51 protein-coding genes and 1 tRNA gene (1 of these 52 running past the window's edge) are annotated in these 57,671 nt (G+C 42.8%); 37 read left to right on the top strand and 15 right to left on the bottom strand.

Annotated elements, in window-relative coordinates; genetic code table 11:
• From MHN79_RS17145 to MHN79_RS17125, 5 genes are all read left to right on the top strand, one after another.
• Positions 1 to 2,301 carry the 3' portion of a heavy metal translocating P-type ATPase gene (locus tag MHN79_RS17145; RefSeq protein ID WP_239173880.1) on the top strand. 411 nt of this gene lie to the left of the window's left edge, so the window shows 2,301 of its 2,712 coding nt (coding positions 412-2,712); the start codon falls outside the window, past its left edge; the stop codon is at positions 2,299 to 2,301.
• Positions 2,291 to 2,737: a DUF411 domain-containing protein gene (locus MHN79_RS17140; protein ID WP_239173879.1), complete on the top strand. Its 447-nt coding sequence runs from the start codon at positions 2,291 to 2,293 to the stop codon at positions 2,735 to 2,737. The genes MHN79_RS17145 and MHN79_RS17140 overlap by 11 nt, the downstream gene beginning before the upstream one ends.
• A gap of 299 nt (positions 2,738 to 3,036) precedes the next feature.
• Positions 3,037 to 3,594, top strand: a complete 558-nt coding sequence (locus MHN79_RS17135) for an outer membrane beta-barrel protein (protein ID WP_239173878.1) — start codon at positions 3,037 to 3,039, stop codon at positions 3,592 to 3,594.
• 299 nt (positions 3,595 to 3,893) lie between these two features.
• Positions 3,894 to 4,469: an outer membrane beta-barrel protein gene (locus MHN79_RS17130; RefSeq protein ID WP_239173877.1), complete on the top strand. Its 576-nt coding sequence runs from the start codon at positions 3,894 to 3,896 to the stop codon at positions 4,467 to 4,469.
• A gap of 249 nt (positions 4,470 to 4,718) precedes the next feature.
• On the top strand, positions 4,719 to 6,212 hold the full coding sequence (locus MHN79_RS17125; protein WP_239173876.1) for a winged helix-turn-helix domain-containing protein: 1,494 nt from the start codon (positions 4,719 to 4,721) through the stop codon (positions 6,210 to 6,212).
• Between the two features lie 40 nt (positions 6,213 to 6,252).
• Here the strand turns inward: MHN79_RS17125 and hemH are convergent, their stop codons facing one another.
• From hemH to htpG, 3 genes are all read right to left on the bottom strand, one after another.
• Positions 6,253 to 7,212: a ferrochelatase gene (gene hemH / locus MHN79_RS17120; RefSeq protein WP_239173875.1), complete on the bottom strand. Its 960-nt coding sequence runs from the start codon at positions 7,210 to 7,212 to the stop codon at positions 6,253 to 6,255.
• Positions 7,213 to 7,343: 131 nt separating this feature from the next.
• Entirely contained in the window at positions 7,344 to 7,988 is a 645-nt protein-coding gene (gene adk / locus MHN79_RS17115; RefSeq protein ID WP_114786585.1) for an adenylate kinase, read from the bottom strand.
• A gap of 307 nt (positions 7,989 to 8,295) precedes the next feature.
• A complete protein-coding gene (gene htpG, locus MHN79_RS17110) occupies positions 8,296 to 10,197 on the bottom strand; it encodes a molecular chaperone HtpG (RefSeq protein ID WP_239173874.1) in 1,902 nt (633 codons plus the stop codon).
• A 248-nt stretch (positions 10,198 to 10,445) separates the two neighbouring features.
• Here htpG and MHN79_RS17105 point away from each other — a divergent pair, with 248 nt between their 5' ends.
• Positions 10,446 to 11,309, top strand: a complete 864-nt coding sequence (locus tag MHN79_RS17105; RefSeq protein WP_239173873.1) for a transcriptional regulator — start codon at positions 10,446 to 10,448, stop codon at positions 11,307 to 11,309.
• A gap of 10 nt (positions 11,310 to 11,319) precedes the next feature.
• The gene (locus MHN79_RS17100; RefSeq protein WP_152429809.1) at positions 11,320 to 11,835 is read left to right on the top strand and encodes a regulatory protein ToxS; all 516 of its coding nucleotides are present in this window, start codon (positions 11,320 to 11,322) and stop codon (positions 11,833 to 11,835) included.
• A 34-nt stretch (positions 11,836 to 11,869) separates the two neighbouring features.
• Here the strand turns inward: MHN79_RS17100 and MHN79_RS17095 are convergent, their stop codons facing one another.
• The 4 genes from MHN79_RS17095 to MHN79_RS17080 are packed head-to-tail and all read right to left on the bottom strand — an operon-like array spanning position 11,870 to position 14,136.
• A complete protein-coding gene (locus MHN79_RS17095; protein ID WP_160926193.1) occupies positions 11,870 to 12,274 on the bottom strand; it encodes a CBS domain-containing protein in 405 nt (134 codons plus the stop codon).
• Positions 12,271 to 12,621: a P-II family nitrogen regulator gene (locus MHN79_RS17090; protein ID WP_114786579.1), complete on the bottom strand. Its 351-nt coding sequence runs from the start codon at positions 12,619 to 12,621 to the stop codon at positions 12,271 to 12,273. The genes MHN79_RS17095 and MHN79_RS17090 overlap by 4 nt, the downstream gene beginning before the upstream one ends.
• Positions 12,611 to 13,405, bottom strand: coding sequence for a DUF1538 domain-containing protein (locus MHN79_RS17085; RefSeq protein ID WP_239173872.1), 795 nt, complete (start codon positions 13,403 to 13,405; stop codon positions 12,611 to 12,613). The genes MHN79_RS17090 and MHN79_RS17085 overlap by 11 nt, the downstream gene beginning before the upstream one ends.
• Complete coding sequence (locus MHN79_RS17080; protein WP_239173893.1) at positions 13,402 to 14,136, bottom strand: DUF1538 domain-containing protein; 735 nt, start codon at positions 14,134 to 14,136, stop codon at positions 13,402 to 13,404. Before MHN79_RS17080 ends, MHN79_RS17085 begins: the two co-directional genes overlap by 4 nt.
• A 233-nt stretch (positions 14,137 to 14,369) precedes the next feature.
• Between MHN79_RS17080 and MHN79_RS17075 the strand changes: the two genes are divergently transcribed.
• The 5 genes from MHN79_RS17075 (at position 14,370) to MHN79_RS17055 (ending at position 19,057) form a co-directional block, all read left to right on the top strand.
• Positions 14,370 to 15,284: a TIGR01777 family oxidoreductase gene (locus tag MHN79_RS17075; RefSeq protein WP_239173871.1), complete on the top strand. Its 915-nt coding sequence runs from the start codon at positions 14,370 to 14,372 to the stop codon at positions 15,282 to 15,284.
• Between the two features lie 41 nt (positions 15,285 to 15,325).
• Positions 15,326 to 16,153: an SDR family oxidoreductase gene (locus MHN79_RS17070; protein WP_239173870.1), complete on the top strand. Its 828-nt coding sequence runs from the start codon at positions 15,326 to 15,328 to the stop codon at positions 16,151 to 16,153.
• Positions 16,154 to 16,463: 310 nt separating this feature from the next.
• A complete protein-coding gene (locus MHN79_RS17065) occupies positions 16,464 to 17,318 on the top strand; it encodes a co-chaperone YbbN (protein ID WP_239173869.1) in 855 nt (284 codons plus the stop codon).
• A gap of 351 nt (positions 17,319 to 17,669) precedes the next feature.
• Positions 17,670 to 18,590 (top strand): SPFH domain-containing protein, encoded by a 921-nt coding sequence (locus MHN79_RS17060; protein ID WP_239173868.1) that lies wholly within the window; start codon positions 17,670 to 17,672, stop codon positions 18,588 to 18,590.
• Positions 18,591 to 18,598: 8 nt separating this feature from the next.
• Positions 18,599 to 19,057, top strand: a complete 459-nt coding sequence (locus MHN79_RS17055) for an NfeD family protein (RefSeq protein ID WP_152429801.1) — start codon at positions 18,599 to 18,601, stop codon at positions 19,055 to 19,057.
• Between the two features lie 503 nt (positions 19,058 to 19,560).
• On the opposite strand, the gene MHN79_RS17050 is transcribed toward MHN79_RS17055, so the two are convergent.
• The 3 genes from MHN79_RS17050 to zipA all read right to left on the bottom strand — a co-directional run bounded on the left by MHN79_RS17050 (position 19,561) and on the right by zipA (position 24,591).
• A complete protein-coding gene (locus tag MHN79_RS17050) occupies positions 19,561 to 20,931 on the bottom strand; it encodes an OprD family outer membrane porin (RefSeq protein WP_239173867.1) in 1,371 nt (456 codons plus the stop codon).
• A 594-nt stretch (positions 20,932 to 21,525) separates the two neighbouring features.
• Positions 21,526 to 23,535, bottom strand: coding sequence for an NAD-dependent DNA ligase LigA (ligA, locus tag MHN79_RS17045; protein ID WP_239173866.1), 2,010 nt, complete (start codon positions 23,533 to 23,535; stop codon positions 21,526 to 21,528).
• A 162-nt stretch (positions 23,536 to 23,697) separates the two neighbouring features.
• A complete protein-coding gene (zipA, locus tag MHN79_RS17040; RefSeq protein WP_239173865.1) occupies positions 23,698 to 24,591 on the bottom strand; it encodes a cell division protein ZipA in 894 nt (297 codons plus the stop codon).
• Positions 24,592 to 24,802: 211 nt separating this feature from the next.
• Between zipA and cysZ the strand changes: the two genes are divergently transcribed.
• The 5 genes from cysZ (at position 24,803) to crr (ending at position 29,827) form a co-directional block, all read left to right on the top strand.
• Complete coding sequence (gene cysZ, locus MHN79_RS17035; RefSeq protein ID WP_239173864.1) at positions 24,803 to 25,540, top strand: sulfate transporter CysZ; 738 nt, start codon at positions 24,803 to 24,805, stop codon at positions 25,538 to 25,540.
• Between the two features lie 282 nt (positions 25,541 to 25,822).
• Positions 25,823 to 26,791: a cysteine synthase A gene (gene cysK / locus MHN79_RS17030; RefSeq protein WP_239173863.1), complete on the top strand. Its 969-nt coding sequence runs from the start codon at positions 25,823 to 25,825 to the stop codon at positions 26,789 to 26,791.
• Between the two features lie 300 nt (positions 26,792 to 27,091).
• The gene (locus tag MHN79_RS17025; protein WP_114786565.1) at positions 27,092 to 27,349 is read left to right on the top strand and encodes an HPr family phosphocarrier protein; all 258 of its coding nucleotides are present in this window, start codon (positions 27,092 to 27,094) and stop codon (positions 27,347 to 27,349) included.
• 136 nt (positions 27,350 to 27,485) lie between these two features.
• A complete protein-coding gene (ptsI, locus tag MHN79_RS17020) occupies positions 27,486 to 29,207 on the top strand; it encodes a phosphoenolpyruvate-protein phosphotransferase PtsI (protein WP_239173862.1) in 1,722 nt (573 codons plus the stop codon).
• A gap of 110 nt (positions 29,208 to 29,317) precedes the next feature.
• The gene (crr, locus tag MHN79_RS17015; RefSeq protein WP_125320444.1) at positions 29,318 to 29,827 is read left to right on the top strand and encodes a PTS glucose transporter subunit IIA; all 510 of its coding nucleotides are present in this window, start codon (positions 29,318 to 29,320) and stop codon (positions 29,825 to 29,827) included.
• A gap of 61 nt (positions 29,828 to 29,888) precedes the next feature.
• On the opposite strand, the gene MHN79_RS17010 is transcribed toward crr, so the two are convergent.
• The gene (locus tag MHN79_RS17010; RefSeq protein WP_239173861.1) at positions 29,889 to 31,043 is read right to left on the bottom strand and encodes a 2-octaprenyl-3-methyl-6-methoxy-1,4-benzoquinol hydroxylase; all 1,155 of its coding nucleotides are present in this window, start codon (positions 31,041 to 31,043) and stop codon (positions 29,889 to 29,891) included.
• A gap of 273 nt (positions 31,044 to 31,316) precedes the next feature.
• Between MHN79_RS17010 and miaB the strand changes: the two genes are divergently transcribed.
• The 5 genes from miaB to lnt all read left to right on the top strand — a co-directional run bounded on the left by miaB (position 31,317) and on the right by lnt (position 36,943).
• Entirely contained in the window at positions 31,317 to 32,741 is a 1,425-nt protein-coding gene (gene miaB, locus MHN79_RS17005) for a tRNA (N6-isopentenyl adenosine(37)-C2)-methylthiotransferase MiaB (RefSeq protein WP_160926158.1), read from the top strand.
• 105 nt (positions 32,742 to 32,846) lie between these two features.
• Positions 32,847 to 33,944: a PhoH family protein gene (locus MHN79_RS17000; RefSeq protein ID WP_114786560.1), complete on the top strand. Its 1,098-nt coding sequence runs from the start codon at positions 32,847 to 32,849 to the stop codon at positions 33,942 to 33,944.
• Positions 33,941 to 34,405, top strand: coding sequence for an rRNA maturation RNase YbeY (ybeY, locus tag MHN79_RS16995; RefSeq protein ID WP_239173860.1), 465 nt, complete (start codon positions 33,941 to 33,943; stop codon positions 34,403 to 34,405). The genes MHN79_RS17000 and ybeY overlap by 4 nt, the downstream gene beginning before the upstream one ends.
• 103 nt (positions 34,406 to 34,508) lie before the next feature.
• The gene (gene corC / locus MHN79_RS16990; RefSeq protein ID WP_152429790.1) at positions 34,509 to 35,408 is read left to right on the top strand and encodes a CNNM family magnesium/cobalt transport protein CorC; all 900 of its coding nucleotides are present in this window, start codon (positions 34,509 to 34,511) and stop codon (positions 35,406 to 35,408) included.
• A 26-nt stretch (positions 35,409 to 35,434) separates the two neighbouring features.
• A complete protein-coding gene (gene lnt / locus MHN79_RS16985) occupies positions 35,435 to 36,943 on the top strand; it encodes an apolipoprotein N-acyltransferase (RefSeq protein ID WP_239173859.1) in 1,509 nt (502 codons plus the stop codon).
• 51 nt (positions 36,944 to 36,994) lie between these two features.
• On the opposite strand, the gene MHN79_RS16980 is transcribed toward lnt, so the two are convergent.
• Entirely contained in the window at positions 36,995 to 37,465 is a 471-nt protein-coding gene (locus MHN79_RS16980; protein WP_160926152.1) for a zinc ribbon-containing protein, read from the bottom strand.
• Between the two features lie 129 nt (positions 37,466 to 37,594).
• Between MHN79_RS16980 and leuS the strand changes: the two genes are divergently transcribed.
• The 13 genes from leuS (at position 37,595) to MHN79_RS16915 (ending at position 50,501) form a co-directional block, all read left to right on the top strand.
• The gene (gene leuS, locus MHN79_RS16975; protein WP_239173858.1) at positions 37,595 to 40,168 is read left to right on the top strand and encodes a leucine--tRNA ligase; all 2,574 of its coding nucleotides are present in this window, start codon (positions 37,595 to 37,597) and stop codon (positions 40,166 to 40,168) included.
• Between the two features lie 110 nt (positions 40,169 to 40,278).
• On the top strand, positions 40,279 to 40,872 hold the full coding sequence (lptE, locus tag MHN79_RS16970; protein WP_239173857.1) for an LPS assembly lipoprotein LptE: 594 nt from the start codon (positions 40,279 to 40,281) through the stop codon (positions 40,870 to 40,872).
• Between the two features lie 7 nt (positions 40,873 to 40,879).
• Positions 40,880 to 41,893, top strand: a complete 1,014-nt coding sequence (gene holA, locus MHN79_RS16965; RefSeq protein ID WP_239173856.1) for a DNA polymerase III subunit delta — start codon at positions 40,880 to 40,882, stop codon at positions 41,891 to 41,893.
• A gap of 53 nt (positions 41,894 to 41,946) precedes the next feature.
• Positions 41,947 to 42,264, top strand: a complete 318-nt coding sequence (gene rsfS / locus MHN79_RS16960) for a ribosome silencing factor (protein ID WP_239173855.1) — start codon at positions 41,947 to 41,949, stop codon at positions 42,262 to 42,264.
• Positions 42,265 to 42,266: 2 nt separating this feature from the next.
• Positions 42,267 to 42,737 carry a 23S rRNA (pseudouridine(1915)-N(3))-methyltransferase RlmH gene (rlmH, locus tag MHN79_RS16955; protein WP_239173854.1) on the top strand — a complete coding sequence of 157 codons (471 nt, stop codon included), beginning with the start codon at positions 42,267 to 42,269 and terminating at the stop codon, positions 42,735 to 42,737.
• A gap of 7 nt (positions 42,738 to 42,744) precedes the next feature.
• A complete protein-coding gene (mrdA, locus tag MHN79_RS16950) occupies positions 42,745 to 44,628 on the top strand; it encodes a penicillin-binding protein 2 (protein ID WP_239173853.1) in 1,884 nt (627 codons plus the stop codon).
• 2 nt (positions 44,629 to 44,630) lie between these two features.
• Positions 44,631 to 45,752 (top strand): rod shape-determining protein RodA, encoded by a 1,122-nt coding sequence (gene rodA, locus MHN79_RS16945; RefSeq protein ID WP_239173852.1) that lies wholly within the window; start codon positions 44,631 to 44,633, stop codon positions 45,750 to 45,752.
• The gene (locus MHN79_RS16940; protein ID WP_160926138.1) at positions 45,753 to 46,538 is read left to right on the top strand and encodes a septal ring lytic transglycosylase RlpA family protein; all 786 of its coding nucleotides are present in this window, start codon (positions 45,753 to 45,755) and stop codon (positions 46,536 to 46,538) included.
• Between the two features lie 89 nt (positions 46,539 to 46,627).
• Entirely contained in the window at positions 46,628 to 47,806 is a 1,179-nt protein-coding gene (locus MHN79_RS16935; RefSeq protein ID WP_114786548.1) for a serine hydrolase, read from the top strand.
• A 128-nt stretch (positions 47,807 to 47,934) separates the two neighbouring features.
• Positions 47,935 to 48,213, top strand: coding sequence for a DUF493 family protein YbeD (gene ybeD / locus MHN79_RS16930; protein WP_114786547.1), 279 nt, complete (start codon positions 47,935 to 47,937; stop codon positions 48,211 to 48,213).
• Between the two features lie 180 nt (positions 48,214 to 48,393).
• Positions 48,394 to 49,047, top strand: coding sequence for a lipoyl(octanoyl) transferase LipB (gene lipB / locus MHN79_RS16925; protein WP_160926136.1), 654 nt, complete (start codon positions 48,394 to 48,396; stop codon positions 49,045 to 49,047).
• 22 nt (positions 49,048 to 49,069) lie between these two features.
• Positions 49,070 to 50,035, top strand: a complete 966-nt coding sequence (gene lipA, locus MHN79_RS16920; RefSeq protein WP_160926135.1) for a lipoyl synthase — start codon at positions 49,070 to 49,072, stop codon at positions 50,033 to 50,035.
• A gap of 139 nt (positions 50,036 to 50,174) precedes the next feature.
• Positions 50,175 to 50,501 (top strand): hypothetical protein, encoded by a 327-nt coding sequence (locus MHN79_RS16915; protein ID WP_114786544.1) that lies wholly within the window; start codon positions 50,175 to 50,177, stop codon positions 50,499 to 50,501.
• Between the two features lie 64 nt (positions 50,502 to 50,565).
• Here MHN79_RS16915 and glyA read toward each other — a convergent pair whose 3' ends face one another.
• Entirely contained in the window at positions 50,566 to 51,816 is a 1,251-nt protein-coding gene (glyA, locus tag MHN79_RS16910; RefSeq protein ID WP_239173851.1) for a serine hydroxymethyltransferase, read from the bottom strand.
• A 351-nt stretch (positions 51,817 to 52,167) separates the two neighbouring features.
• Between glyA and MHN79_RS16905 the strand changes: the two genes are divergently transcribed.
• Positions 52,168 to 52,767: a YitT family protein gene (locus tag MHN79_RS16905; protein ID WP_239173850.1), complete on the top strand. Its 600-nt coding sequence runs from the start codon at positions 52,168 to 52,170 to the stop codon at positions 52,765 to 52,767.
• 47 nt (positions 52,768 to 52,814) lie between these two features.
• Here MHN79_RS16905 and vexH read toward each other — a convergent pair whose 3' ends face one another.
• Positions 52,815 to 55,925, bottom strand: coding sequence for a vibriobactin export RND transporter permease subunit VexH (gene vexH, locus MHN79_RS16900; RefSeq protein WP_239173849.1), 3,111 nt, complete (start codon positions 55,923 to 55,925; stop codon positions 52,815 to 52,817).
• Positions 55,925 to 56,989 (bottom strand): efflux RND transporter periplasmic adaptor subunit, encoded by a 1,065-nt coding sequence (locus tag MHN79_RS16895; protein WP_239173848.1) that lies wholly within the window; start codon positions 56,987 to 56,989, stop codon positions 55,925 to 55,927. Before MHN79_RS16895 ends, vexH begins: the two co-directional genes overlap by 1 nt.
• A gap of 461 nt (positions 56,990 to 57,450) precedes the next feature.
• Here MHN79_RS16895 and MHN79_RS16890 point away from each other — a divergent pair.
• Positions 57,451 to 57,535, top strand: a tRNA-Tyr gene (locus MHN79_RS16890).
• Positions 57,536 to 57,671: the final 136 nt, after the last annotated feature.

The following is a 57,671-nucleotide window of genomic DNA, read 5'->3' as shown; positions in this document are numbered from 1 at the left end:
ACCTCTTCCCAACCTGGGCAATTAACATTAACTGAAAAAAGCAGCACCTATCCTTTAAACTTTTTCATCTCAGGCATGACCTGCGCAAGCTGCGTGGCGTCTGTTGAGCGCGCGTTAATTAATGTAGATCGGGTAGAGCGCGCGCAAGTCAATCTAGCCGAGCAAAGTGCCATTGTTTTCAGTCTATCAAATGATAAATCCATTATCGCATCTGTTTTAGACTCGGTGAAGAAAGCCGGATATCAGGCCGAATATGTTCTCGACCCAGAAAGTCTGCAGCAAGAGCAGTTAGTCAAACAAAAATGCATACAAGACCAGCACAAAAAAAGTGCTTGGCAAGGCTTAGCGATCGGCGCTCCGCTCATGCTTTGGGGAGTACTAGGCGGCAATATGATGATACGCGGCACTCAAGACCAACTCATCTGGGGCGCTATTGGACTGATATGCTTATGGTTACTAGCAACAGCAGGGCGCTCCTTCTTTACCAACGCATGGCAAGCGCTGAGTAATAAACGAGCAACAATGGACACATTAGTTGCCCTTGGTACAGGTTCAGCCTGGCTGTTTTCCATGCTGATCGTGAGTTTTCCTCAATGGTTTCCACAAGCGTCACGCCATGTTTATTTTGAAGCCAGCGCCATGATAATAGGCTTGATTTCTCTCGGGCATTACATCGAAGCCAAAGCTAAAGCTAAAACCACACTTTCACTTCAATCGTTAATCAACCTTCAGCCAAGCAATGCTACCGTCATTACAGAATACGGCGATAAAGTCATGGCGATAAAAGAGATAACACAAGGGATGCAACTTAGAATTAAGCCTGGTGAGAAAATCCCTGTTGACGGAATCGTCTTATCGGGTCAATCCTATCTTAACGAGTCCATGTTAACTGGCGAACCCATTCCAGTGTTTAAGGAGCAAGGCTCTCTGGTCTCAGCCGGAACCGTAAATCAAGACGGCAGTCTGGTGATAAAAGCCACCAGCGTTGGTCGCAATACCATGTTAGCCAGGATCATTAATATGGTGCGCACAGCGCAAAGTAGTAAACCAGCAATAGCCAAGCTGGCTGATCAGATTTCTTCTGTATTTGTTCCTGTTGTCGTAGTAATTGCGCTTGTTTCTGCATTAGTTTGGCTTTTGTATGGGCCTGAACCCAAAGCCAGTTATATGTTAATTGTCTCCACAACTGTGCTTATTATCGCTTGTCCCTGCGCGCTTGGCTTGGCTACCCCACTTTCAGTCACCGTCGGAATCGGAAAAGCTGCAGAAATGGGCATACTGATTAAAGATGCCGACGTGCTTCAGTCTGCCAGTAAAATAAATACAGTAGTGTTTGATAAAACGGGCACGCTAACACAAGGTAAGCCTCAAGTTGAATCTGTGTTTGTCAAGGCTGGAGATGAAAGCCACCTACTCACTTTGGCGGCAAGTTTAGAACAACATTCCGAGCATCCTCTTGGTAAAGCCATTGTTGACCTTGCCGAGCAAAAACAACTTCACCTTGAAGAGGCGAGTCAGTTTACCAATCTGCGCGGTATGGGGGTAACAGGTCTAGTTCATGATGAACAGACCTCAGTTGTGTCCCTCAACTATGCTAAGCAGCAAGGGATAAACACTGATGCTTTCAACTCAGAAATTGAGCAATGTGCCACTTATGCATGGACGCCAGTTATTGTCGTCCAAAAAAATAATGTGCTAGGAATCATTGCTATTAGTGACCCAATTAAACCAGACTCCAAACAGGCAATTGACAGTTTAAATTCAATGGGCATCAATACTGTGATGTTAACCGGGGACAATCAAGATGTGGCAAATTCGATTGCTTCCCAGCTAGGAATAAAAACGGTTATCGCCCAAGTGCTGCCCGATCAAAAAGCGCGGCATATTAAGCAATTACAAACACAAGGTCAGCGCGTTGCTATGATTGGTGATGGGGTGAATGATGCACCAGCCCTTGCAACCGCCGATATCAGTATTGCGATGGGAAGTGGCAGTGATGTTGCGATTGAAAGTGCTCAGATGACTCTACTGCACTCATCGCCTGTGGGCGTAGTTAAAGCAATTGAATTATCTAAAGCTAGCATAAAAAATATGAAGCAAAACTTGTTTGGCGCCTTTATTTATAACAGTTTGGGTATCCCTATTGCAGCAGGTGTTCTCTACCCAGCTTTTGGCTTTTTACTCAGCCCTGTGGTTGCTGGCGCAGCCATGGCGCTCTCTTCCATCACTGTGGTCAGCAACGCTAATCGCCTGCGTCTGTTTAAACCTTCACACCCTATCAGAGGTCACTATGAAAATTAACCTTGTCGCACTTGCGCCGTTTTTACTTCTCTCGCACCAAGTTCTGGCTGCCGATGTTATCAATCACAAATCGCCTTATTGCGGCTGCTGCACGGCTTGGACCAAGCACATGCAAGAAGAAGGCTTCACGGTAAAAGAAAAACTGCATGATAATATCAATGGCATCAAAAAAGAGCTGGGTATTACACCACAGTTAGCATCTTGTCATACCGCCGAGATTAATGGCTACGTTTTTGAAGGCCATATCCCTGCCAAAGATATCAAAGTGTTTTTAGCCAACCCGCCTAAAGGTGCAAAAGGACTAGCTGTCCCCGGTATGCCGATAGGCTCTCCAGGGATGGAAAATGGCGCTCAAAAACAGGCTTATACCGTGTATGCATTTAACCAAGATGGGCAAGTATTTGAATATCAAACCTACCCTAAAAGTAACAAATAGCCCTTAACTTTTATGAAATTATATTTTAAAGCACCTGAAAATTCAGGTGCGAGTCTTATAAAATCAGAGTAACAAAAGATATTAATGACAAACAAAACAACAGGTTAGATATAAAATTTAACTTTATTCAACTGTTTTTAATTTTGTTTATCGCTTCATCACACCAGTTTGCAGTAACTTTCCCCCTTCACAAAAAAGTCGTACCAAGATGCGGCGCCTTAAACTAGAGGCTCTTTAGTGGGTGACCGCTCACTTAGTTACCTCTTTTTCTTAAAGACAACAACTTGAGTGTATAACACATGAAAAAAGCATTACTTATTGCAGCGGTTGCTGCTAGCGCTTCTATGCCTTCGCTTGCTAACGATACCTACTTCGCTCTTGAATTAGGTGCTGGTAAATACGATTACTCCGGAAAGACTGCGAGTGCAGCTAAAGAAATTGACGACATGGGTGTATTTGGAATGAAAGTAGGTCATTACCTAAATCAAAATGTACGTGGTTATGGCTACCTTCAGCTTTCTGTGAGTGACGAATATCTTCATACAGACGTAACCACTCGTGAAGCAGGTATCGGTGCTGATTACCTACACTATGTAAATGATAAGTTTTACCTACTTGCTGGCGGTAACCTTGGATACCAAAAAACAGTAGTTGAGAATGACGTTGTCGGCCTTAAAAGAGACAATACTGGTCTTGCAGCAGGTGCTAATTTAGGTTTGGGTTACAAGTTTACTGATAATTTTGGTATGGAACTAGGTTACCGCCATAACCAATATTTTAGCAATGAAATCAAAGAAATAGAGCTTAACGTTGATGCTACTGATATTGCTTATATCAACGCTAACTTCGCGTTCTAAGACGATTTGATGAATAACATAATGCCGCTTATTGCGGCATTATTTGTTTCTACTCTACCGAATCTGGCTGCATGGAATAGTCCCTTCTTTCTCTGCAAGCTTGGCTAATCAAACCATTGCTAGCCTCATCTAGCTTTCGTCTCCAAAGTCATTATTTGTTATAACTATCAATTATTTACATAGTATTTTTATTCAATGCAAATTCTCAAACGTGTTCTAAGATTTATGCATGAAATTGCATATAGATAAAATCTAATTTATATATTTGACGAATATCTAGGATATAAAAAGGGAATAAGATGAAAAAAACATTGGTTATAGCAGGGGTAACAGCGATGGTTTCTATGCCTTCGTTTGCTAACACTTATTTTGCACTTGGAATTGGCGCTGGTGAGTATGATTATTCTGGCCCTAGCTCAAGTTCGCAAACCTTTAAGCAAATAAATGATATGGGTTCATTCGGGCTAAAAATAGGCCATTATTTTAATGACAGCCTGCGTGCATATGGCTATATACGAGGGTCGGCGAGTGATTCATACAACAATGCTGATATAGTTACTCGTGAGTTGGGAGCCGGTGCAGACTACTTAAGCTATATCACCAGTCAACTTTACTTACTTGCTGGCGGTAACCTTGGCTATCAAAAAACAATCTTAGAGGATACAAATCCTCCTGCTACAAAAGATGACAATACAGGGCTATCTTCGGGTATCAATCTAGGTTTAGGGTACAACTTTACCGAGAATTTTGCTTTAGAAGTAGGCTACCGTTATAGCTACTATTTCAGCAACGATATTAAGAATTCTGATATAGGCTTAAACGTAAGTGTTGACTCAAACTACAATGCTTACCTTAACGCTAAATTCAAGTTTTAACCAACAAGGGTGATACCGTAACCTTGGCGGTATCGCCATGAATAGATGTAATTATCAAGTACTAGACTTATCCCATTGTCGACTAAATCATTCGCAACATTTAGTTTAATCCATTGATTTATCGATTAATAATCAATCCCACCCAAACAAATTCTCATTTATGGGACAGAAACAACATTTCTTACACTTATATTCGACAGCAAAATTAGGATACACTGACTATATAATGCTATTTATCAATAGAGATGAATGAATTTACTCGAAAAAGCCAAAAACGAACATTGCAACCTTGCCATCGCCGATATTGTCTACAACCCTCATGACAAGTCTTTACGCTCAGGGCAAGAAGAGATTCCACTCGAACCCAGAAACATCGCCTTGTTGGAAGTGTTACTTTCTAACGTGGATGAGCCTACCTCTATTGATGAATTTATCGAGTTGGTGTGGGAAAACCAATACATCTCGAAAAATGTGGTAACAAACCGAATAAGCTTATTGCGTAACCTGTTTCGTCAGCATACTGAGCAAGCCGATTCAACCAAAATCATCGTAACCTACCCCAAGCGCGGTTACTATATCCCACAAAGTTTTGTTCAGCTTATCGACAAAGACGAAACCAGTACACCAAGCCCAACTCCCAATATATCCGCAAATTCCACCACTAAGAACACCATTATGCGCTACATGGGATGGAGTCTTAGTGTTGTGTTTGCCGCATTGACTATATTGCTTGCAATACATACTTGGTCCCACTTCAACCAAAGTAAACAAAATAATACCCTGCATGTCCCTCAAGTACGGCTGTTGCTTGATACTGTAGTTTGTGAAGATGAGGGGCTTGAGGATGCCGCACTCAAAATCAAAGCGCTGATCCTCTATGCCTACAGTTCATCTCCCTATATTCATCTGTCTAACATGAGTTCACCGAGCTTTTATTTGCACAGCTTAAGCGAGCACTGCCACTTCCCTGGCTCAGATGCCGCCTATGACTCAGATTACCGTTTACGTTTTAATTTGTGGGAAGATGAGGGCGGAAAAGTCCACTTGGAAAGCCTTTTGCACCTAACAGCTTCAGGAAGAGTGGCATGGCGAAAGATTTATCCTTTTGAACCACAGCAACTAACCGAAACCGTGAATCAATTAAATGCTGATTTAAGTGATTACTTTAAGCTGCCACAAGATATACAAAGCTTTTCTCATCACGTGTCTGGCTCCATCATACCGATTTCCAATACCAACTTGAATAACTTACTCAGCCGTCCTCTTTCAGATATGGAAGTGCTGTTTTACACCCGAGAATTACTTTTTACAGACCAATCACAAGCCGATTTTAAAAAATGGATCGCTAAAGTTAAGGAACGTGAGCCAATTACTCCACCCGATTTGCATATGTTGCTGGCTCTTATTACCTATCGCTCAGGAGATGTTGAGCGAAGCCTTAGGATGCTTGAACGAGAATACGCCGCTGAAATTCCTGATAATGCGCTGATTTTTCTTCTCCAAGCCAATATCAATCGAGAAAAAGGCAACAAGCAGATGTATCTTGCCTATTATTTGAAAGCGATCTCGGCATTAACAACAACACTTCCAGCGGAACATGTCTTTGATCTCTATTCAAGCCAAAATAGAAAACAAGCTTGTTTAGAACTATGGCAAGAAGCATTGCACGATATTAAATATATTCAGCGTCCTAAGTCCGTGCTTTGGCAAGGCGTTGAAACCTTTTGCCGACCTTATCCATAGAATAAAAGCCACCCGAAGGTGGCTTTTATTTGGCATTACTTTAGGACTCGTTAATTATCTCTATCATCATTTGGATATGAAGCTCATCATCATTCAAACATGGAATAAAATTAAACACGTCTCCTCCATGTTCAATGAAAATCTCGCAGCATTGCTCTGAGATTTCTTCCAACGTTTCCAGGCAATCTGAGGAAAAAGCCGGAGTAATAATATCCAGCTTCTTAACGCCTTTACTAGGAAGTTGCTCAAGCGTCTTGTCCGTATAAGGTTGCAGCCACTCTTCACGACCAAATCGAGACTGATAAGTCATCCCAACTTGCTCTTTTGTTAAACCTAATTCAAGTCTTAATAATTCAGTGGTTGCTTCACAATGATTAGGGTAGATGTCACCATTATCTGCATAGCGCTTGGGAATGCCGTGGTAAGAGCACAACAAGTAATCGCCTTGACCTTTTTCTTGCCAAGAACGTCGGACACTTTCAGCTAAGGCCTTAATATAAGTGGGATGATCATGATAATCACGCACTAGTCGATAATTGGGCATCACAGGGATAGATTGAAAGGCCTTGGTTAACCCATCAGACACCGCAGCTGTCGTTGTACTAGAATACTGAGGGTAAAGAGGCAGCACAATAACGTCTTCAACACCCGATTCCATCAACTTTTCAAGCCCAGTCTTAAGACTAGGGTTGCCATAAGTCATTCCAAGCTCTACTGGCATATCAATCTGCTGTTTAAGTTTATCGGCTTGCCTTTTGGCATATACCAGAAGAGGCGAACCTTCGTCCATCCATACCGTTTGATATAACTTGGCTACTTTGGGCGAACGTATTGGCAAAATAACGCCGTGCAATAGCGGACACCAAAGCCAACGCGTCATATCTACCACTCGCTTATCATGCAGAAACTGGCTTAAGAAGCGTTTTACTGCTGGGGCTGTCGGTGCATCAGGTGTTCCCAAGTTAACCAACAGCACCCCTTGTTTTTTTGTACTTTGCATAACACCTCATCGACACTATAAAACAGGCTTTACGATGTAAACCTCTTTACCGATCAAAAGGTAAAGATAAAAAAGCGACCTAAACGGTCGCTTTCACTATATCAAACTTTTTAATTGCGATGTAAATAGAATTAAGCTAGTGCTTTTTCTATATCCGCACTCACTTCTTCAACGCGTTTCGTGCCATCAAATTTTAGATATTGAGTGCTTCCTGCTTGAGCTTCTTTGCCATAATACTCAATGAGAGGCGCTGTTTGTTCATGGTACACACCAAGGCGCGCGCGAACCGTCTCTTCTTTATCATCATCGCGCACAACGAGATCTTCACCAGTGATATCATCCTTACCTTCAACCTTAGGCGGGTTGTAAGTAACGTGGTAAGTACGACCAGAGGCCAAATGAGCGCGTCGACCCGCCATGCGTTCAACAATGACATCATCTGCTACATCGAACTCAATAACATAATCAACCACAACACCCATTTCTTTTAGGCCATCAGCCTGAGGGATTGTACGTGGAAAACCATCAAGCAAAAAACCTTTCTCGCAGTCATCTTGCGCAATACGTTCTTTGATTAAGCCAAGGATAATGTCATCAGAGACTAGCTGACCAGCATCGATAACAGCTTTGGCTTGCTTGCCAAGCTCAGTGCCAGCTTTGATCGCAGCACGTAACATATCACCAGTAGAAATCTGTGGAATACCATATTTCTCCATGATGAATTGAGCCTGAGTGCCTTTGCCTGCACCTGGAGCACCTAGAAGAATGATGCGCATGTTAAATCCTCTTAAGATTGTTGATTTATACCGAAGCTCACAATATTGATTTCACTACGATACGCAGTGTTATGCGACGATAAGTTTTGGTATAAGTGTTATTTAGTGATAATAAAACAGGCGTGCACATTACACGCCTGTTCACTGAGTTTCAAGATTGCATTCTATCACACAATCGGTCACTAAAGATCAGTTCAAAAGCTAAGATTGCCCACTTACTCACACTAACCTTAGCAACCTCTCTGTATGAGCAATAGAACTCAATCGTTAAAAAGCCCGCATATTACGAGCTTTTTAATCAATATTATTAGTTTGCCAGCAGCGAATTAATCGCACCAACAAATTGTGATGGGTCTTCCATAGAACCTCGTTCAGCTAACATAGCTTGACCAAGCAGCACTTCAACCCAGCGGCCAAATGCTTCTTCATCGGCTTCATCAGCCATACGTTTAACGAGATCGTGCTCTGGGTTAATTTCAAAAATGTATTTCACTTCAGGGGCTGCTTGTCCTGCCGCGGCAAGTAGCTTAGCCATTTGTGTACCCATTTCAAAATCATCCGTCACAACAACAGCGGGAGTTGAAGCAAGTTTGAAAGTCGTACGAACTTCTTTTACGCGATCGCCTAAATACTCTTTAGTGCGATCGACAACAGATTTAAACTCTTCTTCCGTTTCTTTCTGTTTTTCTTTCTCAGCTTCATCTTCAAACTGGCTAAGATCAAGGCCTGCTTTGGTGATAGACTGGAATTGCTTACCGTCAAACTCAGTTAGATAGTTCATGAGCCATTCATCAATACGATCAAACATCAAAATGACTTCAATACCTTTTGCTTTAAACTGCTCTAAATGAGGGCTGTTTTTTGCAGCTGCATAGCTATCCGCCGTCAAGTAATAGATCTTATCTTGACCTTCTTTCATACGCTCAACATAAGATGCTAAACCAACGCTTTGTTCTTCAGAGTCATTGTCTGTAGAAGCAAAACGCAGCAAGGCAGCCACTTTCTCTTTGTTGGCCATGTCTTCTGCTGGGCCTTCTTTTAGCACAAGACCAAATTCTTTCCAAAATGACTGATATTTCTCTTCATCATTTTTTGCCATGCGCTCAAGCATAGTCAAAACACGCTTGGTGCACGCATTGCGCAGTGACTGAGTCACTTTGTTATCCTGAAGGATTTCACGTGACACATTTAGCGGCAGATCATTAGAATCTATTAAGCCACGAACAAAACGTAAGTATGACGGCATAAATTGTTCTGCGTCATCCATGATGAAAACACGTTGAACGTAAAGCTTAAGACCAGATTTATGATCGCGGTTCATCATATCCCAAGGTGCTTTAGCTGGAATATACAATAAGCTAGTGTAGTCGTTCTTACCTTCTACACGATTATGGCTCCAAAGCAAAGGATCGGCGAAGTCATGTGAAACATGCTTGTAGAATTCTTGATACTCTTCTTCTGAGATATCTGATTTGTTACGAGTCCAAAGCGCTTGAGCCTTATTAATTTGCTCCCACTTTTTCTCACCCGTTTCTTTTCCTTCTTCATCACGTTCTGCAGTCTGAATAGACACTGGAATACCGATGTGGTCAGAATACTTGCTGATCACCTCACGAAGGCGCCACTCATTTAAGAATTCTTTGCCTTCTTCACGCATATGAAGAACAATGTCGGTACCACGAGATTCTTTTGAAATGGTTTCTATCGTGTATTCACCTTCACCCGCTGAATGCCACTGAACTGCTTCATCCGATGCAATTCCTGCGGCGCGAGTGCGAACAGTTACTGCGTCCGCAACAATAAATGCGGAATAAAAACCAACACCAAACTGGCCAATGAGTTGTGAGTCTTTAGATTGGTCCTCTGACAACTTCGAGAAAAACTCTGCTGTACCCGATTTAGCAATAGTACCTAGATGCTCGATAACATCATCGCGGCTCATGCCTATACCATTGTCAGAAATAGTTAGTGTATTGGAGCTTTCATCAAAAGAGAGTTTGACACCAAGATCTGCATCCCCTTGATATAAATCAGGATTAGACAAAGCTTGGAAACGTAGTTTATCCGAAGCATCCGAAGCATTAGAGATAAGCTCACGTAAAAAAATCTCTTTATTCGAATAAAGAGAATGAATCATCAAGTGAAGTAACTGTTTTACTTCAGACTGAAAGCCACGAGTTTCTTTATTTTGTGTTGCCGTTTCGCTCATGTTCGCTCCATAACATCTATAATTATCAGGCCTTACATTTATAAATGAGGCCGACGCTGACATAATCTGCAAACTAACATGAGGGTGCCAAATGTAAATTCAAGGTCAAAATTCATAAAAACATTGTTTTTTTGATTTTATTTTGTCTATCCTTGCACCTCAAAAAATCAAAAACAATATTTACCGTCTCTCGAAACACGTTTTTTGGCGCATCTGATAAAACCTAACTAACAAGATGGTTATACCGAATGAGTAACATAGGCACTAAGTTCAATCTTTCAAATAGATTTACTTTTGACCCCAATACAAACTCTCTGGTGGACAACTCAAACGATAATAACGAAGTTATACGTTTGGGAAGCAATGAAAGCAGAATTTTGCTTTTGCTATCAGAAAAGCCCAATGAAATTGTATCTCGAAACGAACTGCATGATTTTGTTTGGAGAGAACAAGGTTTCGAAGTTGATGACTCGAGCTTAACTCAAGCTATTTCAACACTTAGAAAACAGCTCCAAGATTCAACAAAGTCACCACAATTTATCAAAACAGTACCAAAACGTGGTTACCAATTGATTTGTAGTGTCGAGCGCACAACGCCTTTGATGAGTGGTACTCTGTCTCAAGAAGAGGAAACATTAGAAGCTACCCAACTAGATAGTGAAACCACTACCAATGTAGGCATAGACGACACAAAATACTCCCCCATAGCTCAATCAAAGCCTCAAGCAGATCAAATAGCATCACCCTCGGTGGAATCACCACGATGGGGAATACGAGTCATGTTATTACTCGCATTACTTATCCCCTTGAGTGTTATTTTATTTACTAACCCTGCTGAATCTACCTTTCGTCAAATTGCTATGTATGATGGTACGCCGGTAAAAACACCGATTAATCATCCAGATTTAACTCCTTGGTATCCATCAATCGAACAGTGTGTGAAGCGATACAACACTGTCCATGCTTCTGTAGCACCAGTCGAAGTCATTGCTACAGGCGGTCAAAACAACCAGCTAGTACTCAACTACATACACTCGGTCGCTAGTTCAGGTGAAAACATCACTGTTCGTATATTTGCCGATCAAAAAGATCTCAACAAAGTTTGCCAATAGGAAAAATAAAATGAACCATAAAATTGCAGCCGGTTTACTTGTTTTGTCAGCTTTGTTTAGTAGTTGGCTTTATTGGGGAAGTGATCTAAAAGTTGAGCAAGTGCTGATATCTAAAGAGTGGCAGTCAAGAATGGTAACACTGATTACGGACAGTTTAAGAGAAGAGTCAGTGGGCTCTCTTCGCCGTGTGACCGTAGATTCAAATGTGAAATATTTGCCAAATGGTCAGTACAACCGCTTTGCTACTGTAAAACTATATGGCAATGACACAAAAAATGAGAGTGTTATTAACATTTCTGAAGAAGGTGAATGGGATATCAGTGATAACTACCTTCTAGTATCACCGGTAACATTTAAAGATGTATCCTCAGCTCAAAGTAAAGATTTCACCGAAGAGCAGCTTAAGCTCATTACTCAAATCTTTAAAATGGATGCTCAGCAAAGCCGAAGAATAGATATAGTTAATGAGAATACATTGTTACTAACCAGTCTAAACCATGGTTCTACCGTTCTATTTTCTAACTAACACTTTCAATTTTCGCTGCTTGGGGGATGAATAGCTATTCATCCCTCGCCATGCCACTGAGTACGATATTGTTGTAGCTGACCATACCAAGGATTTGACCATTTTCGATCACGGGTGCACGGCTGATACCAAAACGTTCAAATAACCTAGCGCAATATTTTACCTGCATATCAGGACCTACTGCCAACGCAGGTTTAGTCATAATTTCATATATGTTTACCCGATCAGGCGAGCGATTCATTGCTAGTACTTTTTTGGCTATATCATTCATTAATACCAGGCCATATTCATCGTCATCATTACGTTTATTAACCACTAAAGCTTTAACTTGATGCTTTCTCGCCAGCAGAATACCTTCCCTAACCGTCGTTAGACCATCTATCATAACGTAGTTATCGGCCATAACATCACGGACACATACTTTTTGATCACCACTCATAACTCGTTCCCTACCACTTCCGACAATTTTGCTACTTGGTGGGCAACGCCAACCGCATCTTCAACATCAATTTGCACAGCAATGCCTTGTCCAGACTCTTGGTCAAACTCACCCACTTCACTGATTTTCTCCAGGATATGCCTCGAAAGATGTTCTTCAACAACAAAAAGAAGTACATCTTTTTGTACTTCTAGGGTAAGGCCAAAAAAGGTGGATTTCTTATTTAGCCCTTCTCCTCTTGCATGATTTATAACGGTCGCTCCTGTTGCTCCAGCCTCTCTCGCTGCATCAAGCACAGAATCAGTTCTGCTATCTTCAACAAAAGCGAGTATCAATTTAAAGCGCATTCTCTTTGTCCTCCTGTGATGAGCTTTTGCCAAGCCAATGAGTTATTTGTGCGTACCCCATAACAGAGATGATGGGAAACAAGCTCGCAAATGCGATAAGCCCGAAACCATCAATCATTGGGTTTCGTCCAGGTACTGTAGACGCTAGGCCCAACCCCAAAGCCGCCACTAAAGGTACGGTTACGGTAGAAGTTGTTACACCTCCCGAGTCGTATGCGAGCGGCACTATAAGTTTAGGGGCATAAAATGTCTGAGCGACCACAACAATGTAACCTGTGATGATGTAGTAATGGATAGGATCCCCTACAACAATTCTGTAACTACCCAATGAAATACCAAAAGCAACTCCAAGTGCGACTGCGATACGAAGTCCATTGACACTGATTGCCCCAGCCGACACTTGGTTAGCTTTTATCGCCACCGCAATTAAAGAGGGTTCGGCAATTGTGGTGCTAAAACCAATACAAAATGCAAACAAATACACCCAATAATAATCCTGCCAGCCTATAGTTCCCTCTGAAGCCGTACCAAACTCTTGTAAAAAAGAAGGTTGGGTCAACTGCATTGCCATAGTTTCACCAAGAGGAAACAATGCAAGTTCAAGTCCGATTAGAAACAGAGAAAGGCCAAGAATGACATACCCAAAGCCAGCGACAACCTTAGGCCAATTGGTCACAGGGCGGCGCAAAACCGCAAACTGAAAGCCAAAAATAATTGATGCTATCGGCAATACATCTGTGATTGTATTACTAAACGTCCCTATAAATTCAGACCAAGCAATCACGCGACCACCATTCCGTAAACCATAACAAACATCATGGGCAACAAAGAAGCAAAAGCAATTAGACCAAATCCATCCAACATGGGGTTACGCCCCTTAATTGCTGATGCTAGCCCAACTCCTAATGCGGTAACGAGAGGCACTGTAATCGTGGATGTCGTAACCCCTCCAGAGTCGTAGGCAACCCCAATAATGCTTTCGGGTGCAAACATCGTCAATACCACAACACCTATGTAGCCTCCGATAATCATGTACTGAATCGACCAGCCTCGAAGGATACGCAATACGCCGAGCATAATGGCTACCCCTACTGATAGAGCAACGGTATACCTCAGACCATTTGCGTAGCTATCCATTGACGCCTCGTTAGCCGCGATCATCCCCCCTTCTGCCGCGACTTGAGCTGCCTCTGCAGAAACCGCAGTGAGAGCCGGCTCCGCCACTGTCGTTCCAAAACCTAGACAAAACGCAAATAGCATTAGCCAAGCAACGCTTCCTTTCCGAGCAAAAGCCTGGGCCATCGACTCTCCGATTGGAAAAAGCCCCATTTCTAGTCCGAAGATAAAAAAGGTTAGACCCGTTACGACCAAAACGAGACCAAACAATATTGATAACATGTTGGGTAAAGGCTCTTGTAATACAATAAGTTGAAAAAAAGCAATGACAGCCACTATTGGCAACAAATCTCTCAAACTTCCTAAAAATGATTTTAGAAGTGCGGCCACAGCCTGCATATCAACCTCATATCCAATTATTTGCCATTCGTTATGGCGATAAGACGCTGATGTAAGTTTGACCCAAATAGAGCAATAGACAACCAAAAATAGAAAATATGCATTTTTGCTGTCTATTGCTTTCATTTTCCGTATATGATGATCCCAAATATAGCTAACTCGCTATAATTACTAGAATTGCTGTTTTAATCTATTCATTAAAACAGTATCTAGGAGGCGGATAGGAGATCTGGATGAAAGTACTGCTAACGGGTGGCACAGGCTTTATTGGTAGAGAGTTGTTAAAACATTTTACCACCTACGAGGTTGTGCTTCTTACACGTTCACCTAGTGACGCAAAAATCAAAGTTAGCCATGCTGATATGGGCAATATCACCTACATCTCCAAGCTCGATTGTTTAAATGATCTCAACGACTTTGACGCCATCGTCAATCTAGCTGGCGAGCCTATTGCCGATAAACGTTGGAGTGAAAAACAGAAAAGCACAATATGCAACAGTCGTTGGCACATCACCGAAAAAATTGTTGACCTTATCCATGCGAGTACATCACCGCCTAGTGTTTTTATTAGCGGTTCCGCTGTAGGCTACTATGGAGATCAACAAGAACACCCATTCGACGAGGGCTTACACGTTCATAACCAAAGTTTTCCTCATCTTGTGTGTACTAAATGGGAAGAAATTGCTAACCGCGCTCGGTCTGAATCTACACGCGTTTGTATTTTACGTACCGGTGTTGTTCTTGGGCTTGGTGGCGGAGCATTAGGCAAAATGATTTTACCCTACAAACTTGGCTTGGGTGGTCCTATTGGCAAAGGTAACCAGTTTATTCCGTGGATACACCTCCTTGATATGGTCCGTGGCATCATCTATTTAATAGAAACAGAGCACGCTCATGGCGAGTTTAATCTTTGCGCACCTCACCCAGTTACTAACAAACAATTCAGCCAAACTTTGGCAAAATCACTCAAAAGACCGCATCTATTGTTCACACCGAAATGGGTATTAAACATAGTCATGGGAGAGAGTGCTGTACTCTTATTCGACAGTCTAAGAGCCAAGCCTAAAAAGCTTACCGAACTGGGCTTTCGCTTTAGCTATTCTCGTATTGAACCAGCCATGAAGAACTTGTTACAACACCAAGATTAATATTGTATGCTGTTGGTTTCAAAAAATAATACAAATACTTAATGGCTAAATCTATTCTCATTACCGGATGTTCGACCGGCATTGGGTACACCTGCGCTCATGCGCTACAAAAAGCAGGTTACCAAGTCATCGCATCATGCCGAAATTCCGATGACGTTAAACATCTACAAAGTGAGGGACTCACTTGCATTCAGTTAGATCTAAATAGCAGCGACAGCATTGAAAGTGCTGTGAAAAAAACGTTGGAACTAACTGGGGGAACACTTGATGCTCTGTTTAATAATGGGGCTTACGGGCAAGCTGGTGCCTTGGAAGACCTTCCCACTCAAGCTTTAAGAGAGCAGTTTGAAACCAACTTCTTTGGCTGGCATCACCTAGTTAAACAAGTACTGCCAATTATGCGCATACAGGGCTATGGCCGCATCGTTCAAAACAGCTCAGTACTTGGCTTTGCAGCTATGTCCTATCGTGGGGCTTACAATGCATCTAAATTTGCCATAGAAGGCTGGACCGATACTCTGCGCTTAGAGCTCGCGAATACCGACATTAAAATCAGTTTAATAGAACCAGGCCCCATTGAAACTCAGTTTAGAAAAAATGCCCACAAAGCCTTGATGAAATGGATCGATTTTGACCAAAGCGTTCATCATGAAGAATATGAAAAGCGCTTGAAAGCACTGGGGAACCAGACATCAACGAATGCATTTGTACTGCCACCAGAATCCTGCGTTGCGCCATTACTTCATGCATTAGAGGCCAAAAAACCCAGAATTCGCTATCGTATTACAACACCAACTAAGATATTCGCAGTATTAAAGCGCTTACTATCAAGTCGTATGTTAGATTGGGTGTTAAGGCGCACTTCTTAAAAACCGGATGTCATCATACCGTAATAATAAAACGATATTGTGGCAGATGAAGCGACAAACTTCACTACCTTCAAGAGCGTTACATTCGGATAAAAACATGACATTAAACCAATTAAACTGGCTAAGTGTGGGTGTTGCGCTAACTTTGTTTATCGTCTTATAAACACCTCCGCTTGTATTCGACAACAGCAATACCGCCAGTATAGTGGCGATATTGCTGTGTTCACTTGCCCGAGAAAACTCTCGGCTTGATATTTACCTTATACGCCCATATGTCTGGAGTATACTAATCGTCTCAAGGAATCTTCTAATGCAGTCTCCCTTTATTGTCGAACTCAATGAGCAAAACTTTCGTCAGGTACTTGAAGGCTCAATGCAAACCCCTGTCCTTATCCATTTTTGGGCACCAATGAGTCAGGAAAGTACGCAGGTTATCCCACAATTACAGGAACTCGCTCAGCAATACAATGGAGCCTTTACTTTAGCGCTTTTAAACTGCGAACAAGAACAGATGATCGCCAGTCAGTTTGGAGTGCAAGCACTGCCTACCGTCGCTTTATTTGTAAATGGTCAGCCCGTCGATGGTCTAGGTGGGCCACAAGAGTTACAAGCTATTCAGAGTATGTTGGCCAATCATTTGCCCAGCCAAGATGAACTCGATATAAAACAAGCATTGGAGTTGATTCAAACAAATCAACATGGGCAAGCTCTCGCATTACTTCAAGCGTTACCAGATGATTTAAAACAAAAAGGCGATGTAAAGTTAGCAATAGCAGAATGTCTGTTAGAAACACAAGACTTTGAGCAAGCGAAAGTCTTGCTAGTTAACATTCCTTTAGAATATCAAGATAACTACTACAAAGGGTTAGTGGCTAAGCTTGAACTGCATGAGCAATCGGCAAACAGTCCTGAAATTCAATCACTTGAGAAGCAGTTTCAAACTGAATCAAGTAACGTAAAGCTCGCCGCCGAGCTGGCGTTAAGCTACCACCAAGTCAATCGTGACCAAGAAGCGCTAGAGATTTTATGGCAGTTCCTAAGTCGTGACTTAAATGCTCATGATGGAGAGATCAAAAAGCATTTTATGGATATTCTCGCCGCATTGGGCCAAACCAACCCGTTAGCGTCCCAGTATAGACGCAAGCTGTATTCACTACTGTACTAAATGTTACATGAGAAAAAGCTGCTAGGTCTCAGCTTTTTCTTTACTAAATGCCTCTTTCGTCACTTTTTCAGTGTAGAAACATCATTTGTTCACAACTGTTCGATAAATAAGAAAAACACTGAAATAATTTGATAAGTTATTATTATTTATAACTTTAATATCGTGAAGGTCATTTCGTCAATACGTCACTGCCACCATATCTATTCCACATCTTTACTCTTTTATTTGGCTATCCTAGTTTTGCCTCAGTACTGACAGAGTATGAAATATGTAATTATGTTGCATTTATATCATTGTATTCAACACCGATCTAAGCAACAATCAGCATAAAGAATAAAATGGGGGTTATCCATGACAATTGATTCTCTTGTTACCATCGGCGTTCTACTCGTAGTTGTGATTGCATTCATAGTTGCTGGTGTAAAAACTGTCCCTCAAGGAAACCATTGGACCGTTGAGCGATTTGGCCGCTATACACATACTCTCAAACCAGGCTTAAATATCATTATTCCTTTTATTGATGGCATCGGACAGAAGGTAAATATGATGGAGCGTGTTCTCGACATTCCCGCTCAAGAAGTTATTTCAAAGGACAATGCTAACGTAACGATCGATGCTGTTTGCTTTGTACAAGTGGTTGATGCCGCTCAAGCAGCATACGAAGTAAATGATCTAGAGCATGCCATTCGTAACCTAACTCTCACCAATATCAGGACAGTCCTTGGCTCAATGGAATTAGACGAGATGCTAAGCCAGAGAGATATGATCAACAGCAAGTTACTTGCCATTGTTGATGAGGCAACTAACCCTTGGGGAGTAAAAGTCACTCGTATTGAAATCAAAGATGTGCAACCACCAGCCGATCTGACTGCTGCCATGAATGCTCAAATGAAAGCTGAAAGAAATAAACGTGCTGAGATATTAGAGGCCGAAGGTGTACGTCAAGCAGAAATTCTCAGAGCTGAAGGTCAAAAACAATCAGAAATACTCAAAGCCGAAGGTGAAAAGCAAGCGGCAATATTGCAAGCAGAAGCACGTGAGCGTGCAGCTGAAGCAGAAGCACGCGCTACCACCATGGTATCAGAAGCTATAGCGAAAGGTGATATGCAGGCAGTCAATTACTTTATCGCTCAAGGCTATACAGATGCGCTGCGCAGTATTGGTCAGGCCGAAAATGGCAAAATCATTATGTTGCCACTTGAAGCATCTGGGCTTATGGGCTCAGTTGCCGGTATTGCAGAAATGTTCAAACAACCTGAACAAAATAAATAGAGGTTCACTTGCTCGAATTACTTGATTCTATTAATCATTGGCATTGGCTAGCCTTTGGGCTAGCTTTGCTAGCCATGGAGCTTTTTGGTACGGCTGGATATTTCCTATGGCTGGGGATATCAGCCCTACTCATAGGTGGACTCTTATCATTATTGCCAATGAGTTGGCAATTTCAGTGGATAGCCTTTGCCGTATTCTCATTAGCCACATCCTGGCTCTGGTGGAGAAAACAATTTAACCAAGATGTGTGTGATGATGAACACAGAGAGCTGAATCAAAAGCAAAAGCAAATGATAGGGCAAACGGTGGTTCTTGAAGAGGATATCGCTCCAGGACGACACAGAATCAAAATTGGTGACAGCACCTGGTCTGCACAAACTGATCATCCTATAGCGGCAGGCACTTTAGTCGAAGTCACCCAAGTAAATGGGATTATTTTGACGATTGAAGAGAAAAAGCTCAGCTAAATCGGCTAAACCATTACTTGTCACAATAATTTCATTTTAGAACCAAAAAGCAACCACAGAGGATGCATTGCAATGCATCCTCTGTGGTTGTGTCCCAGCTAAAATTGATAATTTTCTATCTAAAATCACTCTTTACCTTGATATTCACCCTTTCACTTTCATACTTATCACTACATAACCCATGCAATACTCATTATGTAAGCTCTATACTTACAGGGTTATCAAAACCAGCCGTTATGTTAAAACCTAATTCACCCGACACTCGACTATGGAGCGAGGAAAAGAATGAAAGCGAAGCTAACACTGTTATTGCCTGTTTTAACTATCATCTCCTTTAACCTGCACGCGAGTGGAAACCAAGGAGGCAGAACACTCTCTCCTGAGGTAAAATGTGAGCTTAAAAAAGGTCAAATCCAATCCTTACCCCCCTTGTATTGCAAAATGTTCAACGGCAAACCACTCCAGTAAGATCGTATTAGAGGAGCTTGCTGGCTCCTCATTAATTACATAAAGCTATAAGGAATAAGTACTTGGAAACGCAAGTCAGTTTCATCGGCATCATTCGCTCCTGAATACTCATCACGCTCAAGTACTGTGCCATGTAATCGAATCGTCGCACCTTTTAGCGATCCACTCTGAAGCGAATAAGAAATCGTTGCGTTTACTGCATATTCGCTTTCATAATCCCAATCACCCGATGCACCACTGGCAGATGAATCAGATCCTGTGCCATAGCCAAGACCTAAGTAATAGCTCCAACCATTACCTTGATCGTAAGACAAGCGGTTATACCAAGCGATCTCTCCAGCTTTGTTCCAATCTGATAGTGCATCCCAATACTGAGACCAGGTTCCATTGGTCATTCCATAAGTATGGATAGTGCGTGGCACAAAATCGGCTCGATTATCTGTGTCTGTATAGCGCAGCTCAGACATCCAGGAAAATTGTCCAAAGGATTGCTGTAAAGAGAGTCCTGCGTGATAACCTAGGCCATCATATTTGACATCATCATTTACACCATAAAAATCAGCGGCAAGGATTGTGTTCTCGCTATGTTGGTACTTTAGATAGGCTTTGTAGGATGTGTTGTCATTCTCTTCTGAAGGATTACTGGAATAAGTAACCCCAGTTGCTTGGCCTATACCTAACTGAAAATATAAAGCTTCCGTTATTTGCCTATTCACGCCAAGTGAATGAATATAACTCCAAGACGTATCAGACCAAGAAGGAGGAGCATAATCATCCTCACTAAGTAGCCATGGTGCGGTAAATTGATCTGCGCCAAAATAGCTGAGGTTAAACTCACCCACTTTGCCATTGAGCTCAAAACCTCGATAAGTCCCTGGCACAAAACTCCACACGTTACCAATAGTCCCATTACCTCCAGATTGCAACATACCAAATCGAGCATTAAAATCTTCATCAGATTTAAATTTCAGTGCCGCTTTATAGATCTTGAGTTGCTCACCTTCGCCCGCTCCCCAATCAAGGTTGGAACACGTCGATATTTCATTACACAGGTAACCATCATCCCCTTTCAAACTCTCATTATAAAGGTCACCGGAGTAATACCCGGCCAAGTCAGCACCAAGCCATCCCTCATGATAGCCAGAAGAAAAGTCCAATATCGCATTGTAGGCTGAATAATTTAATCGGCTCCAACGATCACCATTTGATCCTCCAGGCTTACCCGTTGTGCGTGTCCTCGAACGTGTATCGACAACAAATAGTGCATTAAGCGCTGAGTCTTGCATAAATTCATCAACGGCCTCAACATACTGATCACCAGCAGAGCTTTCTGTTGATGCCAAGGCAGGGCTGGCACTAGCAAGTATTGCTAATGCAATGGATGATAATTTGAACAATCTGTCCATGGAAAACTCCTAAAAATGGATATAGCTGTTTTGTGCCCTCACCTTAAGTTGGCCGCCGAAGGGAGGGCTATTTCATTATGTTTTAAAAGCAAAAAATAACTCATTTTTGACTTATCACTGATATATAAAGTCAGTGTATCCACGATCAAGACTAACTTCGCAACGAAAAATATCAATTAGAACTTGGCCTTTAAATAAAGAAATATGACCAGCTCCAAATTTTCATCCACAGAGTGACTTTACTCAAATATTTTATATAAAAATATCAAGTTTAATTTTTAACTTTTAATAAACAAATACTTATAACTAAAATTTAATTTAATGATTGGGATTAAGATCTCATAAGAACCATTATTATTCCGACTTTATTAGTAATTAGATTTAGATCACTGCATTATTTTCTTTTTAATAAAAAATAAAAGCATCAATAATTTTCATCAAAAAAAAACCATCTCCTGAGAGATGGCTGTAAATAGACGTTAGGTATTATTTGAGATATCCATCCCAAATAATTAATATATTAGTATATAGATAAGACGTAGAACTCACGTATACAATGTCGACAAAGCACCGAGAAGGATACACAAACTCTATTTATATTAAATCAACAAGATCTTGCTCTGTTTTTATCTCAACGCCCAATTCCTGTGCTTTCGCGAGCTTTGAGCCAGCGTTTTCTCCAGCAAAAAGAATGTCCGTTTTCTTACTCACACTTCCTGTCACTTTAGCACCCAGATTTTGTAAGGCCGCCTTGGCATCATTTCGTGATAGCTGAGACAAGGATCCTGTTAACACAACCGTCTTGCCCATAAGGGGCTGAGGGATATCATGTTTAGGCTCTTCGACATCAGGCCAAGTCACGCCTTGAGCGCACAAGTCATCTATTACCTGTTGATTCTTCGCTTGAGCAAAGAAAGCAATGATATGATTGGCAACAATGCCTCCAATGTCAGGCACCTCAATCAATTGCTCATAGGTTGCCGCTTTTATGTTATCGAGAGTTTTAAAGTGCTGGGCGAGGTTTGCTGCTGTTGCTTCCCCCACCTCGCGAATTCCAAGAGAGTATAGGAAACGAGCCAGCGTGGTTGATTTCGCTTTATTCAAAGCATCAACCACATTTTGTGCCGACTTGGGCCCCATTCTCTCTAAAACGGTGATCACACCAGCAGACAATTTAAATAGATCCGCAGGCGTCTCCACCATTTCTCGGTCGACAAGCTGCTCTATCACTTTTTCTCCCAAGCCATCCACATCCAGAGCCTTACGTGACACAAAATGCTTTAGCGCTTCTTTTCTTTGTGCTTGACAGAACAAGCCACCGGAACATCTTGCCACGGCTTCACCTTCAAGGCGCTCAATTTGAGAGTGGCAAACGGGGCATTGATTAGGGAAGACGATTTCTTCTGCATCAGCAGGGCGGCGATCTTGGATATAGGATACAATTTGTGGGATCACATCCCCCGCACGTCTCACAATAACACTATCTCCAATTTTGACGTTTAGACGGGCAATTTCATCGGCGTTGTGTAAAGTTGCGTTACTAACGGTAACACCACCAACAAACACAGGCTCTAGCTTAGCCACTGGGGTAATAGCGCCAGTTCGACCTACCTGAAATTCAACATCATTAAGAACCGTCACTTCTTCTTGAGCAGGGAACTTATAAGCAATAGCCCAGCGAGGTGCTCTGGCAACAAAGCCTAACTGTTCTTGCAGAGCAATATCATCAACCTTGATAACAACACCATCTATTTCGTAGGCCAATTCACCTCTGCGCGTCAAAATATCTTGATAATAAGCTTTAACTTCTGACAGAGTTGATACGTGACGGGTCTCTGGGCACATGGGCAGCCCCCAGCCTTTTAGTTGTAAAAAACGTTGATAGTGGCTTTGTGATAATACATCACCTTCTACTACACCCACACTGTATGCATAGAAGCTCAAAGGCCGTGTTGCTGTTATGCGGGAATCAAGCTGGCGCAAGCTGCCAGCAGCAGCATTGCGAGGATTAACAAATACTTTTTCCCCTTTTTTAAGGGCGTTTTGATTAAGTCGCTCAAAGCCAAGCTTTGGCATAAACACTTCGCCTCGAACCTCGATGCGTGGAGGCCAGCCATCACCATTTAGTTTAAGTGGGATAGATTGTATGGTGCGGACATTCTCTGTAATATTTTCTCCGGTTGTGCCATCACCACGAGTCGCTGCTTGGACCAAAACACCATTTTCGTACAAGAGACTCACGGCTAACCCGTCCAGTTTAGGTTCGCAACAGAACTGTGCCAACTCCGAGACAGAAAGACGATCTAGCATACGCTTATAAAAAGCATCAAGCTCATCATCGTCAAACGCATTGTCCAGAGACAACATGGCTATCTCATGTCTTACAGATTCAAAACCATCAAGTGGCTGCCCTCCAACTCGTTGGCTGGGGGAATCAAGACTCATCAAATGAGGGTGCTTAGCCTCAAGTTCTAATAACTCACGCATCAGGCGATCATATTCTGAGTCTGGGATTTCAGGATTGTCTTCAACGTAGTATTTCACACCATGGTAGTGTAAGGTTTCGCGCAATTGATTGAGCTGTTCTTGAATATCTAGAGGCATAATTCACTCTGTTTAAAAATTGATAGCTAGGCCATTCATGCCTGACGGATTAAAAATGGACTGAGTTTAGGCTGTTTTTAGGATAAAATTATTTAAAGACTCACCAAAACACGAAAAAGAAAGGCTCCAACATTCGGAGCCTTTGATGAAATATTCTATTCTTCAGGCAGTTTGTAAAGTCTTAAATTCCTGAATCTGAGCTCGATACGCATCCAAACGATTTGGTGTCATTAAATTACGACCATCATCGAGTACATTCGCTCCAAGATCATCGGCAATTTGCTGCGCAGTTTTAAGCATTAACTTAAAGTTTTGCTCTGGGTCGCCATAACAAGGTAAGGTCATAAAAAATGAAATCCCCTTAGTATTAAACTCAGCCGGATCCGAGTGGGCAAGCGTACCCGGTTGCATCATGTTAGCAACACTAAACAACACTTTTCCTGTACCAGAAAGGTCAGAGTGACGATGGAAGATGTCCATCTCACCATAAAGTAGACCGTTTTGCTGCATGCTATCAAATAACTTAGTGCCAACCAGTGGCTCAGACCCAGCGCAGTGAACATTGAGTACTATCACTTCCATATCCTGCTGTGGGGCTGGTTCCTTTACCTCTGAACTTGCAACACTCTCAGCGTCATCAACGCCAGCATTATTCTGAGAATTAGCATGAAAAGACTCACTACCCTGCAGCGAAGTGCCAGACATCAAAGGATCATCAACCACAGACTCATTATCTTGAGAAGCAGAAACAAGAGGCTGCTCAGTATTTGACTCAGGATAACCATCAATCAATGGATCGGCGATGATATTATCCGACACAAAAGCCGGTTCTTTTCGTACCTTGCGAATAATTTCAAAATCATCTTCCGGTGCAACGGCTCGTTCTGGTTCTATGTTTGGCTCAATCGCTTTGTTTTTATCTACATCTAACTTACGAAGTGGCTTGCTGCCAAACTTAGCTTTAACTTCTTTTTTGCTTGTCCATAAGCCGTGAAACAACAGCGCGGCAATCGCTATCGCTCCGACGATTATGAGTACAAATCGCAATTCCTGCATGTTCCACTCTCAAATTAATCGATACGTTGAGTCCGTAAACAAACTTATCGAACCATGTTAAACCTTCTCTTACTGCAACTTTACCAAAACTCTCACCTGTTTTAGAACAGCTTAATGTGAGAAGTTCATACAATGTTGTGATTTTGACCACGCTTTTTTCTTTGTTAAGATAAAAAGCGTTCAATTTTACCTCATTACTTAGTCAAGGCTTATGAATCCAATAACACGACATCGTTCCGGCTTCGGTTACTTTTTCTATGGCTTAGAGCTCGCCGTTACTCCGGGGATCCGCCAATTTGTCATTCTTCCCTTACTGGCAAATGTTCTGCTGGTAGGGGGAGCACTGTTCTACCTTTTCTCACATTTAGATACTTGGATAGAACACTTTATAGGCCAACTACCAAGCTTTCTTTCTTGGCTAACCTATATACTGTGGCCACTATTAGTCTTGACCATTCTCGCCACTTTTTCTTATTTTTTTAGCACATTAGCTAATTTTGTTGCCGCTCCTTTTAACGGGTTATTGGCAGAAAAAGTAGAAGAACACCTGACAGGAAAGAGAATCAATGACGACAATATACTTGCCGTAATCAAGGATACGCCAAGAATTTTGGCTAGGGAGTGGCGCAAGCTTATCTATGTATTGCCCAAAGCGATTGGTCTTTTCGTTTTATTGCTCATTCCTGGTTTAGGACAGACAATTGGTCCCATTGTTTGGTTTGCCTTTTCCGCTTGGATGCTCGCGATTCAGTATTGCGATTACCCATTTGATAACCATAAAATCGGCTTTAACGATATGCGTAATGATTTGAAACAAAAGCAGGCCAAAGCATATAGCTTTGGAGGACTCGTTTCTATCTTCACCACCATCCCAATTTTAAACCTCATTGTTATGCCTGTTGCCGTATGCGGTGCAACGGCTATCTGGGTCTCAGAGTTCAAACGATAAATTGATGAGTTATCTGCGTTTAATCTGCTGACAGATCTACGCAAGGTCATCTAAAACCGTTAGTTGACCTTGCCTATCATACTTAGTTCTGGAGGCCATCAACTCAATTTTAATAACATGCTCTTGTTCTCATTCTAATAACTTATAACTTTTTAATCCTTCTCTAGGTTTTATCACTGGCCTACTCTTCTACCCATGCAGGGTTTATCAAGGCCCATACCTGTCGTCAAAGGTCTCCACTCCAGACAGACCATAGGCGCTCAACAACCCAAGGATCATGATATGAGCAAAATCTACGAAGATAACTCTCTTACCATAGGGAACACACCTTTGGTCCGACTCAACAAAGTGAGTCAAGGTAAGGTTCTAGCAAAAATAGAAGCTCGAAACCCAAGCTTTAGCGTTAAATGCCGCATCGGCGCCAACATGATTTGGGAAGCAGAAAAAGAAGGTACGCTAAAGCCCGGTATAGAACTTGTCGAACCCACCAGTGGCAACACTGGCATCGCATTGGCATTCGTTGCAGCGGCTCGAGGGTACAAGCTAACACTGACCATGCCAGAATCCATGAGTCTTGAACGTCGTAAGCTGCTCAAGGCTTTAGGTGCGAACCTTGAGCTAACCGAGGCAGCTAAAGGCATGAAAGGCGCCATCGCAAAAGCGGAAGAAATTGTTGCTGCTAACCCAGAAAAGTATTTGCTACTCCAACAATTCAGTAACCCTGCTAACCCCGAAATACATGAAAAGACGACAGGACCAGAAATCTGGGAAGCAACTGATGGCGAAATCGATGTCTTTATTGCCGGTGTCGGCACGGGCGGCACAATTACAGGAACCAGTCGATATATCAAAGGTGAGAAAGGTAAGAAGATAGTCTCAGTAGCAGTAGAGCCAGCAGAATCTCCAGTCATCGCTCAAGCACTTGCTGGTGAAGAAATTCAGCCAGCCCCACACAAAATTCAAGGTATCGGCGCTGGGTTTATTCCAGGCAACCTGGATTTAGAGCTTATTGACCGTGTCGAGCCAGTTACATCCGACGAAGCGATCGATATGGCTAGGCGTTTAATGGAAGAAGAAGGTATTTTGGCTGGTATCTCTTCAGGTGCCGCAGTCGTAGCAGCTAACAGAATAGCAGAGCTGCCTGAATTCAAAGGAAAAACCATCGTAACCGTGCTACCAAGCTCAGGTGAACGCTACTTAAGCACTGCGCTGTTCGCTGGTCTCTTCACGGAGAAAGAGAATCATCAATAATATGTGATGAAATCAATTTTTCTTCGAAAAAAGCCCCTTTGAGGGGCTTTTTTGTTGATCCCTGACTCACCTTTGGTAATATCGGGGCAGTTTTATTTTAAGCTTCAAAATAAAAAAGAAGCCAGAATTAGCATCGGTTATGAAATCCGGCCTAGATCGGAATCATATCTGAAAAATTTGCAATTAGGTTAGTGTATGCCACTAAATGAGTATCGTGTATTTGTCACAACATTCGTTTAGAGGTTAAGCTGGACCTGATTAAGAATCTATCAAAATATAAATCAATTTGGGGTATATAACATGTACGAGAAGCAAGTAGAAATCACTGCAGAGAACGGCCTTCACACTCGCCCAGCTGCACAATTCGTTAAAGAAGCAAAAGGCTTTGATGCGGATATTACAGTGACTTCTAACGGTAAAAGTGCAAGTGCCAAGAGCCTATTTAAACTACAAACACTAGGTCTAGTTAAAGGAACTCAAGTAACTATCTCAGCAGAAGGCCCTCAAGCTCAAGAAGCGGTTGATCACCTTGTTGCTCTGATGGACCAACTGCACTAATCCGGTCTCGCATTTCTAAAGCCATTTTGTGAAAACGAAATGGCTTTGTTGGAAATAAACCCAAACATAAGCTAAAAATTATCGTTAGCACACCCATTTTCTCCCGTTTTTAAGTTGACCAATTTAAGGTAAGGCTATGATTTCAGGCATCCTAGCATCTCCCGGTATTGCTATTGGTAAAGCATTACTCCTCCAAGAAGATGAAATTGTCCTAAACACCAACTCTATCACTGATGCGCAAATCGACACTGAGGTCGCACGTTTCTTTGAAGCACGTGACAAATCAACGGCTCAGCTTGAGACTGTTAAGCAGAAGGCGCTGGAAACATTCGGTGAAGAAAAAGAAGCGATCTTTGAAGGTCATATAATGCTTCTTGAAGATGAAGAGCTAGAAGAGGAAATCCTTACTCTCATCAAAAAAGATAAAATGCACGCCGATAACGCTATTCATACTGTAATCGAAGAACAAGCCACTGCACTTGAATCGCTCGATGATGAGTATCTAAAAGAGCGTGCAACCGACATTCGCGATATTGGCTCCCGTTTTGTAAAAAATGCACTAGGTATTAACATCGTATCTTTAAGCGATATAGACCAAGAAGTTATTTTGGTTGCTTACGATCTTACTCCTTCAGAAACGGCACAAATAAACCTAGATTATGTTCTGGGCTTCGCTTGTGATATTGGCGGGCGAACTTCACACACGTCTATCATGGCACGTTCTCTTGAGTTACCGGCAATCGTTGGTACTAACGATATCACTAAGAAAGTTCAAAACGGCGATACTCTGATCCTTGATGCGATGAATAATAAAATCATTATCAACCCATCAGATAAAGAACTTGAAGAAGCAAAAGCAGTAAAAGACGCTTTCATCGCTGAAAAAGAAGAACTTGCAAAGCTTAAAGATCTACACGCAGAAACCTTAGATGGTCACCGCGTTGAGGTTTGCGGCAACATAGGCACAGTGAAAGACTGTGACGGTGTTTTGCGCAACGGCGGAGAAGGGGTAGGCCTTTACCGTACTGAGTTCTTATTTATGGACCGTGATGCCCTTCCAACCGAAGAAGAGCAATACCAAGCGTACAAAGAAGTTGCTGAAGCCATGAATGGCGAAGCGGTCATTATTCGCACCATGGACATAGGCGGTGATAAAGACCTCCCTTATATGGATCTGCCACAGGAAATGAACCCATTCCTTGGCTGGCGAGCAGTGCGTATCAGCTTAGATCGTCGTGAAATTCTGCGTGACCAATTACGTGGTATTTTGCGTGCTTCCGCACACGGTAAACTGCGCATAATGTTCCCTATGATCATCTCCGTTGAGGAAATACGTGAGCTTAAAGAGGCAATCGAAGAATACAAGACTGAGCTTCGCACTGAAGGGCATGCTTTTGATGAAAACATTGAAATCGGCGTAATGGTTGAAACACCAGCTGCCGCCGCTATTGCTCATCACTTAGCAAAAGAAGTGGCTTTCTTCTCTATCGGCACCAACGACTTAACCCAATACACACTGGCAGTCGATCGTGGTAACGAAATGATTTCTCACTTGTACAATCCATTATCCCCTGCAGTGTTAAACGTGATCAAACAAGTTATTGATGCGTCACATGCAGAAGGAAAATGGACCGGCATGTGTGGTGAACTGGCTGGTGATGAACGCGCCACCTTATTACTTCTAGGTATGGGACTGGATGAATTTTCTATGAGTGGTATCTCTATCCCTAAAGTGAAGAAAGTAATACGCAACTCAAACTTTAGTGAAGTAAAAGAGATGGCTGAAAAAGCGCTTTCTCTACCAACTGCAGCCGAAATTGAAGCCGCTGTAGAAAAATTTATTGCAGATAAGTCGTAATAATTAACTGATACCAATACGATAGTCGACTAAAAATAGTCGTCTATCTTCCTAGATTGGTATACTATAATTCGACAGAATTGAACAAAAAACCTTAGGAGCATGACACAATGGGTCTGTTTGACAAACTTAAGAAGCTAGTATCTGACGACAGCGCTGACGCAGATGCAATTGAAATCATTGCACCTCTATCTGGTGAAATTGTAAACATTGAAGATGTGCCAGATGTTGTTTTCGCTGAAAAAATCGTCGGAGATGGTATTGCTATCAAACCTGCTGGCACGAAAATGGTAGCTCCTGTTAACGGTACTATAGGTAAAATTTTCGAAACTAATCACGCTTTCTCGATTGAGTCAGACGAAGGTGTTGAGCTTTTCGTTCACTTCGGTATCGATACCGTTGAACTAAAAGGTGAAGGATTTAAACGTATCGCTGAAGAAGGCCAAACCGTAAAAGCTGGCGATACTATCATTGAGTTTGATTTGGCTCTTCTTGAAGAAAAAGCCAAATCAACATTAACGCCTGTAGTTATCTCTAACATGGATGAGATTAAAGAACTTAACAAACTGTCTGGTACGGTTTCAGTAGGTGAAACACCGGTTCTACGTGTTACTAAATAACTAAGCGTATTCCATTATCGAAACGCAGCAAACTTGCTGCGTTTTTTATGGTTAACTGGGTTTAATTTAGCCCTAAGGCATAGCGCAGAACTTGTTTTTTTATCGGTCCTGCGTTGTCGGCCATTTTCAATGCCGCATTTCTCGCTAGTTTCACTAACCCTAAGTCATTACTAAATGTCTTGTAGAAAATATCCATACCTGACTGCATAACTAGGTTATCTGGGCGTCGTTTTCGCTCATAACGCTTTAGAGCCTGATGAGAGTATAAGCCCTGCCCACAAGTGACCTCTAGCAAAGCTTCAACATCTTTAAAACCGATATTAACACCCTGCCCAGCTAACGGGTTTATCGTATGTGCGGAATCGCCAACTAACACGCACCCAGATGCTGAATATGTCTGAGCGTGGCTCCTAGTTAGCGGAAACGAACCAAATTGTAATACTTTAATATCGCCTAACTCTGCTGGGAAATAAGCTAATACCTCTTGCCGTAACTGCTCATTGGTCATGGAACACAACTGCTTAATACGCTTGGGAGAGTCATACCATACCAAAGAGCCTTGGTTGCCACACAAAGGCAGGAAAGAGCGAGGGCCTGACGGGGTAAACTGCTGCCAAGTAATATCTTGTTGCGGTTTTTGGGTTTCAACATTGATAAGCATACAATGTTGACGATAGTCCCATGCTGTAACACCAATGCCAACTAACGAACGTACACGTGAATTGGCCCCATCGGCACCAACTACTAGGTCTGCACTCAAGCTTTCTCCAGATTCTAAAGTGAGGGTACAAGGCTGACTAAAGTCGATCTCAGCAAGCTTATCAGGGCAATGGACTGTGATATTGGGATAATGCGAAAACTGCTCCCAAAGAGAGAGTTGAATAACTCGATTTTCAACAATATAACCAAGCTGGTCGATTCCAAGTAAATCGGAATGAAATCGAGTGCGGCATTGAGGATTTTCCCAAGTTTCTAAACGGCGATAAGGGCAGATTCGTTTATCTGAAATGCCTTGCCACGCTCCAAGTTTATCGAGAATAGAGACTGAGTGCTGAGAGATAGCCGAAACCCTAATATCCATTGGCTGGTCTGACGTAAAGGGGGGGGGAGCATACCCTTCGATGACCACTACATTTCTGCCTTGCTTGGCAAAACCAACAGCGACAGCAGCACCTACCATTCCACCACCAACAACGGCAACATCAAACTTGGTCATAATTTACACTTCTATTGTTCGAGTTTTTCATTGTACTTTTTCACCATCCAAATGTAACCAAAAACCTTAACTCGGATATGGTCAAACCCCTTATAAAACATGGCCATTAAACGATTTTATTCGTGCCTCTAGTCAGTAGGTTTCTAAACCAGTACAATACGCGGCTTAACGCCATAGCATAGGCTAAAATATAGCCAATTAAATACAATGGCGATACTGTTCAACACTGGGCGATTTGCTCCCTTAATTTAAACTAACGATCGAGCGAACAACATGAGTAAAAAACTGCTAATTAAAACCTGGGGCTGCCAGATGAATGAGTACGATTCATCAAAGATGGCCGATCTACTGAATGCAACCAATGGTTATGAGTTGACAGAAGAACCAGAAGAAGCAGATGTATTACTCCTCAATACCTGCTCTATTCGTGAAAAAGCACAAGAAAAAGTTTTCCACCAATTGGGTCGTTGGAAAACGCTCAAAGATAAAAAGCAAGGTGTTGTGATTGGTGTTGGCGGATGTGTCGCCACTCAGGAAGGTGATCATATTCGTGAGCGCGCCCCCTTTGTGGATGTAATTTTCGGCCCTCAAACTTTGCATCGCCTGCCTGAAATGATCAAACAGTCTCAAAATGATGATGCTCCTGTTATGGATATCTCATTCCCTGAAATTGAAAAGTTTGATCGCTTGCCAGAGCCTCGTGCAGAAGGAGCAACCGCATTCGTTTCCATTATGGAAGGGTGCTCTAAGTACTGTACATACTGTGTTGTTCCTTACACTCGGGGAGAAGAAGTCAGTCGTCCACTCGATGATGTGCTATTTGAAATTGCACAACTAGCCGACCAAGGTGTAAGAGAAGTTAACCTACTCGGCCAAAATGTGAACGCCTACCGTGGTTTAACACACGAAGGTGATGTGTGCTCTTTCGCAGAACTCCTCCGTCTTGTCGCATCGATTGATGGTATTGACCGTATTCGCTTTACAACAAGCCACCCTCTTGAGTTCACAGACGATATTATCGCTGTTTACGAAGATACACCTGAACTGGTTAGCTTCTTACATCTTCCAGTGCAAAGCGGCAGTGATCGCATCTTGACTATGATGAAGCGTCCACACACAGGCATTGAATACAAATCCATCATACGTAAATTACGCAAAGCTCGACCTGATATTCAGATAAGTTCTGACTTCATCGTTGGTTTCCCTGGCGAGTCTGATATGGATCACCAAGCAACAATGAAGCTGATTAAAGATGTCGACTTTGACATGAGTTTTAGTTTTATATTCTCTCCTCGTCCGGGGACACCTGCTGCTGATTATCCATGTGATCTATCAGAACAAACGAAAAAAGATCGTCTGTATGAGTTGCAGCAAACAATCAATGCCCAAGCAATGCGGTACTCTCGCTTAATGCTTGGCACAGAACAGCGAGTTCTCGTTGAAGGACCGTCTAAAAAGAATCTAATGGAGCTTCGCGCACGTACAGAGAATAACCGTGTAGTGAATTTTGAGGGTAATGCGGAGCTTATCGGCCAGTTTGTTGACGTCAAGATCACCGATGTGTTCGCTAACTCACTGCGTGGCGAAATTATTCGTACAGAGAAAGACATGGACCTAAGAACCGTCATTTCTCCCACTCAAATGATGGCGAGAACAAAGCGCGAAGATGAACTCGGAGTAGCAACCTTTACTCCGTAACCTTGAAAATAGTCATCTAAGTGACCATCTTAGATAGAGGAATATAGCGCCATGAGAGTCCGGTCGAAATCGGACTCTGCTAATGGCAAACATTGAGAGGCAACTTTGAGCAATAAAATAGTAACTCTAGAAATCAATCTGGAACCTTCTGATAATCGCCGTCTTGCTAGCCTTTGCGGCCCCTTCGATGACAATATCAAACACTTAGAGCGCCGTTTAGGTATAGAAATCAGCTATCGAGGCAACTTTTTTACCATAGTGGGTAAGCCCCATACCTCAGCTGCAGCTCTGAACATCATAAAAACGCTCTACGTAGGCACAGCGCCGGTAAAAGGCAATATCCCAGACATAGAACCTGAACAAATCCACCTCGCCATCAAAGAAACTGGGGTTCTTGAACAAGACACTCAATCCGATATCGAATATGGCAAGGAAGTCTTCATAAAAACCAAAAAAGGTGTCATAAAACCACGTACTCCAAATCAAGCACAATACCTAGTCAATATGGTAACTCATGACATCTCCTTTGGTATTGGACCAGCGGGAACTGGGAAAACTTACCTAGCGGTTGCAGCTGCCGTGGATGCCTTGGAACGCCAAGAAATTCGGCGTATTTTGCTAACCCGCCCAGCGGTCGAAGCGGGAGAAAAGCTTGGTTTTTTACCTGGGGATTTAAGTCAAAAAGTGGACCCATACTTGCGCCCTCTTTATGACGCTCTATTTGAAATGCTTGGTTTTGAGAAGGTCGAAAAGCTCATCGAGCGTAACGTGATTGAAGTAGCTCCTCTGGCTTATATGCGAGGTCGCACACTCAATGATGCCTTCATCATTCTTGATGAAAGCCAAAACACCACAGTGGAACAGATGAAAATGTTCCTCACCCGTATTGGCTTTAATTCGCGAGCTGTCATCACAGGTGATGTAACACAAATCGACCTACCTCGCGGAGCAAAATCAGGCCTTCGTCATGCCATTGAGGTTCTCAATGAAGTCGACGAAATCAGCTTTAACTTCTTTCTATCAGATGACGTTGTTCGCCACCCAGTCGTTGCTCGTATTGTTAACGCCTATGAGAAGTGGGAAGCGCAAGACCAAAAAGAGCGTAAAGAGTACGAGAAAAGACGTAGAGAAGAGCGCGAGGCTAAATTTCAGGAAGCTGGATCATCTCAGCAAACACCATCATCAGAGATAAAGCCATCATGAGCATAGAACTTGATCTTCAAATTGCAGTCAAAGAAGAAACAGGTTTACCCAGCTTTGAAGATATTCTCCTGTGGTTAACAACCGCTGTCGATAAATTCCAATCGCAGGCGGAAGTCACAGTGAGAATTGTGGATGACAGTGAAAGCCATCAACTCAACCTCGAGTATCGTGGAAAAGACAAACCAACCAATGTTTTGTCTTTTCCCTTTGAAGCTCCAATGGGCATAGAAATGGATCTTCTTGGCGATCTTGTCATCTGTAAACAGGTGGTAGAACAAGAAGCCAAGGAGCAGTCCAAGCCATTAATGGCTCACTGGGCTCATATGGTTGTACATGGCAGCCTGCATCTGCTAGGTTATGATCATATCGAGGATGAAGAAGCTGAAGAAATGGAATCCCTCGAGACAGAGATAATGCAATCTATGGGCTTTGATGACCCATATCTTGCAGAAAAAGAGTAGCAGCTAGATTGGTGTAACAAACATTCCGTTGGTTACATTTTAATATCAAGCTCTACTAATGTGTGCTATCACACATCTGATAGCGTGACTTAAATGAGAAAAAATGAACGAAGACAATTCGCCCTCTTCTCCAGAAGGTAAGAAAGAGAAATCTGAAGGTCCGAGTAGAAAGTCCTTCTTTGGACGCCTTGGCCAACTATTTCAAGGAGATCCGAAAGACCGCCAAGAGCTGGTAGAAGTCTTTCGAGACTCAGAAGAAAATGATCTGATAGACCATGATACTAGAGACATGCTCGAAGGTGTTATGGAAATTGCCGAGATGCGCGTGCGCGACATCATGATCCCTCGCTCACAAATGGTAACCGTTGATCGCAGTGATGACCTTGACGCACTCGTTCACTTAATTACCGATGCTCAGCACTCCCGCTACCCTGTCATTAGTGAAGATAAAGATCATGTTGAAGGCATACTCCTAGCGAAGGACTTACTTAAGTATTTAGGCTCAGACTGTGCTCCTTTTGATATCGAACAAGTCATTCGCCCTGCGGTAGTGGTTCCGGAAAGTAAACGTGTTGACCGGCTGCTTAAAGAGTTCCGCGAGGAACGATACCACATGTCAATCGTGGTAGATGAGTTCGGTGGTGTTTCTGGCCTTGTAACCATTGAAGATATTCTGGAAGAAATTGTCGGCGATATTGAAGATGAATTTGACGATGAAGAAGAGTTGGATATTCGCAAGCTGAGTAAACATACCTATGCTGTCAAAGCATTAACTACTATTGAAGAATTCAATGAGACCTTCAATACCTCATTTAGTGATGAGGAAGTCGATACGGTCGGTGGCTTAGTGATGACAGCGTTCGGTCATTTGCCTTCACGTGGTGAGGTGGTCGAAATTGAGAAATACAGCTTCAAAGTAACCTCAGCAGACAACCGACGCGTTTTACAGCTTCAGGTGACCATACCCGATGAAGAACCTCTTCCTGAGCCAGCAGAAGAGTAACCCAAACTCGATTAGATAGTATAACGATGTTAAAAAGACTTTTTCATCGCCTCAAACGGCCGCTCGCGGCCGTTTTTGTTGGCGCTCTTACGACACTTGCTTTTGCTCCTTACCAACTATGGCCAATTGCGATTATCAGCCCTGCACTTTTACTGATTTTAATCCACAACCAATCCAGCCGCGCTGCACTTTGGACTGGATATGCATGGGGAATCGGCCAGTTTGCCACTGGAATAAGCTGGGTACATATTAGTATTGATAAGTTTGGCGGTATGCCCAAGATTGCCAGCCTTTTTCTTATGTCTCTGCTAATAGGCTATCTTGCAGTCTATTCCGGTCTCTTCGCTTGGGCATTAAACCGCTATTTTGGCCGTCATAATCGAGTTCGTTTTCTTCTCGCCGCTCCAGCCATATGGTTATGCTGTGATTGGCTAAGAGGCTGGGTTATGACTGGCTTTCCGTGGCTATGGCTAGGGTATAGCCAAATCGATAGCCCGTTGGGTAATTTCGCCCCCATCGGCGGCGTAGAACTTATTACTCTGTTGCTCATCATCTCTGCTGGTTCAATAGCCTATGCAATAGTCAGTAAGAAATGGATGAACATACTCATTCCAGCCACTATATTGTTTACTGGTTTCGGCCTAAATTCCACTCACTGGGTAACACCTAACCCAGAGAGTTCCACTAAACTGGCTCTCATCCAAGGTAATGTAGACCAAGCGAAAAAGTGGCTGCCCAAGCAGCGCTGGCCAACCATAATGAAGTACACTGACCTTACCAGAGAGAATTGGGATGCCGATGTTGTTATCTGGCCTGAAGCCGCGATTCCCGCTTTTGAGTTGGAGATACCATCCTATTTAAGTAATCTTGATTCAGCTGGTAAGTTAAATGGTAGCGCCATAGTGACTGGTGTCCTTAACCAAGATGAAAATGGCAAATACTTCAATAGTATCCTGACATTAGGTCAAACCAATTATGGTGACTATAGCCTCAATATGGATCAGAGGTATCATAAACATCACCTATTGCCATTTGGTGAATTTGTCCCCTTTGAAAGTATCTTAAGGCCATTAGCTCCGCTATTTAACTTACCAATGTCATCATTTAGCCGCGGCGATTTTATCCAAACCAACATAGTAGCAAATGGCCGCCATATGGCTCCTGCTCTTTGTTACGAAATCATATTTAATGAACAAGTCCGTCGAAACGTAACCGAGGACACGGATTTCATTCTGACGCTATCTAATGATGCATGGTTTGGAAGATCGATTGGACCACTACAGCATATGGAGATTGCGCGTATGCGGGCACTCGAGCTAGGTAAGCCAGTGATTCGCTCCACAAATAACGGCGTGACCGCAGTGACTGACTATCGAGGAAAAGTGATCGCTCAGATCCCTCAGTTTGAAACTCATGTCCTGCGAACCGAAGTCACCTCCACAGAGGGGCAGACTCCTTTCCATAAATTTGGCACATGGCCACTCTATATTTGGGTATTACTCAGTCTAGTTGTAAGCTGGCGACTCAAAGACTAGAACAAACACAAGGGCTAAGTAATCACTTGGCCCTTGGCAGTGATAATAGAACTATGGCTTTAATGCCTGGCGGCTAAAGCCTTTACACCCGCATTTAATACAGGGAATAACAACCGTCGGGTGATTATACTGAGTTTTATGACCACACTCATCGCAAACTAGCACACCTAAACCTATCACTTCTCCTACTTGGTATAAGCCTTGATGTTCCAAATCATCGAACAACTCAACCCATTCAACTTTCGTTCTATCGGTAATATCCAGTAACCCTTGCCATATTGAATCTGCAATCATCAAATAAAATGGCCCAGCTTTTGATTCTTCAAAGCTTTCTGCAAATTCCTTTAAATCTGATTTCACATAGGCAGACACCAGAGCGAGCTCATCTTTGGTCATGTCGTTAGCTGCTTCAACAAGCTTTTCTGAGGTTTCTAATACCCGATTAATCTCATCAGGACTATGCTTGAGCACCTCGACCACATCCTCAAACATTTCCTCATAACCCGATTTGCTTTTAGACATAGAGGCCTCCTTCTAACAATTGAACAGAGTAAGCTATTGTTGTGCTCCTCTCCTTTAGGTATTCTATGACGATCTATTTATGTCTGTTCTAACTGAACTCACAATTTCCAAGATAACCGGATATCATCGATGCAAGAGCAATACAATCCACAAGACATTGAACAAAAAGTTCAAAAGCACTGGGATGACAACAAAACCTTTGTTGTAAGCGAAAACCCAAACAAAGAAAAATTCTACTGTCTCTCTATGTTCCCATACCCAAGCGGTCGACTGCATATGGGCCACGTACGGAACTACACTATCGGTGATGTGGTCTCTCGCTTCCAGCGCTTGCAAGGCAAAAACGTCATGCAGCCAATTGGTTGGGATGCTTTCGGTCTTCCAGCAGAAAATGCAGCGGTAAAAAATAACACTGCACCTGCACCTTGGACGTATGAAAATATCGAGTACATGAAGAACCAGTTAAAGCTGCTGGGCTTTGGCTACGACTGGAGTCGCGAGTTCGCTACTTGTACACCAGAGTACTACCGTTGGGAGCAAGAGTTTTTCACTAAGCTTTACGAAAAAGGCCTAGTTTACAAGAAAATGTCAACAGTTAACTGGGATCCAGTAGACCAGACGGTTCTTGCAAACGAACAAGTTGTGGACGGGCGCGGCTGGCGTTCGGGCGCAATCGTTGAGCAAAAAGAGATCCCTCAATGGTTCATCAAGATCACTGAGTACGCACAGGAACTGATCGATGATCTAGATAATTTAGATGGCTGGCCAGAAATGGTTAAAACCATGCAACGTAACTGGATTGGTCGATCAGAAGGTGTAGAGCTTAAGTTTGAAGTCAAAGGTCAAGCAGATCTAGAAGTCTACACCACTCGCCCAGATACGCTGATGGGGGTGACCTATGTTGGTATTGCTGCAGGCCATCCTCTGGCTGCAGAAGCCGCTAAAACAAACCCTGAGTTAGCCGATTTCATCGAAGAGTGCAAGAACAACAAAGTAGCAGAAGCTGAGATGGCAACAATGGAAAAGAAAGGTATGGCGACTGGCCTTACTGCTATCCATCCATTGAACGGCCGTGAAGTTCCAGTTTACGTCGCTAACTTTGTACTGATGGACTACGGCACAGGCGCTGTAATGGCAGTACCTGCACACGACCAACGTGACTATGAGTTCGCAACTAAATATGGCTTAGATATTATTCCTGTCATCAAACCTGCTGACGGCAGCGAACTAAATATCTCAGAAGAAGCGTACACTGAGAAAGGCGTACTGTTCGATTCAGGTGAGTTCGATGGTCTTGAATTCAAAGCGGCATTTAATGCCATCGCCGCTAAACTAGAATCGCAAGGAAAAGGGACAAAGACAGTTAATTTCCGTCTACGTGACTGGGGCGTATCACGTCAACGCTACTGGGGCGCGCCAATTCCGATGGTCACCACAGAAAATGGTGAAGTCCATCCTGTACCTGCAGAGCAATTACCGGTTATTCTGCCTGAAGATGTGGTTATGGATGGTGTAACAAGCCCAATCAAAGCAGATAAAGAGTGGGCCAAGACCACTTTCAATGGTCAGCCAGCGCTGAGAGAAACGGATACCTTTGATACTTTCATGGAGTCTTCTTGGTACTATGCACGATACTGCTCACCACAAGCGGATGATATTTTAGACTCAGACAAAGCAAACTACTGGCTGCCAGTCGACCAATACATCGGTGGTATCGAACACGCTTGTATGCACCTACTTTACTCTCGCTTCTTCCACAAACTGCTGCGTGATGCAGGCTACGTAACGTCCGACGAACCATTCAAACGACTACTATGTCAGGGAATGGTATTAGCTGATGCTTTCTCTTATGAGAACGAGAAAGGCGGCACAGAATGGGTTGCTCCAACGGATGTAAAAGTTGAGCGTGATGGTAAAGGCCGCATTATCTCTGCAAAAGACAACGAGGGTCGTGAGGTTGAGCACTCAGGCATGATCAAAATGTCTAAGTCAAAGAACAACGGTATAGACCCACAGGAAATGGTCGATAAATACGGTGCAGATACAGTGCGCTTGTTTATGATGTTCGCATCTCCTGCAGATATGACGTTAGAATGGCAAGAGTCTGGAGTAGAAGGTGCAAACCGCTTCTTAAAACGTATCTGGAAGCTGGTCAATGAGCATGCGTCACAAGGACACTCTCAACCTCTTGATACGCAGGCTCTATCTGGAGACCAAAAGTCTCTGCGCCGTGATGTACATAAAACGATTGCTAAAGTCACAGATGATATTGCTCGCCGTCAAACCTTCAATACAGCAATTGCGGCTATCATGGAGCTGATGAATAAACTAGCAAAAGCACCTCAAGAAGCAGAGCAAGATCGCGCTATTCTTGATGAGGCTCTTAAAGCGGTTGTTGTTATGCTTTACCCTATCACTCCACACATTTCATTCGAACTGTGGACCGCTTTAGGTGAATCAGACATTGATAATGCTGTTTGGCCAAAATACGATGATAAGGCATTAGTTGAAGACGAAAAACTTATTATCGTTCAGGTAAATGGTAAGCTGCGTGCGAAACTCACAGTACCCGCAGACATAGCGAAAGAAGATATCGAGAAGCTTGCTCTTAGCGATGAAAATGTTACTAAGTTCACACAAGGCAATACCATACGTAAAGTGATTTATGTTCCAGGTAAACTATTGAACATAGTAGCAAATTAACCACAAGCTTAAATTTAAGCAGAGTAAATACCTTGCTCTGCTTTACTTATCTTAATGTATTCACTGAGTAGATTAAGATAAGTATTCCACTAACTGAGAAAGTTTCATCAATGCGCCTAGCTCCAGTATCTTTTATAAAAATTGTCAGCGTTATCCTTAGCGCAAGTTTATTGTCAGCCTGTGGCTTTCACCTTAGGGGAGATTATTCAATCCCAGAAGAACTTGGGACACTGTCACTCACCAGCTACGATCAGTACAGTACTTTCACGCGCATGATGAAATCACAACTACGCGTTAATGAAGTCAATGTCGTTCCGCCATCAGAAAATGTTCCCAACCTGCATATCATTAGCGAAGGCTTAGGAGAGAGGAACTTATCCCTTTACCAAAATACAACTGCGGCAGAAAAAGAACTCACTTTTACAGCATCCTATCGAGTCACTATCCCTGATGTAGGCGATAAAACCTTCTCGACTAGCGTAAGCCGCAGTTACTTAGAAAACCCATTAACCGCTTTAGCAAAATCGGTTGAAAGAGACATGATCGAAGACGAAATGCGCCAATTTGCTACTGACCAGATTATTCGCCAAATGGCTCGTTTGCGTACTGATATCAAAGCAGGACATATACTGACACAAAAAGAGCTTGACTCCTTTGATGAACAAGCTAATAAAAACTCTCAAGAGATAGAAAGCACAGAGTAATCACATTATGCGTCTTTTCGCTGAGAGGCTTACCGAGCAACTGAGTAAACAGCTTCAGTCCGTTTATCTACTGTTTGGCAATGAGCCTCTGCTGTTACAAGAGTCACGTCGCTCAATCCAAGAAGTGGCTTATCATCAAGGCTTTGAAGAGCGCCACCGATTTGCTATTGATTCAAGCTTCGATTGGGAGACACTCTATCAGTGCTGTCAAAGCATGAGCTTGTTCTCATCACGCCAATTAATTGAGTTAGAGTTACCTGAAAGTGGCGTAAATACAGGTATTTCTAATGGGTTATTAAACCTGATTGAGATTCTACATAATGATATCGTTTTGGTCCTCATCGGCAGTAAGCTGACCAAGGCACAAGAAAATGCCAAATGGTTTAAAGCATTGTTGACCAAGGGGTGCTGGGTCAACTGCGTTTCTCCTGACATCAGCAGACTGCCGCAATTCGTGCAGGCACGCTGTAGAAAAATGAAACTGCAGCCTGACGCCGAAGCTATCCAGCTGCTAGCTCAGTGGCATGAAGGTAATCTGTTTGCATTAGTACAAAGCTTAGAAAAGCTAGCTCTTATCTACCCTGATGGACAACTAAACTTAGTCAGATTGGAAGAGTCTCTGAGCCGAAGTAACCACTATAACGCTTTCCAGTGGGCTGATGCTCTACTTATGGGCAAAGCGAAACGTAGCCAGCGGATCCTTCTCCAATTACAAGCGGAAGATATTGAGCCAACGATACTTCTGAGAACCATTCAAAAAGAGATGACGTTGCTAATGACTATGCATAGTAAAATGTCACTTCAACCACTAGGTGCCATATTCGAATCTCACAAAATTTGGCAATCGAAACGACCTTTGTATTCAAGCGCCTTAAATCGGCTATCAAAAAATAAAATAATGCGATTAATTCAGTTAATTGCCAAAGCAGAAATAATCTCTAAAACTCAATATGAGACATCCTGTTGGCCACTATTACACCAATTAAGTGCTGAGATATGCCTTCCACAGGTTGAGTTATAAAAAGCGTGATATACTTCCCCGCTTTGATTGAACAATACAAAGAGGAAAACATCTTGCAACTTGAAGAACTAAATAGTTTTCTGGTCGATAAAGCCGATGATATGAAAGCGCAACAAATACAGACCTTAAATGTAAAAGGGAAGTCATCGATTACCGACTACATGATTATTTGTACTGGAACTTCAAAACGTCATGTAAACTCAATAGCGGAACACGTTGCGAAAGAATCAAAGAGTGCAGGTATTGAACCACTTGGCGTTAATGGTGATGTCGAAGGCGAATGGGTGGTGCTCGATATGGGCAGTACGATAGTGCATGTCATGCAAGAGGAAAAGCGTGAGCTTTATCAACTTGAAAAGCTTTGGGGCTAAAAATGAAGCTACAACTGATTGCAGTTGGTACTAAAATGCCCAAATGGGTTGAAGATGGCTTTTTAGAATATAAACGTCGTTTTCCTCATGATATGCCATTGGAGCTAGTAGAAATTCCTGCAGGAAAACGGGGAAAGAATGCTGATATTGCAAGAATTTTGCAAAAAGAGGGTGAAGCTATGCTAGCTTCAGTACCGAAAGGCAATCGAATTATTACACTAGATATTCCCGGTAAAAAGTGGGACACACCACAATTGGCTCAGCAGCTAGAGAGTTGGAAGTTGGATGGACGAGACGTCTCTATCCTCATCGGTGGACCAGAAGGGCTTGCTCCTGCCTGCAAAGCTGCCGCCGACCAAAGTTGGTCGCTGTCTGCACTAACACTGCCACATCCGTTAGTAAGAATAGTTATGGCAGAAAGCCTATACAGAGCCTGGAGCATAACCGCCAATCACCCATATCACCGAGAATAAGTAGCCAATGTTACGAAAGCGCACCCGGTTTAGAGACTACCAAGCAGAAGCAAAACTATTTAAAAGTCGTGCTATCATCGCTTTCATTGGAATCATCACTATGGTTGGCCTCTTAATTGCCAACCTCTACAATATCCAAATCAATCAATATCAAGATTACAAAACTCGCTCCAACGACAATCGGATTAAAATTGTTCCTATCGCCCCCAATCGCGGATTAATTTACGATCGCAATGGTAAATTACTAGCGGAAAACCGCCCCGTTTTCAGTTTGGAAATTATCCCAGAAAAAATTAAAGATATGTCTGGGACAATTGAAGGACTAAGAAAATATCTCGACATTACTCCAGAACAAGTTGAAAGCTTTGAGCGAGAGCGACGTCATGCACGTCGATTTAAGTCTGTGCCGATTCTGACACAATTGACCCAAGACCAAGTCGCCAAGTTTTCTGTCAATCAACACAAATTTCCTGGGGTTACAGTCAATGCAAACCTCAAAAGACATTACCCCTACGGTGAAGTACTTACCCATGTCATTGGTTATGTGTCTCGGATCAACGACAAAGACATGAACAGACTGACTCGGGAAGGTAAAGAAGGTAATTACCAAGCTACACGAGATATAGGCAAACTCGGAATCGAGCGATACTACGAAGACTTATTACATGGCACCGCTGGATACCAAGAAGTAGAAGTCAACAGTCGCGGCCGTATTATTCGCACACTCAAATATATTCCGCCAGCACCAGGGAAAGATGTTGTACTTAATTTAGATATTGACCTTCAGCTTTATATCCACCAGTTGCTCTCTGAACGCAGAGGTAGTGTGGTTGTACTTGATCCCAATGATAACGGTGTTTTAGCTATGGTTTCCAGCCCTAGTTATGACCCGAATGCCTTTGTACATGGAATCTCTACCAAAGCCTATAATGCTTTACTTAAAGACAAAAATCGCCCCTTAGTGAATAGAGCCACTTTAGGAATTTATCCGCCAGCATCCACTATCAAGCCTTTAATGGCCGTAGCAGCACTTGAAGAAGGCGTGATCACTCCTTATACCACACGTAACGATCCGGGCTACTGGAAAATCCCCAACTCTAAAACCAAGCCTTTTAGAGATTGGTTACGCTGGGGGCATGGGAAAGTCAACATAGTCAAATCAATTGAAGAATCCGTCGACACTTTTTTTTATCAAATCGCCTATGATATGGGCATTGACCGCATCTCAAACTGGATGATGATGTTTGGCTTTGGAGATAAAACGGGCATTGATATCTATGAAGAAAGCAAAGCTAACATGCCAACCAAGGAGTGGAAAATAGCGCGACATCGAGTACCTTGGTACCAAGGGGACACCATACCTGTTGGCATAGGGCAAGGATATTGGACTGCGACGCCAATGCAAATCGCAAAAGCGACCTCAGTATTGATTAATCGAGGTAAGGTCATGCCTCCTCATTTGCTAAGAGGCACCGTAGATAACGGTCAACCATTCGAAGATCAAATATTAACCGAAGTAGAAACCTACCCACCCATTACAGGAGTTAAAAACCGTTTTTGGGATTTAGCGATTGAAGGGATGCGCCTAGTTAATCATGGGAAAAAAGGCACCGCTCGTCGAGCATTTTATAACACAGCGTATGTCAGTGCCGGAAAGTCCGGTACTGCTCAAGTATTTGGTCTTGGTGAAGATGAAGAATACAATGCTGACGAAATTGCTGAGCACTTACGTGACCACGCTCTATTTACTGGTTTTGCACCGCTTAACTCACCCAAATTGGTGGTCACTGTTGTACTAGAAAATGCTGGAGGAGGCTCATCACAAGGTGGCCCTCTAGTAAGAAAAGTCTTTGATAAAGTGTTAGTCAAAGAAAAAGAAGAGGCAAAATAATCATGGATTTTGATCCATCCACAGGACAGAATCGAGCTCTATTTGAGCGCTTCCATCTCGATCTCCCCCTTTTACTCGGAATTTTAGTCCTCATGGGCTTCGGTCTTGTCGTCATGTATAGTGCAAGTGGTCAAAACCTTGGCATGATGGACCGGCAAGCTATGCGTATGGCTCTATCACTAGGCATTATGGTTTTGCTTGCTCAAATACCACCTCGTACCTACGAGACTCTTGCCCCACTCATGTTTACAGTCGGTGTTCTACTGCTACTTGGGGTACTGTTCTTTGGCGAAGCCTCTAAAGGTGCTCAGCGCTGGCTAAATCTTGGGTTCGTGCGATTCCAGCCCTCGGAGCTTTTAAAACTCGCCGTTCCTCTAATGGTGGCACGATTTATTGGTAAGCGCTCATTACCACCAAACTTTCAAACCTTAGTACTGTCGCTAGTAATGGTCTGTGTTCCGACCATTCTTATTGCTAAACAGCCAGACTTGGGGACTTCAATACTGATCGCCGCTTCTGGTATATTCGTTATCTTCCTAGCAGGCATCAGTTGGAAAATTATCTTCGCTGCGGTTTGTAGCCTTGGGGCATTTTTGCCTGTCCTGTGGTTTTTTCTGATGAGGGAGTATCAAAAAGTCAGGGTCCGAACACTCTTTAATCCTGAATCAGACCCTCTGGGAGCTGGATACCATATTATTCAGAGTAAGATCGCAATAGGCTCTGGAGGGATATCAGGCAAGGGGTGGCTACAAGGTACCCAATCTCAATTAGAGTTTCTACCAGAAAGACATACTGACTTTATTTTTGCTGTTATTGCCGAAGAGTGGGGATTAATCGGGATTTTGATCTTACTCAGCTTGTATTTGTTTATCATTGGTCGAGGTCTGGTTTTAGCCAGTAAAGCGCAAACAGCTTTTGGCCGGATGATGGCTGGTAGTATAGTTTTAAGCTTCTTTGTTTATGTTTTTGTTAATATAGGGATGGTTAGTGGTATCCTACCTGTAGTCGGAGTACCCTTACCACTTATTAGCTACGGTGGAACCTCCATGGTTACCCTGATGGCAGGCTTTGGCATATTAATGTCTATACACACTCATAGGAAAGCTTTCTCTAAGGCAACATAAATGATTTTTAAAAATGTCCTGATCGGTATACTTTGCGCTATTACCATTTTTTTGGCTGGCTGCTCTTCTTCTCCGTCACAACGCTATTCAATAGAAGATGATCTTGCGCCAAACGCCCCTATTTCGGTTGACCATATTGAAGATGCACACCCTCAATACGAACCATATAGCGTAGGCGGAAATCGTGACTATACCCTAAGAGGTCAACACTACTCCATCATTAAGGAACCTCAAGGCTTTACTCAAGAGGGGATTGCTTCATGGTATGGAAAAAAGTTTCACGGTCATCTCACGTCTAATGGCGAGGTCTATGACATGTACTCGATGTCAGCCGCTCATAAGACTTTACCCATTCCAAGTTATGTCAAAGTGACCAACAAAGACAACGGGAAAACAGCAATTGTTAGAGTTAACGATAGAGGGCCTTTCCACCCGGGACGCGTTATCGACCTTAGCTATGCAGCTGCAACTAAGCTTGACGTCATTCGCACAGGGACCGCTAATATAAAACTAGAAGTTATTTCAGTAGAAAAACCCACGGCTCAACACAAGCAAAAATCGATACCTAAATTTGTTGTGCAAGTCGCTTCATCAAAACACCAAGACAGAGTGCGAACTTTAGCTAAAGATTTGAGTCAAAACCTTTCAGTAAAGAGTTACGTCAATTCAGACAATAATATCCATCGTGTCTTTTTGGGTCCATTTGATGACTATATGCTGACGCAAAAAACGTTAGAACAAGTTAAACTCATGGGCTATTCAAGCGCCTTTATAAAATCCTTGTAGTCCTCAAACCAGTGTGAGGCATGTCTTACACTGGCTTGAGAGATTGTTTCTGTTAAGATATGGACAGTTAATTAAAACCTGTAGTCAATATGAAAAAAACAACGCTAATCAAATCCGTTTTTGCTTCTTCTATTGCGCTTTCTGCAACATTCGCATCATCTTCTTTCGCGGCACCTATCGTCGTACCTGATGCTCCTCAAATTGCTGCTAAAGGCTATGTTCTGATGGATTACCATTCAGGTAAAATACTCGCAGAGCATGAGATGAATACCAAATTATCACCTGCAAGCTTAACCAAAATGATGACAAGTTATGTCATTGGCCAAGAATTAGAGCGCGGAAACATCTCACCCGATGACGATGTCACCATAAGCAAAAATGCATGGGCAAAAAACTTCCCTGATTCATCGAAAATGTTCATTGAAGTCGGCACCACAGTCAAAGTGAAAGACTTAAACCGTGGCATTATTGTGCAATCTGGAAATGATGCCTGCGTTGCCATGGCCGAGCACATTGCGGGATCAGAAGATGCGTTTGTTGATTTGATGAATGCGTGGGCAGACAGCCTAGGAATGAAGGATACTCATTTTGCTAACGTACATGGATTAGATAACCCGAATCTATACTCAACGCCTTACGATATGGCACTATTGGGCCAAGCTTTGATTCGTGATGTTCCGGATGAATACCGTATTTATTCAGAGAAAAAGTACACCTATAACGGCATTACCCAATATAACCGCAACGGTTTATTGTGGGATAAGAGCATGAATGTAGACGGTATTAAAACTGGCCACACAAGTAATGCCGGGTACAGTTTGGTGAGTTCAGCCACCGAAGGACAAATGCGTTTGGTCGCTGTGGTCATGGGAACTAAAAATGCCAATGCACGTAAGTCTGAGAGTAAAAAGCTACTAAGCTATGGTTTCCGCTTCTTTGAGACGGTTGCACCACACAAATCTGGTGAAACTTTTGTCGAAGAAAAAGTCTGGATGGGTGATAAAGATACAGTTGCGCTTGGCCTTGATCAAGACACCTATGTAACCCTTCCTCGAGGTCAGGCTAAAAATCTTCAGGCCAGTTTCGTGTTAGAAAAAGAGCTCGAAGCACCAATTAAGAAGGGCGATGTTGTCGGTAAGCTATACTATCAACTAGAAGGCGAAGATGTCGCTGAGTACCCACTCCTTGCTCTCGAAGACGTAGAACAAGGCAGCTTATTCAGTCGTCTTTGGGATTATATCGTCATGTTGTTCAAGAGCATGTTTTGATCTTCCCAGCTTCCATAACTTGAAAGCCGCACAAAGCGGCTTTCTTTGTTTTATGGCCTGTTGAGATTTAAGTTGAATAGCAGTACTATTTCGCGCTGGCTAAATGACATCCAATTTGGAGTTTCAAAATGTTGACTATTAACTCAGATGCAAAACTAAAAGATCTGCTTGAATTCCCATGTTCTTTTACTTACAAAGTCATGGGCTATGCTAAGCCTGAGTTGCCAGAGAAAGTACTTGAAGTCATACAACGACATGCTCCAGGTGACTACAGCCCGAGTGTCAAACCAAGCGCTAAAGGGAACTACCACTCTGTTTCTATTACGATTACAGCAACATCTATTGAACAAGTGGAAACTCTCTACAAAGAGCTCGGTGAGATTGATATCGTTCGTATGGTTTTGTAAATTTATTTGATTTAATCAAATAAATTTAAAAGCAGCCACAAGGCTGCTTTATTTATATATATCAGATAGATATAAATCTTCTACTTTTCAGAGGGTTAAAAATATCTTACTTACATATAGTTACATGAACCGAACCAGTTTATACTCCGTAAACCTGATTAACTGACGATAGGATTAGGAATGTACAACCAGCTTGTTGTAAAGCACTTGGGCCGACAGGACTATGAACCGATTTGGCGAGCCATGCATGAGTTTACAGATTCTCGAACAGAGGAAACCTGTGACGAAGTTTGGCTTGTTGAACACAACCCTGTTTTTACTCAAGGTCAAGCTGGCAAAGCAGAGCACTTAATCAATACTGGTGAAATCCCCGTCGTACAAAGCGATAGAGGTGGGCAAGTTACCTACCATGGGCCAGGTCAACTAGTGGCTTACTTCCTGATTAACCTTCGTCGTAAAAAACTCGGTGTACGCGATCTTGTCACAACAATTGAGACACTCGTGATAAAAACACTAAAATATTACAATATAGAGTCGGCAGCACGACCAGATGCACCAGGTGTCTATGTTGATGGTAAAAAGATCTGCTCCTTGGGCCTTAGAATTCGCAAAGGCTGTTCATTTCACGGTTTAGCTCTCAACGTGAATATGGATCTGTCGCCCTTTTTGCGTATTAATCCATGCGGCTATGCGGGTATGGAAATGGTTCAAATGAGCCAGCTTGGTGGACCAACAGATCTTGCCCAAGTTGAGACGACACTAGTCGAAGAACTTGTCACTTTGCTTGATTATGAGCAAGTTGAATTCAGCACAGAAGCCTCTCCTACGCGTTGAGAAGCAAAGAGAAGTATAAAGCATGAGTAAACCAATCCAAATGGAAAAAGGCGTTAAGTATCGCGACGCTGATAAGATGGCACTAATTCCAGTCAAGAATATGCCCACTGAGCAAAAAGAAATTCTGCGAAAACCTGACTGGATGAAAATCAAGCTACCTGCTGACAGTCAACGCATTCAAGAGATCAAATCAGCAATGCGTAAGAACAATCTTCATTCTGTGTGTGAAGAAGCATCTTGCCCTAACTTAGCTGAGTGCTTTAACCATGGAACCGCTACTTTTATGATCCTTGGTGCTATTTGTACTCGTCGCTGCCCATTCTGTGATGTCGCACATGGTCGCCCTGTTGCCCCTGAAGTTGATGAGCCTCAAAAACTGGCCCAGACCATCTCAGACATGAAACTCAAATACGTAGTTATTACCTCTGTAGACCGCGATGATCTTCGTGATGGCGGCGCCAAACATTTTGCTGACTGTAACCGTGAGATCCGTGCAAAGAACCCAAATATCAAAATTGAAACTTTGGTGCCCGACTTCAGAGGTCGAATGGATGTTGCTCTCGAATTGATGAAAGACAATCCTCCAGATGTCTTCAACCATAACCTAGAGACGGCTCCTCGCCTTTATCGTAAAGCTCGCCCTGGAGCAAACTACAAATGGTCTCTACAGCTACTGCAGAAATTTAAACAGCAGCACCCTGATGTTCCCACTAAATCAGGGCTTATGATGGGGCTTGGCGAAACAAAAGAAGAAATTATCGAAGTGTTGAAAGATCTTCGAGCTCACGGTGTCACTATGTTGACTCTAGGTCAATATCTAGCGCCAAGTCGTCACCATCTTCCTGTTGAGCGCTATGTACCGCCATCCGAGTTCGATGAGTTAAAAGAAATTGCACTGGACCTTGGATTCACCCACGCCGCTTGTGGGCCTTTTGTTCGCTCCTCTTACCATGCCGATTTGCAAGCTCAAGGGATAGAAGTTGGCTAAAGTCCAATTTTAAATATAAATAAAAAGGGCTAATTGAACCAATTAGCCCTTTTTATTGTTCATTTCTTGAATGAAACAACACTCTTCTATAGGCTTAGCCCTAATAATACTAAAACTGTTTTTATTCCAAGGGATGATTATGAAAAGACTAGGTTTTATTGCTCTAGCGATCACTGCAGTGACAGCAGGTTGTGCATCAAATACTCAACAAGATAACTTTCGTGAAGCTTCTTTTGAACTATGTAATACTGAAGTTGAATTATATTCTGTAAGTGACGACGGCCGTGTACGTATTGTTTGTGCAGATGGCTCTAAGTTTGCTCTAACCAGTGAAGACACTCTGGAAACCATGCGTGATATTAATATCGATTATTGTCACGGTGAAGGTCTAGGAAAGTTCAGTGAAAGCCGCAAGTACTACTCGTTCAAGTGTAAATCAGGCACACTCCTAAGTATTTCCAAGTAGAGACTAATGTACAAAAAGGGGGATACCATGTACCCCCCTTTTTAGTTTTCAAGTTACTGGAGCATTATGCATACACAGGTAAGCGCTGACAGATTTCAAGAACCTTTGCTTTAGTCGCTGAGATAACATCCTGATTATCAATATTATCTAGTACATCACACATCCAGTTAGCTAGTTCTTTCGCATCTTCCTCTGTAAATCCACGACGTGTGATTGCTGGCGAGCCAATACGTATCCCAGATGTAACAAATGGGCTGCGAGGATCGTTAGGTACCGAGTTTTTGTTCACCGTAATATTAGCTGAACCTAGAGCAGCATCCGCTTCTTTACCGGTAATGTCTTTATCTATTAAATCAACTAAGAAAAGGTGGTTTTCAGTGCCGTTTGAGACAATTTTATAACCACGTTCTTGGAACTGGGCAACCATAGCTTTAGCATTTTTAACCACACGCTCTTGGTATGCTTTAAACTCAGGCTCCATCGCCTCTTTAAACGCAACAGCCTTACCAGCAATAACATGCATCAATGGACCGCCTTGCCCGCCCGGAAATACTGCCGAATTCAGCTTCTTGTACATTTCTTCGCCGGCATTGGAAAGAATTAGACCACCACGAGGTCCGGCAAGCGTTTTGTGGGTTGTCGTTGTAACCACATGTGCATGTGGGACTGGAGTAGGATAAACGCCAGCAGCGATCAGGCCTGCTACATGCGCCATGTCAACGAATAAATAGGCACCAACCTTATCAGCGATTTCACGCATGCGCGCCCAATCAACAATTTGTGAGTAAGCTGAGAAACCACCAATGATCATTTTCGGTTTATGCTCTAACGCTAGCGACTCCATTTCGTCATAATTAATTTGACCCGCTTCATCAATACCATAAGGAATGATGTTGTAATGCTTACCAGAAAAGTTAACCGGTGAGCCATGAGTCAAGTGACCGCCGTGCGCCAAGCTCATACCAAGCACAGTATCACCTGGGTTTAACAACGCCATATAAACAGCACTATTTGCTTGTGAACCAGAATGAGGCTGAACATTCGCATAAGCACAACCAAACAACTCACACGCACGATCAATCGCCAAAGCTTCCGCTTTATCCACATATTCGCAACCACCGTAATAGCGCTTGCCTGGGTAGCCTTCTGCATACTTGTTGGTAAGTTGAGAGCCTTGAGCTTCCATCACTCGTGGACTGGTGTAGTTCTCTGACGCTATAAGTTCAATGTGCTCTTCTTGGCGACGAGTTTCTTCTTGGATCGCTGCGAACAGTTCCGCATCATAATCTGCGATATTCATATCACGCTTTAGCATCTGTATCTCCTGACTCAGATTTAAACTGAAAAACTAAGAATGACCCTAATAATCTGCGCAACCAGCTCACGCAAACGTTTGCATCACATTGATAGCGCGCATTCTACATAATTTGATCATAGCCATAAAGAGAAAATTATACTTTTTCTTATGAAGACTTTTCATGCAGAACAACAAAGTGTCACCCAATGTTGCCAAAAAAACTGATGAATAACAAAAGTGTCAATTTTTCTCTATACAGCCCGTAAAACAATATCTACATAGGTTTACCTGAAATTTACTACCCAAGCTACCGAAATAATATCTTTTTCACTATCATGCCGCCCTTAATTATTATTTTGTTTTTATATCATGGATAAACACTCACCAAAAGAAGACTGGATAGCGATCCTCACTGGAACATTTCTTGTCGCTCAGGGTATTTTTTTCCTCCAGTCAGGAGAGTTGTTGACTGGTGGTACCACGGGTTTAGCCCTTTTGCTCAATCAATTCATCCCGCTATCTTTTGGCACACTTTACTTTATGACTAACTGTCCTTTCTATTTACTGGCATGGCAACGGTTTGGCCCTAGATTTGCTATGAGTAGTATCATTTCTGGAGCCTTAGTATCGGTATTGTCTGATCACTTGTATCTAGTGATCAGTCTTGAAACCATCAATGACGTATACTGCGCAGTTGCTGGAGGGCTGTTAATGGGATTAGGTATGCTCATTTTATTTCGCCACCGTTCAAGCTTGGGTGGGTTCAATGTGCTGTGTTTATTTATTCAAGACAAATACGGCATTTCAGTGGGTAAGTGTCAACTTGCTATCGACTTCTGTATTCTTATCACTTCATGCTTTTTCGTTTCGCCGACTACCATAGGTTTATCCGTTATTGGAGCAGTTTTACTTAATATAGTGTTGGCGATGAATCACAAGCCTACTCGCTATTCGGTTAACTATAGCTAATCAAGTGCGAAAGCCCCTCTCACTTGATGAAAGGGGCTAAGCTAGATTTAATGAGACCTCCGCGCTTTTACATCATGGCTGAGTTCCTTATTCAGCTCAGCTTCAACATAACCTGGTGCTCGAGTCGATACCGAGATAAGTCGATACATAGCTGGGATCACAAACAAAGTCACCAAAGTGGCAAATCCCATACCAAAAAAGATAACGGTTCCGACCGCTACTCGACTCTCATAACCAGCGCCGTTAGAAAGGATAAGTGGCACCGCCCCTGCTAAGGTGGTAAAGGCCGTCATCATAATAGGGCGTAAACGACGGGCAGAGGCATCAACAATCGCCTTTTCAAATGCGAACCCCCTATCACGTAATTGGTTAGCAAATTCAACAATTAAAATACCATTCTTAGTCACCATACCAATCAGCATGATCATTCCTATTTGACTATAAATGTTGAGTCCTTGGCTCATCACAAGTAAACCCATAAAGCCGCCAAACACACCCATAGGTACTGTAAACATAACAACTAAGGGATTAATGAAACTCTCAAACTGAGCGGCCAAAACAAGATAAGCAACCAGTAAAGCCAAGCCAAACACCAAAAGCACACTAGATTGGTTCTCCTTATAGTCTTTGGACTCTCCCGCATAGCTTACCGAAATATCACCTGGCAACATCTCAATAGCTTTCTGGTCCAAATAATCCAGCGCATCACCTAAGGTATAACCTTCAGATAAATTGGCGGTTATAGTGATAGACTTTTGCTTGTTGTAATGGGATAACCGAATCGATGAGGCAACTTCTTCAATCTGAGTGACTGCATCTAAGGTCACTAATTCACCGGAGTTGGTTCTTAAATAGATTTGGCTGAGATCGGTAGCATTATTGAAGCTGTTTTCATCACCTCGCAAATAGACATCATACTCTTCACCTCGCTCGACAAAGGTCGTCTCACTCTTGCCTCCAAGCATGATTTCAAGTGTGTCAGAAACATCCGCGACACTAATGCCCAACTCGGCAGCGCGCTGTTTATCAACATTCACGACCAATTCTGGCGTTCTTTCCGAGTAATCAATATCCACGCCTTCCATCATAGGAGAAGCTTCAGCGATCTGTTCGAGCTTTTCAGCCCAAGTTTTAAGTTCTGAATAATCGGCGCCCCCTAAAACAAACTGGACTGGCTCACTTGAGCCACCACGAAAACCGGGCATAAAGGGAAATATCCTCACATCAGCAATACCTGTAAGCGCTTTTTTCACCTCAGCCAACGCCTGTGAAGCCGTGACATCCCGATCGTTCCAATCATCAAGGATCATGATCACAAACCCTGTCTGATCGCCAGCGTTTCCGCCAAAGGCAGGCGACTGGATACTAAATGACTTAAGAAAACCCTCTCCCAATAAGGGCAGCAAGCGCTCTTCGACACGTTCCATATTTGCGGCCATCCTATTGTAACTGGTCGCATCAGCTCCTCGAACAAAAGCAAACACCACACCACGGTCCTCAGATGGCGCCAACTGTGAAGGTATCTGCTGCATCAGTCCCCAACTTCCAGCAACACAAGCAATAATGATAACCGGCGCAGCCCAAGTCCATTTCAAAGCTTTTGAAAGGGCTTTTCGATAACCCGTTTCAAGACGCGAGAACAGGCATTCAACATACAAGTTAAATCGGCTCGGTTTTACATTGGCTTTCAGCAGGTGGCTACTTAGCACTGGCGTTAGCGTTAAAGCAATCAAAGAAGAGAACACGACAGCCATTGCAAGTAACACCGAGAATTCAGTAAAGAGCAAACCGACCATACCATCCATGAAGGAGATAGGCAGAAAGACCATCACTAAAACCAAGGTAGTGGCGACAACAGCAAATCCAACCTCTCGGGTGCCCTTGTAAGCCGCCAGCAGTGGTTTTTCTCCTCGCTCAATATGATGAAAAATGTTCTCTACCACTACAATGGCATCATCAACGACTAGGCCGATGGATAAAATCAAAGCCATCAAGGTGATGAGATTCACTGAAAAGCCAAAATAATACGCAGCAATAAAAGATGAAATGAGCGCAACCGGAACGGTAACAGCAGGAATCAAAGTCGCCCTCACCTGACCGATGAATATGTACAGAACCAGAATGACTAAACCACCAGTAATAAATAAGGTGTTATAGACTTCTGTGATAGAGCGTTCAATAAAGACCGTTGAGTCATAATCAATGGCAAGGCGCGTCCCCTTGGGTAAAAACTTCTGAACTTTCTCGACTTGTTCATGGACGCGATCTGCCACTTCAAGTGGATTAGCATCAGATTGAGGCACAATTCCCATGCTGACATTAACCACACCATCACTTTTAAACGTTGAACTCTCATTTTCTGCGCCAATAAACACATCAGCGACATCCTTGAGATAAATGGGCGTATTGTCACTGGCTCGTTTAACCACCAAATATTCGAAGTCTTCTGCTTGGCTATAACTGCGAGCTGTTCGCACAGACATAACTATTTGGTCATTTCGCACTTCTCCACCAGGACTCTCAATGTTTTCATTATTGAGGGCAGTGGTAATATCCGTTGTGGTTACTCCGCGCCCTGCCATCTCGGCAGGTTTGAGCCTGACATACATCACCTTATATAACCCGCCTGATACCTCAACCGAGCTGACACCAGATATCAGACTAAACCTATCTAGCAAGACACGATCAACATAATCGGTCAACTGGGTACGATCCATCTCAGATGAACTTAAATTGATATATAAAGAGGACTCTCCGGAGCCATTGTTCTTAAAAACGATAGGATCATCGGCTTCATCAGGTAACGAGCGCTGCGCCCTGGAGACCGCATCGCGAACATCACTGACACCTGTCGTCAGATCATAACCCAGCTCAAACGTAATCATAATTCTCGACATGCTATTGCGCGTAGTCGACTCAATTTGATCAATACCACTGATGCCGGATAATTGATCCTCAAGCACAGAAGTGATTTGACTTTCAATGATGGTGGCAGATGCTCCTTCATATCGAGTACTAATTGAAACAACAGGGCTTTCAATATCGGGCATTTCACGTACAGCGAGCTTGTTAAAAGAGACAATACCAAACACACATAAAAGCAAACTTAACACCACTGCAGCAACAGGGCGTTTAACAGCAACATCGGATAACCACATTAGAGTTCCCCTTTCTGTGTGGGTTTCTCTTTGGAAACTACCTCTGTAAGCTCGCTAACCGTCACACCATCGCGCATATTGACAATACCTTGAACAACGATTTTATCGCCAATCGATACTCCTTGTTCAATCACTACCTGATTACCAATTCGAGCCCCTAAAAAGACTTCTGTGCGATTAGCCTTACCCTTCCCATCGACTATGTAAACAAAGCGCTTAGTGCCTGAGTATTCAAGAGACTGCACTGGGATAATTGGCGCTTTGATCGCAGGAAACGCCATAGTGGCCGTCACTAACATTCCGGGCTTAAGTTGCCCGTTGGTATTGTCAAAGTGAACTCGTACTCTTAGATTGAGCGTCTCCTGATTAATTCTTGAATCAACGCCGACAACCTGGCCTTTAAACTCTTGTTTCCCCCACGCTGAGCTGGTCGCTAATACACTCATGCCTTTTGAAATCTGTGATAAATAGCGCTCAGGGACTTGCAGATCAAGTTGCATGACCGATAAATCGTCCAGTGATACTAATTCATCTCCTGCGGTGACAAACTTTCCAACACTAAAATCAATTAAGCCTACCGTTCCAGAAAAAGGCGCTCTGATGTGTAAATCACTCAAATCAGCCTTAGCAGCATCTAAACGAGCCTTTGCAATTGTCACACTTGCTTTTTGAGCATCTATTTCGGTTTGAGTAATCGCATTACTTTTAACCAAACGCTCAAATTCTTTAAGTTTACGTAATTCATCATCAAGATAAGCGCTAGCTTCGGCGATGCTGGCTTTGGCCTTGTCATCGTCTAGTTCAATAAGCATCTGGCCTACTTCAACCTGCTGATTCGCTTTTATAGCAATCTTATTGACTCGGCCAGTTACCTCAGGTGAGATAACGACTGATTGTTTTGCATCAATTTTCCCCACTAAGGTTAATGACTGGGATACCTCATGCGTTTGGACCTGCTCTGTCACAACAGTGATAGCCTGCATTTGGCCATTTCGAGCAAGCGCTGTTGACGCAGTGCTAGAGAGAGATAGAAAAACGAGACTTAAAGTAATTATTTTTTTCATGATTAAGTTCTAATTCAAAAGGCTGCATATAGTCTAATCGCTAAACCACTATAAAAACGTCAAGCAATGTAAAGAAAGGGAAATAAACTGTAAGTTTCGTTTTTAACTTAATCAGTCTACTTTCCTTGATATCTAGGCTAAAAAATCGACTATTTAACCAGTTTGGGCCGTTTTTTACTTTTCAATATCGTCAAAGTATGTTCAATTCGGGTGATTGTGGTTACTCTTAGTCACGAGCAAAGCCTAGATACAAGAATAAAAAAACACTAAGAGAATGAAATATAAGAGAAAATAAACATATATTTACTAGATTAATACTCATTTCTTGTCTCTTTGTCCAAAAAGCCAGCATTTAGTTCAAAATTACCAGAAAAGGCTTTACAGAGTTAACGAGTTTGCTATGATTCGGTCCTCGCTTGATTGATGTGTTGGGAAAACATCAACTAAGGATAAAACACCCTGGAGGGGTTCCCGAGTGGCCAAAGGGATCAGACTGTAAATCTGCTGGCACTGCCTTCGATGGTTCGAATCCGTCCCCCTCCACCATATTCAATGCTTGATTGCTGTGCTGGGAATACATCAGTTAAGGATAAAAATACCCTGGAGGGGTTCCCGAGTGGCCAAAGGGATCAGACTGTAAATCTGCTGGCACTGCCTTCGATGGTTCGAATCCGTCCCCCTC

The sequence above is a fragment of the Vibrio sp. Of14-4 genome, assembly GCF_022347625.1.
In the GTDB taxonomy this organism is placed as follows: domain Bacteria; phylum Pseudomonadota; class Gammaproteobacteria; order Enterobacterales; family Vibrionaceae; genus Vibrio; species Vibrio pristinus.
The sequence above is the reverse complement of the archived record's forward strand: the minus strand, read 5'-3'. Positions and strand labels throughout refer to the sequence as shown.

Bases quoted from the DNA above. Each gene is read 5' to 3' on its own strand.
- MHN79_RS17140 (WP_239173879.1), top strand. From the start codon at position 2,291: ATGAAAATTAACCTTGTCGCACTTGCGCCGTTTTTACTTCTCTCGCAC.
- MHN79_RS17135 (WP_239173878.1), top strand. From the start codon at position 3,037: ATGAAAAAAGCATTACTTATTGCAGCGGTTGCTGCTAGCGCTTCTATG.
- MHN79_RS17130 (WP_239173877.1), top strand. From the start codon at position 3,894: ATGAAAAAAACATTGGTTATAGCAGGGGTAACAGCGATGGTTTCTATG.
- MHN79_RS17125 (WP_239173876.1), top strand. From the start codon at position 4,719: ATGAATTTACTCGAAAAAGCCAAAAACGAACATTGCAACCTTGCCATC.
- hemH (WP_239173875.1), bottom strand. From the start codon at position 7,212: ATGCAAAGTACAAAAAAACAAGGGGTGCTGTTGGTTAACTTGGGAACA.
- adk (WP_114786585.1), bottom strand. From the start codon at position 7,988: ATGCGCATCATTCTTCTAGGTGCTCCAGGTGCAGGCAAAGGCACTCAG.
- htpG (WP_239173874.1), bottom strand. From the start codon at position 10,197: ATGAGCGAAACGGCAACACAAAATAAAGAAACTCGTGGCTTTCAGTCT.
- MHN79_RS17105 (WP_239173873.1), top strand. From the start codon at position 10,446: ATGAGTAACATAGGCACTAAGTTCAATCTTTCAAATAGATTTACTTTT.
- MHN79_RS17100 (WP_152429809.1), top strand. From the start codon at position 11,320: ATGAACCATAAAATTGCAGCCGGTTTACTTGTTTTGTCAGCTTTGTTT.
- MHN79_RS17095 (WP_160926193.1), bottom strand. From the start codon at position 12,274: ATGAGTGGTGATCAAAAAGTATGTGTCCGTGATGTTATGGCCGATAAC.
- MHN79_RS17090 (WP_114786579.1), bottom strand. From the start codon at position 12,621: ATGCGCTTTAAATTGATACTCGCTTTTGTTGAAGATAGCAGAACTGAT.
- MHN79_RS17080 (WP_239173893.1), bottom strand. From the start codon at position 14,136: ATGCAGGCTGTGGCCGCACTTCTAAAATCATTTTTAGGAAGTTTGAGA.
- MHN79_RS17075 (WP_239173871.1), top strand. From the start codon at position 14,370: ATGAAAGTACTGCTAACGGGTGGCACAGGCTTTATTGGTAGAGAGTTG.
- MHN79_RS17070 (WP_239173870.1), top strand. From the start codon at position 15,326: ATGGCTAAATCTATTCTCATTACCGGATGTTCGACCGGCATTGGGTAC.
- MHN79_RS17065 (WP_239173869.1), top strand. From the start codon at position 16,464: ATGCAGTCTCCCTTTATTGTCGAACTCAATGAGCAAAACTTTCGTCAG.
- MHN79_RS17060 (WP_239173868.1), top strand. From the start codon at position 17,670: ATGACAATTGATTCTCTTGTTACCATCGGCGTTCTACTCGTAGTTGTG.
- MHN79_RS17050 (WP_239173867.1), bottom strand. From the start codon at position 20,931: ATGGACAGATTGTTCAAATTATCATCCATTGCATTAGCAATACTTGCT.
- ligA (WP_239173866.1), bottom strand. From the start codon at position 23,535: ATGCCTCTAGATATTCAAGAACAGCTCAATCAATTGCGCGAAACCTTA.
- zipA (WP_239173865.1), bottom strand. From the start codon at position 24,591: ATGCAGGAATTGCGATTTGTACTCATAATCGTCGGAGCGATAGCGATT.
- cysZ (WP_239173864.1), top strand. From the start codon at position 24,803: ATGAATCCAATAACACGACATCGTTCCGGCTTCGGTTACTTTTTCTAT.
- cysK (WP_239173863.1), top strand. From the start codon at position 25,823: ATGAGCAAAATCTACGAAGATAACTCTCTTACCATAGGGAACACACCT.
- MHN79_RS17025 (WP_114786565.1), top strand. From the start codon at position 27,092: ATGTACGAGAAGCAAGTAGAAATCACTGCAGAGAACGGCCTTCACACT.
- ptsI (WP_239173862.1), top strand. From the start codon at position 27,486: ATGATTTCAGGCATCCTAGCATCTCCCGGTATTGCTATTGGTAAAGCA.
- crr (WP_125320444.1), top strand. From the start codon at position 29,318: ATGGGTCTGTTTGACAAACTTAAGAAGCTAGTATCTGACGACAGCGCT.
- MHN79_RS17010 (WP_239173861.1), bottom strand. From the start codon at position 31,043: ATGACCAAGTTTGATGTTGCCGTTGTTGGTGGTGGAATGGTAGGTGCT.
- miaB (WP_160926158.1), top strand. From the start codon at position 31,317: ATGAGTAAAAAACTGCTAATTAAAACCTGGGGCTGCCAGATGAATGAG.
- ybeY (WP_239173860.1), top strand. From the start codon at position 33,941: ATGAGCATAGAACTTGATCTTCAAATTGCAGTCAAAGAAGAAACAGGT.
- corC (WP_152429790.1), top strand. From the start codon at position 34,509: ATGAACGAAGACAATTCGCCCTCTTCTCCAGAAGGTAAGAAAGAGAAA.
- lnt (WP_239173859.1), top strand. From the start codon at position 35,435: ATGTTAAAAAGACTTTTTCATCGCCTCAAACGGCCGCTCGCGGCCGTT.
- MHN79_RS16980 (WP_160926152.1), bottom strand. From the start codon at position 37,465: ATGTCTAAAAGCAAATCGGGTTATGAGGAAATGTTTGAGGATGTGGTC.
- leuS (WP_239173858.1), top strand. From the start codon at position 37,595: ATGCAAGAGCAATACAATCCACAAGACATTGAACAAAAAGTTCAAAAG.
- lptE (WP_239173857.1), top strand. From the start codon at position 40,279: ATGCGCCTAGCTCCAGTATCTTTTATAAAAATTGTCAGCGTTATCCTT.
- holA (WP_239173856.1), top strand. From the start codon at position 40,880: ATGCGTCTTTTCGCTGAGAGGCTTACCGAGCAACTGAGTAAACAGCTT.
- rlmH (WP_239173854.1), top strand. From the start codon at position 42,267: ATGAAGCTACAACTGATTGCAGTTGGTACTAAAATGCCCAAATGGGTT.
- mrdA (WP_239173853.1), top strand. From the start codon at position 42,745: ATGTTACGAAAGCGCACCCGGTTTAGAGACTACCAAGCAGAAGCAAAA.
- rodA (WP_239173852.1), top strand. From the start codon at position 44,631: ATGGATTTTGATCCATCCACAGGACAGAATCGAGCTCTATTTGAGCGC.
- MHN79_RS16940 (WP_160926138.1), top strand. From the start codon at position 45,753: ATGATTTTTAAAAATGTCCTGATCGGTATACTTTGCGCTATTACCATT.
- MHN79_RS16935 (WP_114786548.1), top strand. From the start codon at position 46,628: ATGAAAAAAACAACGCTAATCAAATCCGTTTTTGCTTCTTCTATTGCG.
- ybeD (WP_114786547.1), top strand. From the start codon at position 47,935: ATGTTGACTATTAACTCAGATGCAAAACTAAAAGATCTGCTTGAATTC.
- lipB (WP_160926136.1), top strand. From the start codon at position 48,394: ATGTACAACCAGCTTGTTGTAAAGCACTTGGGCCGACAGGACTATGAA.
- lipA (WP_160926135.1), top strand. From the start codon at position 49,070: ATGAGTAAACCAATCCAAATGGAAAAAGGCGTTAAGTATCGCGACGCT.
- MHN79_RS16915 (WP_114786544.1), top strand. From the start codon at position 50,175: ATGAAAAGACTAGGTTTTATTGCTCTAGCGATCACTGCAGTGACAGCA.
- glyA (WP_239173851.1), bottom strand. From the start codon at position 51,816: ATGCTAAAGCGTGATATGAATATCGCAGATTATGATGCGGAACTGTTC.
- MHN79_RS16905 (WP_239173850.1), top strand. From the start codon at position 52,168: ATGGATAAACACTCACCAAAAGAAGACTGGATAGCGATCCTCACTGGA.
- vexH (WP_239173849.1), bottom strand. From the start codon at position 55,925: ATGTGGTTATCCGATGTTGCTGTTAAACGCCCTGTTGCTGCAGTGGTG.
- MHN79_RS16895 (WP_239173848.1), bottom strand. From the start codon at position 56,989: ATGAAAAAAATAATTACTTTAAGTCTCGTTTTTCTATCTCTCTCTAGC.